A 57,671-nucleotide genomic window follows, 5' to 3' on the forward strand; every position below is an offset into this window, starting at 1 on the left:
CACTTGGGTCAGATCTTTTCCCTCAAACAGCACTTTGCCTGAAGTAACTTCCTCCAGACCAATAATGCTGCGCCCAAGTGTCGACTTGCCACAGCCTGATTCCCCAACCAAGCCAACCGTTTCTCCGGGGTAGACCTGCAGGTTTATTCCATCTACTGCTTTGATCTGACCAACTGTTTTGGAGAATATCCCCTTTTGAATGGGATAATGCTTATGAATCTCTTCAAGCCGCAGTAACGGTTGATCGGCGATTTCATCTATTGGCATCCGCATCGTTGACATCGTATCTCCCCCTTTTCATGTAGGTTCAAGTTTCACGCCGGAAACCAGCAGCGTACTTTGTGCGCTTCGCGAATCTCTGTCAATGGCGGAGGTGTATGACATTGGGCTGTTGCCCTGCTGCAGCGTTCCTTGAATCTGCAGCCACAAGGCATGGATTGAAGTGAAGGAACAGCACCGGGGATGGAACGCAGTTCGGTGTCTTCAATTTCGATATGAGGAATGGATTCCATAAGTCCGATGGTATACGGATGTTCGGGATGATCAAAAAGCTCATACACTTCTGCCTCCTCCACGACCTGGCCTGCATACATTACAATAATGCGATCTGCCATTTCGGCCACTACACCAAGGTCGTGGGTGATTAACATAATTGAAGTCCCCGTTTCCTCCCGAATTTGCTTCATTAAACTCAGAATCTGGGCCTGTATCGTTACATCGAGTGCTGTCGTCGGCTCATCAGCAATTAGAAGTTTCGGCCTGCATGCCAGTGCCATGGCAATCATGACACGCTGCTTCATTCCACCGGATAACGTATGGGGATATTGGCCAAGCAGCTGTTCTGCCCTTGGAAAACCCACCTGTTTTAACAGGGTAACCGCATACTGTTTCGCTTCTTTCGCCCTCATCCCCAGATGCAGTCGAATGGTCTCCGTCAACTGATTGCCGATGGTAAATACCGGATTGAGGGAAGACATCGGATCCTGAAAAATCATGGAGATCTCTTTGCCGCGAAGTTTGACGAGTTCTTGTTCAGGAAGCTCAGCCAGATCCTTTCCATCAAATCGTATGGAACCACTGCTGATATAACCACTACGTCCAAGCAAACGCAGGATGGATAACGAGGTGACACTCTTACCGCAACCTGATTCTCCTACAATACAGAGTGTCTCTCCTGCTTTTAACGAGAAGCTCACATCATCCACCGATGTCACTTCACCTTGACGGGTACGGAAATTGGTCCTCAGATGACGAATTTCAAGCAAATCATTCATACCTGTTCCTCCGATTTAATTTATTTGCGCTCCCACTGGTTAACGTCATAATGCATACCATCCACTACGCCACCTCTCCCAGCTATCTGCTGTGAGATCGCGATCAGATTAAATTCGGAGTATACCGTTATCAACGGTACGTCTTCCTGAATCATATTTTGCAGCTTGTTGTAGATCTCTTCACGCTTGGCTGAATCTGTCTCTGCCATACCGGCATCGAATAATTCATCCACATCAGGATTGTTGTAACGCATATCGTTAAGTGCTGCCGTGGAGCGATATACGGTTGCTGGGCCATCAGGGTCCATGATGCTGCCAAAGCTGCTTAGCACAAGATCAAATTCACCTGCAACCAGCTTGGATACCGTCGTCGGGAAATCATAGTTAACCTGATTCACCTGGAGTCCGATAGCTTGAAAATTTTGCTGAATGATATTGCCTGCCATCTCTCGTGTGCGGTCACCGGTAGGGACAATCAACTCAATCGGGCGCTTCATATCGAACCCTGATTCTGCGAGCATTTGTTTGGCTTTCTCAGGATCATAGGCATAACTGATAATATTGTCATCATGATACGGATGACTGTTGGCATACGGCCCATCCTGCAATTCACCTGTGCCAGGCATCAGCTGTTCGACAATCATCTGCCGGTTAATTGCATAGGCCAGTGCTTGTCTTACTTTCTTGTCCTGAAAGCGTTCCGTATTAATCTCAATCGAGTTATATCTTCGGGTCTGTTCTTCCTTGGTCGTTAATCCCTGAATGGATTTTACGGTCTGCCATTCGGAAGCTGGAATATTCCCAACCCCTTGTGCCGCATTCATGTCCAGCTCTCCTGATTGTAGCTGTGCAACCATATTGGAGGCAGGCATGATTTTGATAAATACCTTATCAATCTTCGGGGCTCCCCGGTAATATTCCGGATTGGCAGCGAGCTCAACATAGGATTTATTCTCATATTTCACAAAAGTATATGGACCTGAAGTTACATTGGGGCTTCGCCAGAATGGGTTCTGGTTCAGTTCAGCAGGATTAACATTTTGCAGCACATGTTTGGGGACAATCAATACATCGGAGAAGCGTTCATAGACCAGATTGGGATCCACCGGCGTTTTGGTTCGAATCTCAAGATGTTTATCATCGATCACCTTGATTGAGTCCAGTCCATCAGAACCTTCGGGAAGTGTTCCTTTGTCATTCAATCCGTCCAGGGAGTATATGGCGCTGCGTTGTGTCGTAATCGTTTGGGGATTGGCGATCAGGTTGATCGTAAATTCAATATCCTCTGCAGTAATAGGTGTACCATCTGTCCAGTTCGCATCCGGATGAATTGCAATGCGGAACGTTTGGTTATCATCCGTCTCAAAGGATTCTGCAAGCTGCATTTCGAATTGAAGTGGGCCTGTTGTCTTGATCAGACTATCGAAGAAATATCGGTAGGTGAATACAGCACCGCTTGATCCACTTCCGTCCGAATCGATCGGATTGAACATTAGAGGCGGGTTCGTAATGCCAATAGTCAACTGATTTGCCTGAATATTGTTACCATTAGCCGCACTAGCCGATGTCCCTGAGCCTTGTCCTGCTGAACCGCAACCCGTGATAAGCATTATGGCGAACATTGGAAACAACAATGTCCTCTTTAAGCATGTTTTTTTCATATAAACAATTCCCCCCTTATGTTTTAAATCACCATTCTTCTGTAACCTAAATGTTCATTCAAGGTTAGAATGCTGCTTCAGCAGTCTCTGCCACATTCATGTCCATTCTGCGCTTCACAGCAAGCAAGCTTACAAACTCAAATGCAATATTTGCTGCATTTAGTGCTGTGACATCGCTTGGGTCGCGATCCGGTAGCACCTCCACCAAATCAAATCCGATAAAATCAATACCTGCCAAACCCCGAAGCATTTTCTGTGCTTCGTAGGTCGTAAAGCCACCAACCTCCGGTGTCCCTGTCCCAGGTGCATAAACCGGGTCCAGAAAATCAATGTCAAAGGTTAGAAATACCGGACGATCTCCCACACGCTCCTTAACCTTTTGACACAATTCAGGGATGGCAAGCTCCCTCACATCGTCGGTTGTCATCACTTCAAACCCCATAGCTCGTGCCTCATCCAGAGCTCCAGCACGATAGGTTGTTCCTCGCATACCCATTTGAATGGAGTGATGCGGATCAATGAGTCCTTCATCGACGGCGTAACTGAAAACCGCTCCATGGGACCACATTCGTTCAGGATCTTTGGCACGTCCTGTATCCGAATGGGAATCATAATGTACAAGACATACCGGACCATATTTGCGAGCAGCCGCCCTTAGATGCGGTAGAGATATGGAGTGGTCACCGCCCAATAGAACAGGAACGACTCCCGCCTCAAATACCGGTGTTAATTGTTCTTCAATCGCTTGATAGGATTGTTCAATATATCCCGGATGTACGAGAAGATCGCCGAAATCGATGCCTGATAAGAATTCAGAAATATCGATCTGATGAACAGGGGATATTGGCCGAATTCGCTGTGACATCGCGCGAATGGAAGCTGGACCGAAACGAGCACCAATGCCGTAGCTTACACCTGTATCAAAGGGGACCCCTATGACTGCAAAATCAACATCTTCCAGTGTTTGTACATATGGCAAATGCATAAAAGTATGGATGCCGGAATAAAGAGGCTTCCCCATGTCGATCTGTGGACGATATTTCATGTTTGATCTCTCCCTTTGTTTAATAGTTCAGGTTCAAAAAACACAAAAAGAGGCCGCTTATGAATAAGCGGCCTCTTTGCCATAGACAGCGATCCTCCAGATAGAGGATGCTGTTTGTATGCAGTTGTGTAATGCCAATTATAGAAACAGCTATAATTAATGTCAATATATTTGACACAAATTCTCGAATAAAAGATTTTACACGGTGATGGCGTTATGTTATATCACTTGCTCTGTTGACTTTTGTCGGGATGTATTATATAAATTAACATTAATCAGGCATGTACAACCAGTTCATACACGAAGGTATTGCTCAATTCCGACTTCGAGGTGATGGGTAAATTATGAAACCAAGATTATTGCATGTTCATGATATCCCGACTACAAAATGTCGAGTTGATGTCAAATTCAACGAATTAGGTTATCGGGTTGAGTCAATTGAGGCTGAATGTATGAGTCAACTTACAAAGAGCAGGTTTGAAATGATTATTTTGGATGTTCCCGCATGTCGACTGAAGAAATGGCTCTATTCTGCCAGCAACTTGTTCTCATTCCCCATCCTTTGGTGGTGTGACGAACGCAAACCTGCCACTACCGCTCCTCATGAGAAGCTCGACGGTGTATTATGTTCTGGGATGAATGACAATGAACTTCAATGGTCTTTGTTGATTGGTCTTAAAAATTACCAAACCCGTGTTCATTTGGAACGGGAATATCGTTTCTTATCCACCAAACTGGAAGAAATCAAACGAGTGGAGTGTGCCAAAATATCCCTTAGCAAGCAGAAAAACATCAGTGAAACCAAAGCCTATGAGTGGATGCGCACACAGGCCATGAACGAACGAAAGAAACTGGTTGACATTGCAGAAGCCGTGTTAACTGAAAATAAATAATCATAAATATCATTAAGAAACCCTGCCTGTTGAACGGGCAAGGTTTCTTTTTCATGTGTTATATTAACCAGTAATACTGCCAACCAGCGCTCCCTTGGTACTTCGACGATACAGGGCAAGCAATGTAATAAATTCGGCTACGATTGAAGCTGCGTTAAGAGCAGTAACACGTGTGGGATCACGATCAGGCAACACCTCTACCAGATCACATCCGATAAGACGAATTCCTCCAAGACCTCGGATCATCTGAATTGCTTCATACGTTGTGAATCCTCCTACTTCTGGCGTGCCTGTCCCCGGAGCGAACACGGGGTCCAGAAAGTCAATATCGAAGGTCAGGAATACGGGCGTATCACCCACACGGTCCTTGACTCGCTGGCACAACAACTCGGGACCAAGCTTTTTGACATCATCTGTTGTGAGCAGATCGAATCCAAGTTCCCTGGTTTCTTCATAATGTGTCAAACTGGAATGTCCCCTCATCCCCATCTGAATCGAGGTTTCAGCATTGATCCAGCCTTCTTTTACCCCATGATAAAACATATTTCCGTGTGAATATTTGCGAATCTCGTCCATGGGCTCCCACGCATCGGAATGAGAATCGAAATGCACAAGGCTGATCGGGCCATACTGCTCTGCTGCTGCTTTTATGTGAGGATAAGATATGGAGTGATCTCCACCCAAAATGATAGGCACGATTCCACTTGCATAAATGGGTGCTAACTGCTGCTGCACCGTTTCATACGTCTGTTCAATGTATCCTGGATATATGGATAAATCACCATAATCAATGCCTGATAAGTATTCACTACTATCAATGCCTTGAGCAGGGTTGGTTGTTCTGATCCGCTGTGACATTTCCCTTATTGCCGACGGTCCAAATCGGGTGCCTACTGCATATCCGGCCCCTGTATCAAATGGATTGCCGATAATGGCATAATCAACGTTCTCCAATGTCTGAATATGGGGTAAATGCATGAACGTGCGTACCCCTGCAAAGGCTGGTTTTCCTCTTTCCAATAAGGGACGATACATGAGCAACACTCCTTTGTTTTTTTGCATACAAAAACAAAAAAACCGCTCCCTTATCCATGATAAGTTAGCGGCTCTATTGCCGATCAAGTGCCGATTCGTTCAGAAATGACACTTGAATATATGCATTTGTTATGGGTGTAATATAGCAAATTATGTTATCAGCGTCAACCTTTTCTTTTACGAGGTCAATGATGGATTTGTTTCTTGTGATAATACCTCTCCATCACTTGCACGATGGACTCGCTCTTAATAGGTTTGCTTACATAATCATCCATGCCCGCCTTCAAGCATTTATCCCTATCGCCCCGGACGGCATTTGCCGTAACCGCAACAATATATGGACATGCTTCGGGGTCCGAAAGTTCCTTAATCGCTCTAGTGGCTTCAAATCCGTCAAGCCGCGGCATATGCACATCCATAAAAACAATATCATATGCATTACGTTTGACCTTCTCAACAGCCTCCACACCATCTGCCACACGATCTACAAAATGTCCCTTTTTCTCAACCATCCGGCTAAGGACAAGCAAATTAACCTCATTGTCTTCCGCAATCAGAATGCGCAGAGGTGTACTTCTGTTCTTTTTCTGCTGTTCATCAAACTGGTTGCTACCTTCATCATTATTTAATTTGAAGGAAGCCGTAAATATAAAGGTTGTACCTGGTTCATCCGATTCCTCGATCCATATATCGCCCTGCATGAGCTCTACCAGCTTCTTACTAATGGCTAACCCCAGACCAGTCCCTTGAGGTTTACGGGTCATAAAGTTTTCTAACTGATAGAACGGCTCAAACAATTGTTGTCTTTTCTCAGCAGGTATCCCTATGCCCGAATCCTTCACCTTAAAATGCAGAAGGATGTTATTGCTGCACTGCTCCTTAACTCCGACTTCAATTGCCACACTGCCTTCTGGCGTAAATTTGACCGCATTGCCAATAATGTTGGTAAGTACTTGTTTCAAACGGTAAGCATCGCCATAGAGCGGAGTCGGTATGGCCTCATCCAGACATAAACGAATATCCAGCTCCTTTTCACGAGCCAGTGGTTTCACAATTTGCACGGTCTCTGTCACGATTTCCCCAACATCAAAAGGATCATCTACCAGATCCGTTTTACCTGACTCTATTTTCGAGAAATCCAGGATATCATTAATGATGGCCAGCAAGGAATCTCCACTCTTCTGAATAATTTGAATATATTCCTTTTGCTCCTCACTAAGTCCCGGCGTATCCAGAAGCAGGTCTGTCATCCCGATAACACCGTTCATGGGTGTGCGAATTTCATGGCTCATCATTGCCAAAAATTCACTTTTGGCCTTGTTCATTCTCTCCGCAGTCTCTTTGGCCACAAGCAGCTTCTTCTGTTCCGTAATATCCTTTGCAATCAGATAGAATCCGACATTGGTCTTGTTGATGATGATCGGAGCAAGTGTAGCCAACACTTCTGTCTCACTGCCATCCGTGTGACGAACGGCGTTAATTTCCTTCTCAGCCAATTCGTAGTTGCTGCGCAGGATCATTCCCAGATTGACAGCTCCGATGAATCTGCTAATACTCGTGCCGATCATGTCTGACACAGGACAACCTGTCATCTTCACCGCTACAGGGTTGGCATTCATGATGTTGCCGTCCATGTTAAACGAGATAATGGCGTCATGATTATATTTTTTAAGTGAAGTGTAACGTTCCACGGATTCCTGCAGTTTAAATTCAATGAGTTTCCGTTCGGTGATGTCCTGCAATGTTCCGTTCAATTGTACTGGCTGGTGATGTTCATCAAACGTAATCAGCCCGCGCAAATGAAGATATTTCTCACTCCCATCAGAGCGTATATGTTTGTATTCGAAATCAAGCGGTTCTCCTTGCTTCGTGCCTCTGATTTTTTCTTGCAAGGATGCTGCATCCGCGGGATTCATCACCCGAAGAACATCCCTTGCCCGGTAGCGTTTGTGTGTGCGCTCGAGCTCGAAAATTTCAAGTACCTGATCTGAAGTGGCGATTTGGTCATTGACCATGTCCCATTCCCAACTACCAATCATCGCAATGCGCTCAGCCTCTGCACTGATCTCTTCATGTTTCTTTCGCTCAGATATGTCTCGTCCAATGGTAAGTATCTGCCGTTCTTGCTCGGCATCCCCAATAATCTTGTATGTGGTCTCGAACCATAGATAATGTCCATCTTTATGGCGAACTCTGATATTCAGCATATTTCCGGTAGTCAAGTCCATCTGTGAGATCTGTTCCAAATCAAACGGATGGAAATAGGCATTGTTATTCTGGCCGATAATGTCCTCTGGAGAGTAACCCAGCAGATCGCGAACCGAAGGTGAGCAGAACCTACAAACCCCATCGAGATTGGCGATGTAGATAATCTCCTGTGCATTATCCGAAATCAGTTTGAACATCTCTTCACTGTGCAGGAGTTTTTGTTCGGACAACTTCCGATCTGTGATATCTACAATATGACAAATGAAATAAAGCGGCTCATCTGTACTTTCATCCCGAGCCAAGGCTATATGCAATGAAATCCAGAGTACGTCACCATTTTTTTTGATGTAGCGCTTTTCGTACGTATACTCTTTCGATCTGCCTTCAAACAAATCACAAGCATAGACTACATCCTGCGGGCAGTCATTCGGATGTGTAATATCCTGGTAGCTGAGATTCATGAGTTCCTCACTGGTATAGCCCATCATGCAGCAAAATGCAGGGTTTACTTTCATCCATTGACCTGAAGGAGCCACGAGTGCAATTCCGATAGGTGCTTGGTTATAAATCTGCTCGAACAATTCGTGATGGTCAACCTTTTGAACCTGCATTTTAAGATCTCCTTTTTGAAGTATATACTCATGCAATAGATTGTCGAAATTTCAAATATTGCTTCATCTTGTCCGTTCCGAAAGGAATAGTCGTTTTAGAACCATAATAACTGCTTAGTACCCCGTATTATAGCGATTGAAACATCTGTTTCCAAGAGATTTGTGTCTTTTAAACGGAAACAAGGCCTGGATCCCATTGACATGGAACTCCCGACCTTTGTCGCTTATGTTCATTATAAGTCATATGTTGCACGAAATGGCGAGTAAAATCTGTCAGCGCTCACGCCCAACAATGTAATCCAACAAATGTTTCAAAAAAGGGATATGCTTCGGCATTTCGGCAAGTGCATCCGTTGCGAGACAATAATGTTCCCACATTGCTTTTTTCGCTCCATCCTCCCCAAGGATGGAAACGAAGGTTGAATTGTTGTTGCGGACATCCTGCCCGGCTGGTTTGCCAAGCACCAGGTCATTCCCGTCCAGATCCAGCAGATCATCCTTGATTTGAAAAGCGATACCCGCATGGTAGGCAAATGTCTTCAAGGAAGAAATTTCAGAATCCTTAACCTGTGCCAGAATAGCAGGCATGACAAGCGCCGCTTCAAAGGCAATCCCTGTTTTGTAGAAACAGATCGTGTTCAGCTGATCCAACGTCAGCGCTTTTCCTTTGGCGTTCAGGTCCATCGCCTGCCCCATACACATGTCTTCTGCTTTTTCAGCCGAATATCGGATCAAGGTTAGCACCGTTGCAGCATCGAATTGACTAAGCGAGGATTGTTCTCCAATGGCTTTCTGGATCAGAAAAAGGCCTGTTAATTCAGCTGTAGCGCTGTTATGCACCTGATGCAAGGTTGAACGCCCCCGCCTGGTTGAAGCATTATCCTGCGTTGGCAGATCATCGAAAATGAGGGAAGCGGTATGCATATACTCCAGTGACCTTAATAGCGGAACGATCGATGCTTCTGTCAGCCCATACTCTCGCACACCCATAACCCAGGTTAAGATCGGCCTCAGCCGTTTGCCGCTCCCCTGCAGGCTGTAATTGGCTGCATCAATCAGCGTTTCTCTCATTTCCGGAATTGCATTTGGTTTGGATATTTGAACTTCCATGTTAATCCGTTCACGAACGTTTCGAACCGTTTGAATAAAATCTTCTTTTTCCTTTTTGTCGTTCTTCAGATGGACAATAACCTGATCCCTGAGCAATTTATCGAGAAAGTCCACGTCATCCACTTTTCCAACCATTCGTTGAATGAGATCGTTAAATTCAGGCTGACCCGAAGCAAAGATGTCCATAATTTCATTATATTTCGCTGGTCCCAGTCGTTCCCTGCTGCGCTTGAGGCCATTGATCGCACGATCCAATATGACCTCACGTGTCATGGCATCCGAGTCATACACGCTATGGATCAAATGAGAGATCACTGTCCAATAGAGCTCATATGGATTAATTAAGTCAGGACGCAGATCCCGGTATTTCAAATAATACGTGTACGGAGTCACTGCCCCCTCTTCCAAATCATCAAACATATCTGCAAAATCATCTGCCAGTTGATTGTAAATTCCATAATAGAACGTGCGGAGATCAAAGCCTTCATCCTCCGAAGCGCTCAGAACGGAACGAACAATCAGCCTGGATGAAGATGACTTGATAATAATCGGGATATAGAGCTCTTCATTGGTATAGTTCGCATTGGTGAGTTTCTTCGCCCGGTCCAGCTCTTGGGATTGAAAAAACACATAAGATTGCTCGAAAAAGGTTCGCTGCATCTCAGGTCGCTGGTAATTCTTGATGTATTCAAATGCCTCACGCAGCTCTGAGTGAACATAGCGAATGACTTCCTCATTGTCTCCGTTCCACTCGCCAATGTCAGGTACAATTCCTGTAAGCAGAGCCTTTCGAATCAGGAGGGAATACTGTTCTTTCTCCTGGGAAGTCAGGGCCTGTGAATCCAACAGATCGTCTATAAATGGATAGGTTAACCCGTAAGAATACCCCAATCTGATGGCTGCATCAAATCTCTTCGAACGCTCCGGAATTGGCGTCGTCTCATCCAATTCATCATTCACATGCAGAACAACGCCAAGAATGATCTTAATCAGCTTGCGTTGTGCCTGCTCTGCGTCCAACTCCTTCGGAATATTTGAAGCGACGTTTTCAAGTTTCTGAATCAGCCAGATAACGGCAGTCTCCACGTTTTCCTTCTGAGCCCAGCGATACAATGCCGCCAGGCTGATAAAATCGGGCTGGCCCTGTCGTTTCGCTCCACCCTTACGCATGAAGTATTTCTTCGTATCCTGCACAACCCGCTGAATACGTGCCTGCGTCTCGGGGGTATCCAGCGCCTTGCCCAGATCTCTCATATAAATATAGGAAATACTGCGATCGAGGTACTCATCGAGTTTGCCGGTCACGTTCAACCAGTGGATATATCTATATACATCCCGCGAATCGGGTTTTCTTGCGGTTCGTGATATCCAGGGTAACCATGAGAATCGATGAATATGTTTCTTTTGCCATACATGAAAATCCTGCTTTAGAACGTTTGTATATGTGTTATTTATTAGCTGGTTATGAAGGGAAGCAAAGTACTGGGCTGCCTTATGCTCGGCTAACTGATATCCTGCTTCGGCATGATCTATAAGTGCGTTATTCATAGGATGGATACCTCAACTTCTATTAATGTTAAACATGTATCCATGAGAGGAGATTGAGGGTGCTCCATGGACGAAAACTGTTGTGAATTCATGCTGTATCAAATTCGCCAGCTCATGTTCATAACCTTTATACGGCGCTTGAACCGTTTGGTTACGTAATCGTCACGGTCACTCCACTGATTCTTGTTTTTAAAGTATAGACGCCCACACTTTAACGGCAGTAACAGCAATAAGAACAATTAAACCATAGCGAAGTACACTTACATTGATCATTGAACTGACCCTCGAGCCGAGTGATGCCCCTATCAGACTCCCTATAACGGTGTAGATGACTGGCTCAATCGGAATGCTTCCACCACTGACTTTCCCGATGACTCCACCAATTGCGGATATGAACACGATAGCCAGGGACGAGGCAATCGTCGTTCTCGTAGGAATACGAAGCACCGTCAGCATGATGGGAATCAGAATAAACGCACCGCCAGCGCCGACAATTCCCGAGACAACGCCCACGGCCAGAGCCGAACCTGCCGCAATCCATCGGTTAAATTCCACAACATCAGCAGAATCTTCTGTACCTCTTCCCGGAATCAACATGAGGATTATCGCGATAACCGCCAATATGCCGTAAATCAGATTAATGACCTCTCCATCCAGATGGCCGGATATGATGCCTCCGATCAAGCTGCCGATGAGAATACTGATGCCCATGTATACCACGAGCGTCCTATTCACCAAAGCTTGCCCATCTCGGACCTTTCTCTTCTTTCTCTGAAATGCGACTACACCTGCCAATGAGGAAAAGAATACTTGGAACATGCTAATGGAGGAAACCTCATGTGCAGTAAAAGGCTCAATACCCATAAGAGAGGGAACATACAGCAGCAGGGGGTAGTTAATAATAGCTCCACCAATACCCAGTAAACCGGAAAAGAAGGAACCGACCAGACCCAGTATAAACATGATGATAAAAAGCAGAACATCCATCGGTAATTCTTCCTTTCTTGCGCTTGAAAAACCTTGTCAAAAAACTGTATACGCGGCGATATTTATCGGCTATAATAAAAACCAAGTAAATTAATCAGAAATGAGTGATTAAGCATGCTTAATCTGTTCAAGACTCTTTTTGAAAATAAATGTCCTCACTGCAGCGAAAAATTGCATGTATGCAGTGATTCACTCTGCGCCACCAAGACCTGCAGCCAGTGCAATTATAAGGAAGAAAGCTACGGCTCTCTCGGTGTACGCATTGTGTATGACACCACCACAAAATGATAAAAAATATTCCTGCTCATTGTACCACGTCTCCGCTGGCTCGATAAGCGGTAAGCCCTGAGAGCGGTTGAAATTGAATATTCCAACATGTAGAAATATAAAAAAAGGTGCTAAACGAATTACATCGTTTGGCACCTTTTTTACTTCATATTCGAAATTTGGTTCATTCATTCCCTAATCCGCTCAACGGATCTTTTAGACTGTTGATATTATTGATCAGATCCGGGATTCCTGTCTTTTCCCAGTTTTCTGCAGTAAATTCTTGCTCTGCTATGGTGGTCTCGAATTGATCCACAACTTCGGTTAACTGATTGTTATAACTGACCAAATTTTCATGGATGCTCTCACCGATGGCCGGAGCCGTAAGCTGGGAGAATTCACTTGCTTCCGCTTGAATCTGATCAATTTTCGTTTGAATCTGCTCGGTGATCTGGGGATTGTTGACGGCATCCGATGCGAGCTGCTGGAGATCCGCGCCAGCACTGGATATTTGCTCGATATAGTCCGTTGCTCCGCTAACGTAGTTTAAACTTTCGTTTGCCTGCTCCACAACAGAACAAGCCGAGATGACAAAAATACTTGCAGTAATAAAGCCTGTCATGATCAGTGTTTGCTTTCGTTTACGAAATATCATGAGCATCTTCCCTTCCTTGTATCAGAAGTTATTTACTTAATTGAATGATAGCTGTTCCGGATACCCGAATGCAAATTGGTCTGCACTCATAGGATTGAACATGTATAATGGAAGAATCACACGGTAAAGGGATGTCATGAATATGCTTCAGGCTTTGAATCAGCGCTTGAACCGCATCATGCCACTGATTACTCCAATCAGCATTATCATAGGCGTACTTTGCGGAAGCTTTCTTTCTTCGTACACTTTTTTATCACCTTGGCTTTTTGCATTTATGACGTTTGCAGGAAGCATCAGTCTAGGGTTTAGGGATTTTCTGAATGTTTTGAAAAAGCCTTTTCCCCTGTTTGTTTGTCTGTTCATATTACATTTGGCGATGCCTTTGATCGCACTGGGTATGGGCCATTTGGTTTTTCCGATGGACGCTTATACGATAACCGGTCTTGTTCTGGCAGCCGTGATTCCGACAGGTGTAAGCAGCTTCATCTGGGTTAGCATTTACCGGGGCAATATTGCACTGACGCTATCCATCATCCTGATCGATACCATGTTGGCCCCATTCGTCGTTCCGGGTGTTCTTTCACTCCTGATCGGCACCAGCGTTACGCTCGATATGGGAGCTATCATGAGCAGTCTGTTTTGGATGATCGTTGTGCCATCATTGGTGGGTATGCTGCTGAATGAATGGACCAAGGGAGCCATTGTACCGGTATGGGGCCCAAGACTGAATCCATTTTCCAAGTTGTTTATGGCGGTGGTAGTTGCTATCAACGGATCAGTTGTTGCTCCATATCTGGCCGATTTCAACTGGAGACTGGCAGGTCTTGCGGCAATCATCATTTTCCTGGCTTCCTTAGGCTATGCACTCAGTTATTTCATTGCAAGATTGCTGGGCTGGAATGAGGCTGACCAGGTGGCGCTTGTATTTAATGGAGGCATGCGCAATATCAGCGCAGGAGCGGTGCTTGCCGTATCCTATTTCCCACCTCCCGTTGCTGTGCCGGTTGTTCTCGGAATGGTATTTCAGCAAATGCTGGCTTCCCTAACAGGTTATCTGCTAGGACGTCGCTCACAACTGCTGCAAAATGCAGACAAAACGTCGGCAGCCTAAGAACGTAAACCCAAAAAAAACGCCAACAAAAGTTGGCGTTTTTTTTGGGTTTCAAATGATCATTTTTTATTTTGGTTGAATGTATCCCTCAGCTTTGAGCAGCTCAGCAATCAGGACAGCACCGCCTGCAGCACCGCGCAATGTGTTATGGGACAGACCAACGAATTTGTAATCATACAGGGAGTCCTCACGCAGTCTTCCTGTGGATACGCCCATTCCGCGTTCAATGTCACGATCAAGTTTGGTTTGCGGTCTGTTTTCTTCCTCGAAATACGTAATAAACTGTTTCGGTGCACTTGGCAATTCCAGCTCTTGCGGACGCCCTTTGAATTGCAACCAACGCTCCAGAATTTCATCTTTGGATGGTTTTTTCTCAAAGTTGACAAATACCGTAGCCAGATGCCCATCCGTTACCGGAACACGGATACATTGCGTCGTGATGAGTGGAGACGAAGCTTTCACAATCTCGTTGTTTTGCACGCTTCCCCAGATGCGAAGCGGCTCTTGTTCACTCTTCTCTTCTTCGCCACCAATGTATGGAATGACATTATCCAGCATTTCAGGCCAATCCGTGAAGTTTTTCCCTGCTCCCGAAATGGCTTGATACGTGGAAGCAACCACTTGAGTCGGGTTGAATTCACGAAGCGCGTGCAGTGCAGGTACATAGCTCTGAATGGAGCAGTTTGGTTTAACTGCGATGAAACCGGTTTTGGTGCCCAGACGTTTACGCTGTGCTTCAATCACTTCCAAGTGCCCTGGGTTGATCTCTGGAATAACCATAGGTACATCGGCAGTCCAGCGATGAGCCGAGTTGTTGGAGACAACCGGAGTGCCTGTTTTGGCATAAGCTTCTTCAAGCGCTTGGATCTCATTCTTTTTCATATCTACTGCACAGAAGATAAAATCAACCTGACTGGCAAATGCTTCAACCTGGGAGGCATCCTGTACAACGATTTGTTTCACAGCTTCCGGGATGGGAACTGCGAGTTTCCATCTGCCCTGAACGGATTCTTCGTATGTTTTGCCTGCCGAGTTGGCACTTGCTGAAATGGCTGTTACTTCAAACCATGGATGACCATCCAGCAGATCCACAAAACGCTGACCTACCATTCCTGTTCCTCCGACAATACCGACTTTCAATTTTGCTGTCATATAATCATCATTTCCTTTCGGTGTGAGTTCGATAATAGCTATTTTCATTCCTGCATCGGTTGATGGGACTTCATGATTCTTCCCTTAGTAAACACTATTCAGGTGATTCCAAAGCGTGTTGCGAGCACCCCGGAAAAACCAAAAAAATCCCACCCCCAAGACAGATGTCTCAGGGACGAGATTGAACACTCGTGGTACCACCCAGATTCGCCCATATGTCGCCATATCAGCCTCTAAGAGTTAAGGATACAACCGTTAATCCGTTGTAACAGCCTATACTCCAGCTCTGTAACAGGAGCTCCTGTCACACCATCCCTTATATGCCAAGTTCCGATGTGCTGCTCTGAGTCTTTATTCAATAAAAATTCTTTACCCCTTTTCAGCTGCCGGGGCTCTCTGAGAAAGAATACTTTTATTTACTCGTCTCTTCGTCGCATTTGATATTGCGATTATAATATCAAAGTTACCATTGCGAAGTAAACATATTTTTTATAATTTGCTGCAAATGGATATTTATTTACTACGTTTTAGTGACAAAAGCATTCGTTACCAGAAGCACAAGCCAGCATTATGCTTAGATTACCATATTCTACCTTAATAACTAATACACCTAAACATTATGCAATTTAGCCCCACTGCGTTGCGAGCTGTTTCAGGTATGGTGACAGTACCGGCTGCAGCTCCTTTCGCATAAGTCCGATCTCCAAAATAGCCTGGATGTAACCGAACTGATTGCCAATATCATAGCGGCGGCCCTCAAGCTCAAGAGCGAGCAGCTCTTCCAGCTGACTCACTTCTTTTAATGCATCGGTTAATTGATATTCTCCTCCAGCGCCTCTCTCGATCCGATCCAAAATGGGAAATATCGATGGTTTCAGAATATAACGTCCCATTACCGCAGTCCTTGATGGTGCCTCCTCCATTGAGGGCTTCTCCACCAGATTCGTAATTCGGTGAACCCGATCTTCCGCACCCGCTGAATCGATAATTCCATATTTGCTTACATCTGCAGGCTGCACTTGACGTACACCAACGACCTGACTGCCGGTCTTTTCATACAAATGAATCATCTGTGCAAGTGCCGGCGGATCGGATACCATAATATCATCTCCCAGCAGCACAGCGAACGGATCCTCTCCCACAAACTGACGCGCACATCCGATGGCATGTCCTAGTCCCAGTGGTTCTTTTTGACGGATAAAATGAATGTTTGCCATATCACTTATCGCCTGCACTTGCTCGAGCAAATCCTGTTTGCCTTTGGCATAGAGGGAGTGTTCCAGTTCCACCGATTTGTCAAAATGATCCTCGATCGATTTTTTATTACGTCCGGTCACAATAATAATATTTTCAATACCCGATTGAACCGCTTCTTCAACAATATATTGAATGGCGGGTTTATCCACAATGGGCAGCATTTCTTTCGGCTGAGCCTTGGTTGCTGGCAGGAAGCGGGTTCCGAGCCCGGCTGCCGGAATGACTGCCTTTTTAATTCTCATATCATGAAACACTCCTTTCGTTCGTATCTGTATTCGGATTCGGATAGGGCGATGTCGCGGACACAACTCGGAAAACCCAATATCGACTGGCGATATAGTTCAGGATCATGCCCAAGAGGGTCGCTGCTGCCTTGCTTATGACCAGATTCAAGTCAAGTATGTTGTTCGAGAGAAACAAGATCAGGGATGAAAAGGCGAGGACGATTAGATTTGTAATCACAAAACGCAGCAATTCATTATTAGGACCTTGTCTTCGTGCATCCCTGAATGTCCATCGTCCGTTCCACCAATAACTGTTCAAGACCCCGCAGCTATAGGAAATGACCTGGGCAATGAGAGCGGGTGTGCCCAAGGCAGCGAGCATGGTAAACACCAATGCATCCACCGCCGTATTCATCACACCCACGATCCCGAATTTGATCAGCGTGGCCAACCGATTAATCATGGTGAGCAACTCTGCCTGTCAACCGTACTTGCCCGGGCTGACTCTCAGATTGATACACGTCACGAACAATGTATAAGGGTCTCGCCTTGGTTTCATCATAGATGCGGCCAATGTACTCCCCAAGAATGCCCAGCATAATGAGAATAAATCCATTAAATATCAGCATGATGCTGACGATGGAAGGCCAGCCTTTGATCGTTGAATCGGTAAAAATCGCAGAAATGATCACACTGAGCATGTAGATGAATCCGCCTACGGACAGAATAGCTCCCAAGTAACCCGCAAGCTTGAGCGGTTTATATGAGAATGAAGTAATGCCATCCAGGCTCAGCTTCAGCATGCGTTTCAGCGGATATTTGGTCTCCCCTGCCAGACGCTCATCCCGTTCGTATTCGATCGCTGTTTGTCTGAATCCAACCCAACTGACCAAACCACGGACAAATCGATTTTTTTCCGGAAGACGTTTCATTTCATCGCACACTTTGCGGTCGATCAGGCGAAAATCTCCTGTATCCACTGGAATATCCGTATCGGTTGAGGCCCGGAGTACGCGGTAAAACATGCTTGCAGACCATTTTTTGAAGCGGGTCTCCCCGCTTCGTCTGGTCCGGCGGGCATACACTACCTCATAGCCCTCTTTCCATTTGGCAATCATGTCCAGAATCAGTTCGGGAGGGTCCTGAAGGTCTGCATCAATAATGACAACTGCATCACCTGCTGCATAATCCATCCCTGCGGTAATCGCGATCTGGTGACCGAAGTTGCGAGCAAAATCAATTAATTTCACACTGTCATCCCAACGTGCGTAGTCACGGATCATCTGCGCACTTCGGTCGACACTGCCATCGTTGACAAACAGCAGTTCATACGTTTCTCCCGTACTGCCCATAACCTTTTTCACTCGTCGATAGGTTTCTTCAATGACTGCCTCTTCGTTGTACATCGGAATAATGATGCTGTAACGGCACTTTTGGGCCATATTCGTTCCCTCCCTTTTCAATTTCGGTTCGTTCCACTTGACCATCTCTATAACTTCACTTCGTATAGGGTGCTCTGTCCGCCGAAGCCAGCTCCACTATCCGTACCTGTCATCCACTCTGATGTCGGAATTTCGGTACCATTTTCCATGATCCAGCTGCTGAGATCCGAATTGCCTCCTCGGCCGCCCATGCCGCCAACCATGAAGTATTTCACTTGTCCGCTCTTCACGAGCTCTTCCAGTTCGTCCGTGGTATATACCGGATCAGAACCGGAGAAACCTCCGAGTGTAATGACAGCCTCGTTCTCATCAATGATGTATGGAGCTGCCTGGTTATAGTCTGTCGTTGCAAAAAGATAGGTCTCTCCTGTGTTATTTTCTCTAAGATAATTCAGTGTTGTTGTATCTACTTCTTCGTTCCTGTTTCCGGCTCCGCCTCGTCCGCCAGTAGCTCCCATTCCGCCACCACCAAACATGTTTCCACCAGATGCCGGAGGTGTTCCTGTACTTGAATTATCATCAGCAGCTCCGCTGTTAGAAGCACCAGGGAAGGATGGATCCGAATCACTTGTAGTATTAGGTGGAGTCATCTCGCTGTCTCGATCACCTTGTCTGTCTCCCATAGCCATGCCCATGCCGCCGAACATCCCATTTGAACCCGTAGGGCCCGCCGCAGGAATCATGCTGTTGCCACCGTAGGTAATTGGCGTGAACGCCCAATAGACTGGACCAATAAGCATAACCATAAACCCTGCCACAATGATTCCTTGCTTCCATTGATGTGAACGATTGAGCATCACGATTAGGATGAGCGTGATCACAATACCTGCAATTAATTCGCTGATCGACCAGCCTGCACCAATGGTGTCATCATAGACCTGCATAATATACCAGCCGAAGATCGTCGTAAGCAGAACGGCAAGAGGAAGCAGCCAGGCTTGCCAGCCATTGCGTTCTCGATAGGCTTGCCACATGGCTACAAATCCGGCTCCGGTCAAAGCTGCAACCGGCGGGGCCAGCATGATCAGGTAATATTGGTGGAAGAAACCAGCCACACTGAAGAACGCTGCAACCGGAAGCAACCAGATCAGCCAAAACGCAGCTTCCTTATGTTTCATCGTAATATTTCTCCGTCTGAGCCCCGCAAAGAGAGCAATGCATCCCAGCAGTGCCGTTGGCAGAAGCCAGCTGGCCTGCCCCGACAGTTCAGTCTGGAACAATCGAAGCACACCTTTCTCCCCTGTGCCGAACATGCCACCCATTCCGCCACCATTGCCACCGCCAAAATTCCTTCCGTTTGGCATTTCAGTGCCGTTCGGCAACTGTCCGCCTTGCGGGAAATTCATTCCGTTCATTTGCCCCATCTCACGCGTTGAACCGTCGCCGGAAGGGTTGCCTGCAGCAACGGAGTTGTCTGATGAATCAGAATCCGAGGCTGGTGCTGAAGCATCATCACGGTTTCTATCATCTGCCATGTTAGGCATGCCTGCACCAGCGGTTCTGTTCTGCTGACCTGTAAGTCGGGACAGACCGTTATAGCCAAAAGCAAGCTCCAGCACCGAATTGGTTTCGCTGCTTCCTATGTAAGGCCGCTGACTTTCCGGAATAGAATCGACCGTCACTGCCCAGGATAGGGAAACAACTGCCAGTACTGCGGTACTGCCAATAAGCAGAAGGATCTTCTTTCTCCATTTCGCCTGGAATGCAAACAGGTAGAAGATATAAAATGCCGGAAGAATCATGTAGGCCTGAAGCATTTTCATGTTAAATGCCAGTCCAATAAGGCCAAATGCTACGAGGATCCGCCACGGACTGCCCTGCTTGGTACCTTTGAACAAAAACCAGGAACCGAGCAATAGTGTAAACACCAGCATGCTGTCGATATTGTTGGTACGACTTACTGCCGCCACAACGGGAACCGTAGCCATGGCCAGAGCAGCAATACGTGCCGCAGCAAGTCCAAAGGTTGGTTTAACCATAAAATAAATAATCAGTACCGAACCAATTCCCGCTAACACTTGCGGCAAAATAACACTCCAACCATGCAATCCGAAAACATAGGCAAAAGCCGTCTGAATCCAAAACACGACGGGTGGTTTATCTACCGTTACGGAGCCAGCCGAATCAAGGGATGCATAGAAGAAATTGTGGAAATTTCTCAGCATGCTCCCTACGGCGGTCGTATAGTAGGAATTGGCATATTGATCGTTCCAAATCCCGTATCCGTTCAGAATTGCCGCCAATATGACAATCGGCAGAAGGACCAGATCAATCCTTCGTTTGGCATGTTTCAATGTCAATCACTCCTTCTCGTTCTTCATGATTGTATTGTGACATGCCAAAATAAAATTGGGATGAGTCCCCGCTGAATGTTAACTGAGGATAAGTTCCAAACCTTTCAGCTAATTTTCAGCTTGGCAAGCGATAATACAACATAAAGCCCTCAGCTTTTTGGGGCATTCAATAGATGGATTTAACAGGGAGGCATGCCCGCTTATGAAGTTAAGTACCGGGATTAAAATCCTTTTGGCGGATGATGAACCACATATTTTGCAATTTTTGGAGCTTGGATTGAGTAATGAGGGTTTTGATGTACGCACGGCTCCGGATGGTGCTGCAGCACTTGAACTCGCACTTGAGTTTCGTCCGCATATGGCCATTTTGGACATCATGATGCCGGAAATGGATGGATTCGAGGTGGTTGAACGTCTGCGCAAGACAGGAGCCCAGGTTGGAGTCATCATGCTTACAGCCAAGGACGAAGTTGAGAATCGAGTTAAAGGTCTGTGGCTTGGTGCTGACGATTATATGATCAAGCCCTTTGCCTTCGATGAGCTGCTCGCCCGTATCCAGGCAAGGCTGCGTAATCAGTTTCCATTGCTTATTGGGGCCGTAACACATGGTCCCTTCCGAATCGACGATCAGCGCAAGGAGATCACCTATCATGATCAGATTCTTGAGTTGTCCCCTACCGAATATGAACTATTGAAGTTTATTGTGCTGAACCACGGTATCGTGCTAAGCAAGGCGACAATTCTTAGTCGTGTGTGGGGGTATGATTTTGGCGGAGAAGAAAATATTGTCGAGGTCTATATACGATCACTGCGTGACAAACTTGGGGATAAAGAGCACAAACTCATTCGCACTCTTCGAGGTGTTGGATACCGAGTGGATCTCTGATGAGTCATTCGAGGAAGCCAACCACCAAATCTCTTCTGGGACGACTGCAGCGATTGATCTTGCCCCGTTCGCTCCGTTCTCAGCTGCTCGCCCGCTCTTTGTTTATTCTTGCAGCCTTATTCTTGTTAATTGGCTTTCTTCAGTTCTGGATTATGGAAAGCTTTCTGTATCGCAATCAGGCGAAAACGATGGAAGAGCAGATCATGTCCATGCCTCCCGTCTGGCTCGGCTTATCTTCGCGAAATGAGTCCTTCAACAACCCATTTGCCGGACAGGCAGGCACGGATACACGTGTGTCGGGTAACAGAATGCTCTACATTCCCGATCGTTCACTTGCCCTATTCGATCAAAATGGTACATTCGAGGATATATTCGGTAAAGAAGACGGCCTGGCTGCACCCCAGCTCACTTCCGCCGAATACAAAACAATTACGGACCAATTATTGAACAAACGACATGCTCCATACCAGATCGTGACGGATCGTACAGGCAGTGAGCAATTGATCGTTTTTGCCTCGCCTGGGCCGCGAAATCGGGATTTCTCCATGGTTCAGATGGGTACCCCGACGAAACCACTAAGAGATTTGATTGTCAAACAACTGCTCATCTTCGTCATGTTATCCATTCTGGCGATGGTCGCGGGTCTCATTCTCTATACCAAAACGCTCCGCCGTACACTGATTCCATTATCCAGTATGGTGGATACCGTCCAGCGGATCGATGCAGGCAGCTTGGCAGAACGTCTTCCCGCCACGCAGGGTCAACAGGAGGTAGATCAGCTCGCGCAGTCGTTCAACGGCATGCTCGAAAGACTCGAGCAATCATTTGAAGCGGAACGTGAATCCAAGGAACAAATGCAGCGTTTCCTGTCCGATGCTTCCCATGAACTGCGGACTCCATTAACGTCCATCCACGGATTCATTGAAGTTCTCCAGCGAGGCGCAGCGTCCAATCATGAACAACTGTATAGGGCACTCGACAGCATGTATGGGGAGTCTGTTCGAATTAACAAACTGGTTGAAGATTTGCTTATGCTAACCAAGCTAGATCAAGCTCCGAAGCAAGAACAGGAGATTGTTCAGCTGGATCATTTGCTGATGGAGATGCAGCCCCAGCTGAACATGATGGCACGGGAACGCCATGTACACTTCGACCTGACTGCCGGTATAACCATAATGGCTGAGCCGCACAAGCTGAAGCAGGTGGTTCTCAATTTGTTCCACAATGCGGTGCAGCATACCCACCCGGAATCCGGTTCCATTACTGTGGCGCTTTATGCTGTTCATAACCAGGCCGAACTGACCATAAAAGACAACGGCACCGGGATTGAACCGGAACATCTTCCGCATATTTTTGAACGCTTCTACCGGACCAGCTCTTCCCGTTCCAGAAAGGAAGGCGGCGCCGGCCTTGGTCTAGCCATTACACGTTCCATTGTAGAAGCGCATGGCGGAAGTATTGCGGTGAACAGCAAGTTAGGCAGCGGAACAACGTTTACCATTTTGCTGCCTTTGTCTGAGGCAACTTTTGATCAATAGCATGACTAATAACCCTTTCCAGCTCCTTAGGACTGTGAAAGGGTTATTGGCTTAATACTCATTTTTTTTTCAATTCTAAGCACCTTCGGTAAGTTTATGGTCTATTTTTTCAATCCAATTATGTTGTTCGTCTGCAAGCATTGTTTCCCATCCAAGCTGCATAGCAGGTTTAAAGTTTTTCGATTGATCATCCACAAATATAATACGAGTTCTGAAGTTCATATGGGATTCTGCAATTTCATAAATCTCTCTATGGGGTTTGCAGAACCCAACCTGATTTGAAATGGTAATACTTTTGGTGTGTTTTTCGATCATCAGCAATATCGGTTTAACCCATTCATGGCAATGATTACTTAGCAGATGTATGTCAGCGTGCTGACTCCATCGTTCAAGATAATGTATCGCAGGTAATGTTTCTGTTGTACGATTTAGTAATTCATACGCATAGGTTTTGTCTATCTTGGGGTATTGCAATTGCAACCAGATCCAGAACTGTTCCTCTTTCATTTTTCCTGTCCACAGGTCTTTCCGAATAGCGCTCAGCTGTTCAATGAATATAGGAAAAGTTGTTCCTGCATGACCTGCAAGCTCCTGCCAAAATAAAGAGGAAAGATTCGTAATCAGAACCCCGGCTATATCCAAAACAAGCTGAGGTTTGTCTTCCATTCCATCACCTCTGTTAAGATAGACTTACTCACGTAAATGTTCCTTTACCATATCCCTTACCCACACTAACTTTCCGGTTTCCATGACTGTATCACCTTATGATTGACATCGATGGCATGGATATTGTTGAACGTCTCCATGAGACTAAGCTCCGATTCGTTTTGAAAGGCTAATGGCATTTTCACGATAAACGTATTATTTATTGCTTTTACATCCAGGGTCTCTCCATTGATATATTCAATTTGGAACTTGGCAATGGAGATGTCGGAATATAAGGCACCCCATATGAAATTTCCGCTATTGTTTTTGGGCTCCGCGACAGCGAGGAAGGCAGGACCCAGATCTGAACTGGCCGTCCAACCCGACTCAGTGTCCTCATCCACATGAAATCTCTCCCGGTTCTGTTCATAGGCTGCGAATACATACTGCGTTTCGTCCAGGTAAAGAACCAACTCATTCTCCTGATCAACATTCACAATCTTCACCGGTGTCTTCCAATTGGATTGGACAGCCTGGTCCAATGTTGGATATCCAAAGATCCGATTCCAGAATAGGTTGAGACCTGCAATGAGCAGCACAAGCAGACTGATGCTTATCCATATTATTTTCTTCATGTTCCCCCCTTTTACACCTTACCTTCTATTTATTTCACGAGCTAACACTTGCACACCATTAACAGGTTTCCATCCGGATCCTGAAAGTTAAACCAATGATCATGCTCAATGGGTGTCGTTATATGAACATCTTTGGATTGCATAAACGCAAAGGCTTCCTCAATATCTTCCGTATCAAAATGGAATGCAGGCGTTTTGAACGTATGCTCCTCGGCATAAATTTTGCTGTCCAGCACAACCCGTGTTCCGTTCATCGGAATGATATATAAGTGTCCAAACAATATCTCGCCATCCGCAGGCAAGCCCAAGAGGTCACAGTACCAATCTCTCGCGTGCTCAATGTCACGGACGGGTATAAACACGGTACTGATCCGATTTAATAGAGGACTCATACTCATACCATTCCTTCCTTTTCCATGAATTCCTCCTTAGTCAACCCAAACAGGATCATGTCATGGTACTTGCCATTCGTGTATATAACCTTGCGTCGTACGCCTTCCTGAACGCAACCCAGCTTTCTCATCATGGCTGCTGAAGGCTCGTTCCCTTCAAGGACACTATCATTGAATTTATTCAGTCTTCTCTCGAAGAAGGCATATTTCAACAGAATGCGAACGGCTCGCGTTCCAACTCCTTTGCCCCGATGATCACGGTCAACCTGAATTCCAATGCTGAATGTGCCGTTCCTTTCATCTATACTGTTTAGATTTACGCCTCCAACGTACTCTCCGTGCAAATCCTCAATCGAGAACATGATACGCCCATGTGTACTGGAGAAATTGGAGAAGCTCTCTGTAAAATGTTTGGCCTCGGCAGACGTCGGTGGCAGTTCCACTGCACATTCGAGCAGACGACGGGCAGGTGTGTCAAACCGATTATAATAATGAGCTTCCCAATCTTCCTCGCGCAGAGCACGCAGCCGGATCAGCTCATCCTGCCAAAAGTACTGACTATAGTCAATCTCTCTCATTTCTTCATCCCCATTTCCCTTGTACTCACCATTTGTTGAACTAAAGCTATGATAACCCAAATTGTGGAATATGTGGTAGATCTTTTTCCATGAGTGCACGCCAAACAGCCCCCAAGCAAAACCTTCTGCCAGGAGACTGTGATTTATTTTTGTATACGATGAACTGCTCCAATTATTCCGAATATTGAGGCTTAGTTACTCGATCAGGAACCGATTCGTCGAAGACATCCTGACCTGGATAATCTCGCACTTCCCCTTCATGGAGCTCGTGGTTCTCATAGTCAAACCGATGTGCGGATCGCTGATCCACTCGCCACGGCGAACTCTTTCCAAGTGATTCTGACAGTAACGATGAGCCGTAAGGGCCTTCCGGAAACTCCTCCAGTGCGAGATCATTCCGCTGCGACTCCACCGTAGACAGATCGGTATATTCGCGCCGTTCTTCGTGCAAAAATTTGTCCTTCATCGTTCGTCCCTCCATATCCGCCTTGAGGTATCCAAAGCACGTCTATTTTGAGCGAAAACCGTACCATTTATGCATCATCCCTGGAAAACACTGCGTTTCATGCCTTGATTCATAGAATGAATCTGCGCTGTGCTCTCTCGTCATCACTTACGTATCGATATAAACAAAACAAATACAATAAGTCCAATACAACAGATGATTGTATCCCTTTTGGACCATACCAACAGGGTAGAACGTACACCAACCATGGGATTTTCCCGCACTTTCCGCATCTCCATGGCAATCGTCATATCTTCCGCTCGCTGCAATAACGACATTAATAAGGGGATAACCATCGGTCCGATGTCCCGAACCCGAACCGTATTGGGTTTCAGGGCAGCTTTACCGCGTGACCGGACGATAAGAGAGAAGCGCTGCCACTCGCTCCAGATCATCGGGATAAACCGGAAGATCAATGAAACGGCAAGTGCAAACGAAGCAACAGGCAGCCTGATTTTTTTGCCTATGCCCAGCACCCAGTTTAACCCTTCCACCATTCGGCCATATGGCGTGGTTAGCGAAAACCATAGACTCGCCAAAGTAACGATAAACAAACGATACACATTCAGGAGTGTTGCCTCTGCCTGGTGCAAGGAAAAACCGAAGCGTAGACTCCCTCCCTCTGGTTCAAGCGTGGTCCCAGATAACGCTGTAGATATAATAAAGAACAGCACTAAGGGCTTCATTAACTTCACGCAGCCTGCCAGAGTCTGACGGGGCAATATACTTAACGCCAATACGACCGGTACCAGTGTGAGGGATAACCCGATCCAGCGGTGCTGCAGCATTGCTGCGGTTACGAGCAGAATATACAGCAGCCATTTGAGACGCGGGTCCATATTACGGTAGAGGTCATTGGGTGGAACTGCCACTTGAGCTTCAATGGAGCGCTCCATTTTTGCCAACTCTTGCTGGCTCGGTTCACTTGTCTCTGGCACACTTGTCTGCTTCCCCTGCCGGTATAGCTTATCCGACGCAGCAAATGAGGACTGAGCAATACTTGCAGCCATCTCCTCTGGCGTTAATGCCGTGGGCAATTCAATGCCAGCTGCTCTGAACTGCTGGGCAAGTCGCATGGAAGGCGGCAACCCGATCTCTGCCGCTACGAGCAGTTCGGGTTGCCTATGAAGTTCTCTCGGTGTAAGATCCGCAATCAACTGCCCTTCTCGCAGCAAAAGAACACGATCCGCAATCGGCAAAAATGTATCCAGGTCGTGCGTGGCCACAATTGCTCCCTTGCCTGCGTCCCGGTGCCGTTTAAGCACGTCAAGCAGAAGCAAAACGCTCTGTGCTTCCAACCCGGCGCTCGGTTCATCTAGCAGCAGCCACTCAGGCTTCGTTGCCGTCCCGAGCGCGAGGCCGAGTCTTCTTCGTTCACCCCCGCTCAGCGCAAAAGGAGATCTATCCAGATTGAAGCGCTGCTTCATCTCATCTGGATCCGTTGGCGGATCCCATTGTATAAGCGACTCGGTCATCTGGCGTTTCTTTTGTTCATCCGATAGTGGGTACGGGCGAAGCGAGTACGAGAATTCCCGTTGAATGCTTCGGGCAAATAGCTGTTGCTCGGGAAACTGGAACACCAATCCCATCTGCAGCAAAATAGACCGCGGTACCTTGCCATTTTGCCAGAAAGGTTCACCGTTTAATGCAATGTGACCAGCACTTGGCGGTTTAAGACCTGCTATGGTCTGCAATAGAGTGGTTTTACCGGATCCTGTGCAGCCTAATAACAGGGTTATATCACCGCTGTTAAACTGGATGGAAATGTCCTGCAAAAGTGCCCTCGTTCCGGATTCAGGCGCTTCTACGGTTAGGTGATCTAGTCCAATAGTCATCGGGCAGCCTCCTTCACCAGTTGTTCTGGCCGGAGTGGTGTAGCGGTTTGATTCAGAAAACCTTGCTGTTTGAGAAGGAGAGCTGTTTTTACTGTAAAGGGTGGGTCCAGTCTCAGTCGCTCACAGGGTGTACGTCCCTCAGCCATGGTTGCCGGGCTAGTCTCGACCGTGCTTCCATAGAAAAATGACGATGGTACCCCATCATATACACATTTTCCTTGTTCCATAGCCATAATCCGAGTACTTAGAGTTGCTTCTTCCAAGTGATGCGTAATCCAGATAACTGCAGTTCCTTGCCGGACGACAGATTCCACAATGGATTCTATCCGCTCTCTCGCTCCCGGATCCAGCATAGCCGTAGGTTCATCGAGGACAAGAACATCCGGCTTCGAGGCCAGGGCTACCGCAATATTGAGCAGCTGCTTTTGGCCGCCAGACAGACGAGATATAGCTGTGTCCGGGGAATATTGAAGGCCAACCATATGTAAAGCGTCTTCTCTACGCCGTAATTGTTCCTCTACTGAATCAACGAACGGAGATAGACTGAAATGAAATTCTTCCTCAATCGTATCTCCAAGCACCTGCGCATCAGGCTGCTGAAGCACTCCGCGAACGGCAAGCTCAGGAGCCGCCTGTCTTGTTCCGCCTGATAGTTGTGTGAAGCCGATCAGCACTGCGGCCAGTGTACTTTTCCCGCTACCATTGGCTCCCACAATACTAATCCATTCCCCGGGATATACGTTCAGGGAAACCCCATCGACTGCCTTGCGAACTTGGCCGGATTCGGCCGCATAATGGACTCGTGCATGTTCTAGTGCAATTAAAGGCATAACGTCCTGCATCGAAATTTGGTCCTTTCCCTTTTGCTTCTTTTGTGGTACGATCCAAATCGTTAACCACATCTTCTTGTTTTGGTTAACAATAAGATTACCAAAATCGAAAGGATTGTTCAATCATGAAGTTATCTTTGCGGGGTATTGTATTTAGTGCACTCATGGCAGCTATACTCGTTCTTTTTGGTTACATAAGTATTCCCATCGGTTTCTCACCCGTCCCTATTACGCTGCAGACGCTTGCCGTCATGCTGGCGGGAGGATTACTGGGCCCGTTATACGGTTTTCTAAGTATTGCTCTGGTCGTTATTTTGACTGCTCTCGGGTTCCCGCTTCTGCACGGGGCCGGTGGCCTCGCCGTACTCCTAGGTCCTACAGGCGGATACGTCATGATGTGGCCTTTCGCCGCCCTGCTCATTGGATTGCTGCTGGCACGAATCAAGCTGAGAGGAATCGGCGGTTATCTACTGGCATTTGTCGTGTTTGAACTGTTTGGATCGTTGTTGATCTATGTCTCAGGCGTACCGTGGCTGGCTTATGCCTATAAAATGTCTCTTCCGGAAGCCATGATTCAAGGTTTCTATCCTTACATTATCGGAGATCTGATCAAAGCACTCTTTGCTGCAATCATTATCGCGCCAGTTCGTATGGTATTCCCGCCGCAGCGACTGACAGGTAATCTGAATTCGACCATTGTGAAGGCCGATTCCTAAGGAACACATATCATAAAAAACTGCTCAACCCAAAAAGTCGTTTCCGCGTGCAGGAAGGTACTTACATCCACGCAGGAAACGACTTTTAAATATAATGAGGAACTTTGCTAATGAAATGAATCATGAAGGTGATTCTTGCTCCCTAGCTCTAACTACCAGTTAGCGAACCGAGATATTTAACGAGATGTATAACCTGCATCGGCGTGAATTGTCGTGCCAGTCACGTAAGAAGATGCATCGGATGCCAGCCACAGACTCGCTTGAGCAATCTCGTTAGGTTGTCCAAAACGATTCAGCAAACTGAGCTGCGGTGCATACTCTTCAGCCGTGAAGCCGAATTGATCCAGCGCACCACGCAGCATCGGCGTGTCGATCGCGCCTGGCGCAACCGTGTTGACACGGATATTGTGCGGTCCGTTCTCCATTGCGGCAACCTTGGTCATTCCAACAACACCGTGTTTGGCAGCAACATAAGCAATGTTGTTTGGTTGCGGACGGAATCCGCTCACAGACGAAATGTTAATGATGGATCCGCCCTTGCCTTGTTTTAGCATTTGCTGAAGCTCATATTTCATACAAAGCGCAGTACCTGTCAGGTCAACCGACATCAGGCGGTGCCAATAGGCTTCGTCAAATTCCGCTGCTGGCTTGTCATCCGGAGTAAGGGCGGCATTGTTCACAGCCACATCCAGTTGTCCGTATGTATCCACTGCAAATTTAACCATAGCCTGTACTTCTTCCGTTTTGGAAATGTCCACTTTCACGAAAGCGGATTCACCGCCTTCCGCACGGATTGCTTCCACGACAGCTTGTCCCTTTTCTTCGTTAAAATCCGCTACCACAACTTTGGCTTTGGCTGCTGCAAACAGTTTGGCCGTTGCTTCGCCCATGCCCATGGCTGCTCCTGTTACGATTGCTACTTTTCCTTCCAAAACGGGAAATGTCATAATAAAGAATACCTCCAATTTAATATGAATGCTAAACAATCCTCAATATATCCATATCACTAGCCTTATTCAATCCGTAATATGTCCTCAACTGTATGTTACTGTACAAAACATGACATTCTGTTCATTAAGTTGCGTCATCATGACAATTCAACCATACTGTTTTAGAGGTGAATATAAGATGACCGTGCAGTTGGACAAGCGAATACTTCGCTCCAAATCCGATATTAAACATACGTTTTTGCGTTTACTTCAGGATAAACCTTTTCATCAGATCTCCATTTCGGAGATTGTAAGGGAAGCGAGCTATAATCGAGGAACATTTTATGCCAATTTTGCAACCAAAGAGGATCTGCTAGGTGAAATTATTCAGGATGTTCTTGAAGAATTTGTTAACCAGATCAAGCATCCGTATCGGTACATAACGAGAGTGAACCTGAAAGAAATGCACACCGAGGACATCACGTTGTTTCTGTATTTGAAAGAACATGCTTCTATATATAAGCTGCTGCTTAGTGACCATATCCAGGTTGATTTTCGATACCAGTTGGCGAAGACGATTGAAGACCTGTTTGTCGCTGAATATGAATATGAACTGGAAGAAGGATCACGGATTGATCCGAAATGGCTGTTTATCTACCGCGCTCATGGGGTTGCTGGACTGTTGATTCGGTGGATTGAAGAGGACTTCCCCAACACTCCCCAATATATGAGTACTCAAATCGTAGAATTAATGCTCCTGTCTACGGCCGTTTTCCATGTAAAAAAATAATTCCATGAATCTGCCTCAAACCGTTCATTCGAAACAAATATAAATGAAAAGGCAGCGCCGACGGCGCTGCCTTTTTAGGAATATACACGGACTTCAATCAACTCGGCACAGGGACCTCCGTTGGTCTCCTCAACAATGATGCGCAAATTTCTTGTCGACACAAAGTGATTCAACGCAATTTGGTTAGTACGCCTGCGATTATCCTTGACGGATTGAACCAGAACCCGTTTGCCTTCCACCTCTGCCTCGATCCGGTACGCTTTTACGAGCTCCGGAATGATCTCGAACGGAGTCCGGTGATGATGCAGATTAATGAGATCTTCATTCACATCATCATTCCATGTCAGAAGAATTTCACGGATAGACACCGCATGCTCCCACTCCAACTCCACCCAGGCTTCACCGTTTTCGTTCTCATACAGAGGAAGAGACATCCAGGAATGAGGGCCGCCATAAGGGCGTTTATAGCCATCGATTACTTTTTCCGGCAGATAAGCATCTGTCTTTCCTGTAATTTTAAAACAAAATGGTTTGCGGTTCAGTGCCTTCATGCTCCAGGCAACAACGGGCTGAGACTCATCGTGATCCTCAAGGGAAGCGACCGCGTGCGGGGCAGCACCCTTCTCAAAGGCCAACACACCGGTTACTTGATGACTGGATTGATAGAGTCTAATTCTGTCATTCTGCCTGATAACAGCAAATGCATTCTGCGAATGGGCAGGCTCCCATTGGATGCTGACATGAATCCATTGCTCTTCACCCTTAGTTACACGAATGGTCCTTTCGGCAATCTGTTTTGCTGGAACGTAGTTCTCTTCCCGACCTGTATCCCAGAGCTCTACTTGGAGCTCTGTATCTTCCTCTGCCGATACCAGTAACTCCATCCCCGGAAGCGAAGGATCAACGGGAAAAAGAATTCCGATATCTCTCTCCAATCGATAGGACGCTACCGGTTGATCAATTGCAATGGTCATACACGCTGTTGAAGCAGTTACTACAGCCTTAGGGGCAAGGTCCTGCCTGTCTTCATTTTGCAATCCGATGACCGATGCATCCTGTCGCAGTAGCGTTTGCTGCAATTCCTTCAGATGCTGGTTATGGATCAATCGCGGAGATACCCCCTTGGCTGCACAGAGCGCAGCAGCAGTCCCGGCAGCTTCACCCATCACCGCACAGGTTGCCATAACTCTTGTCGTACCGAAGGCCACATGTGATGCACTTACATTTCTTCCCGCAAAGAGCAGGTTCGACACATTCGCCGAATAAAGTGAGCGATAAGGAATATGATAGATGCCATCGGCATGCATATGCTTGGAACCGCTGGCTTCGGCGTACATGCCTTGTGGTGGATGCAGATCAATGGACCACCCGCCAAAAGCAATCCGGTCGGCAAAAGGCTCCTGAGCTAGAATATCATTTTGGTTGAGTACATAATCTCCCATAAAACGTCTGTATTCTCGTTTCCCCGGAATGGAACCCACCCACTCCAGTGTCATCGTTTCTGCATCAAACTGCCCTGAATTTTTAATATAATCCCAGATGCCATAAATGACCGACCAGAGTTCATCCCGGATCTGTTCATTCTCATGAACCGTGTCCAGTTCCCCTCCCCATTCGATCCACCAATAATGACAGCCTGAATCACCGCTGCGAATGACACGTTTGATTGGAATGGGCGTTTCCTCAATGTTTTTGGCAAAGGACGGAGGCACGAAACGAACAGGTCTACCCGCATCCTGTGTGTAGAATAGCAGCGTACTTCCCAGCGTTATCTGATCAGCCGTCTCAGGTGCCCACTCTTCTCCATATTCATGTGCCGCCTCACGTCCCAGACGATAGCGGGCTCCAGCCAGAAATCCGACTAAGCCGTCTCCTGAACAATCAAGAAACACCGGACTTTCAAAGCGAATGCGCCGTTCCGATCCCATCATCCACCCCGTCACCGATCGAATATGGCGGTCTTCCTCCGTTCCTTCTGCTTCCACCTCGTGTACATCCGTATTCAGAAACAGGCTGATCCGTTCTTCCGCTCGAACGGCTTCAAAAAGAACCAGATCCCACAAATAGGGATTGCCTTCCGGATTGCGGTACTGGTTCTCCAGGAACAGCTCTCCCATGATGCCCGTCTCCCGGGCATACCGGTTCGTTCCGTGTGCTGTTGCTCCGCAAACCCACACCCTTACTTCACTGCTTGAATTACCGCCAAGCACAGGCCGGTTATTAATTAGGGCCACCGTACTTCCCAATCTCGCCGCTGCGATGGCAGCACAGATGCCTGAGAGCCCGGCCCCGACAATCGTAATGTCACTGGTAATCTGTTCTGTTCTCATGTTCATCACCCTTTCACGGCAGAATTGGTCAACCCCTGAATGATGTAACGCTGCCCTATAGCAAATACAATGATCATGGGGATAATCCCCGCTGAAGCAGCAGCCATCATGCCATTATAATCCACCGTATTTTCCAATATGAAATTTTGCAGTCCCAGAGGTACCGTATACAGATTCTCGTCGATGAGAAACACAAGTGCATTCTCATAGTCGTTCCACTGCCAGGAAAAATCAATAATAGCCAGTGTGGCCAGTGCCGGCTTGGCAAGTGGCAAGATCAGGCGAAAGAATATGCGGAAATGTCCAGCTCCATCAATAAAGGCTGACTCGGATATTTCATTCGGAATGGACAGAAAGAACTGACGAAGCATGAACACGCCGAAAATGGTGAACAAACCAGGCAGAATCAATGCCAGATGTGTATTATAGATTCCCGCCCACTCAAACATGATGAACTTCGGAACGAAGAGCACTTGCGGCGGAATCATCATCATCGACAGATAGAGCAGAAACAGTGCATTCCGACCCTTGAAATCAATCCGGGCGAATCCGTATGCTGCAAAAGCGGAAAGAAATGTTGCGCCTACCATGCCAATGATGGATATCTTGAGTGAATTCAAATAATACGTACCGAAGCTTTTGGCACCGGACCATACTTTTTGATGATGCTCCCAGGTCAGATTGGATGGAATCCACTCAATGGGATATTTGAAAACTTCCATAGGCGTCTTTAGAGAAGTGCTTATCATCCAAAGAAAAGGAATAATCATGACAATAGCCAGTGCCAGCATAATGATGGTGATGAACAAACTGCCAGGCTGCACAATGGATAGACGTTTTTTGAGTTCCATACTTCCTGTCCCCCTTTTTAGATTAGTAATGGACCCAGCGTTTTTGCCCTACCCACTGAAGAACAGTAATCAGCAGAATAATGGCGAACAGTGCCCAGGAGACCGTAGCGGCGTATCCCATGTCGTAATAACGAAACGCATTCTGGTATACATACAGAGACAGGATGGTTGTACTATTACCAGGTCCCCCCTGTGTTGTGGCCTGAATGATTCCGAACGTTTTGATAGCCATGATCAGTCCGGTAATTAGCAGCAGAAATGTGGTTGGACTTACCAGAGGCCATATGATTCTGCGCAAAATCTGAAGCGGTCTGGCTCCATCGATCTTGGCTGCTTCCAGCAGCTCAGATGACACTTCCTGTAAGGCAGCAAGGTAAATAATCATGTTGTAGCCCAGCATAAACCAGATCCAGATGATATCGATGGCGTACATGGAGGAGGTTGTCGTGGAAAGCCATCCCGGTGGGTTATCTACGCCAATACTGCGCAAGAATCCGTTGATTGGTCCCTGATTGGGCTGAAACAGCAGCATCCAGACAAATGCCACAGCTACTCCGCTCGTGATATAAGGCATAAAGTACAACCCGCGCAGCAGCTTTTTCAGATAGATCTTTTGATTCAGGATGACGGCTACAATAAAACCAAGCACAATCGAGACAGGTACGGCGAGCAAAAATATCAGGGTATTACGCAAGGATAGAAAGAACAGCGGGTCTTTCATCAATCGCTTGATATTGTCCAAACCTATAAACGTCATATCTGGGTTCATAAATTTGTAATCCGTAAACATGAGACCAAAAGAGTAGATGGCCGGGATCAGGAAAAAAAGCAGAACTCCCAGCATGTTTGGACCGACAAAAATATATCCCAGCATGCGCTGTCTTCTCATCCAGTTGTTATGCATTGTTCTTCGCCTCGTTTCTTCCAGGGATAACCCAAGTCTACCAACCCGGCAATGTTCCCATAAGTAACAAATCCACCTTGTTCATAAAACAGAATGATGCAAAAAATGCTTTGCCACAGGCGGTCCAATCATTCAAAAACATCAATTTGTTCTATGCTGCGAATGCCTATCCATCTGCTGTCAAAACAAAGAGACTGCCACCATAAATCTGGGGCAGTCTCCATATATCAACCTTTTGTTGCAAAAGAATAATGTTGCTTTTTTTTATTTGGCCGTCTTGAGATAATCATTATGTCTGGAAACCATTGCGGAGATCGTTGTATCCAGATCCTGTACGCCCAGAAAATACTTTTCGTACTCCTGCGCTCGCAAATCCATCACTTCCTGAGGCACAGTCCGGACATAGGTTGGCGTTTGATAATCAAACATGACATACATGAGTGACTCCAGATCATACGTATCTTTCTTGTCTCCAAGCATGCTCTCCAGCGCCTTATCCTGATCTGCATCCTTGGAAGCTGGGAATCGTCCTCCCTCAGCCATTGGGGCCATGCCGCCATCCGCATACCACTTCAGAAATTCCCAGGCTGCTTCCTGATGTTTCGATTTGGCATTAATGGAGATGTAATCTCCCAGTCCACCTCGCATGACATAGCCTTCCTTATCTTCAGACAAACGCGGTACCGGTGCGAAGGCGATGGTGAAATCCCGCGGGTAATCGGTAAAATTGTTCGAGCTGCGGAGAAGCCATGCCCCAATGTTAAGCATAGGTACTTCCCCGCTCAGAAACATCTGCTCCACAGGCATTTTCGATGTCAGCTGCTCTCCGAGCGGCGGTGTCGTTTTATCCTCAGCCATCATGGCATTCAGGGTTTCCAACCACTTTCTCACCATGGGATGATCCAGGTTAGACGTTCCGTCTGCCTTGGTATACCCTTCCTGTGACAGGACGGAATCCATTGAATCAACGAACGGTTCTGTGTTTTGAATGAACCCATATCCACTATCCTTTTTTAGCTTTTTCGCATATTCTCTCATCTCATCCCAGGTCCAGTCCTTCGGAACAGGCAGATTGGCTGCATCAAGTGCTTCCTTGTTCAGTGCCACGAAATAGGTGCTCTTCGTGGTAGGGACACCATAATACTTCCCGTCAATTTTCCAGCCCTCCGCATCAGGACCCATTTTCTCGTCGATGTTGTAGTCGGTGAAGGAACTCAGGTCAGCGGCAGCACCGGATGCCACCCTCTTGGCCGTATGGGAAATCGTATAGTTCACAAATAAATCCACATCCTGACCTGTCATGATGGCCGTATCCAGTTTAAGATTGCCTTCATCATCATTCACATAACGCACATATTCAATCTGTGTTTCGGGATGCTCCTTGTTCCACACATCGATGACTGCCTGCGGCCCCGCTTCAGGCGGTACGCCTCCCCACATTTTCAGTTTGACTGTATCACCCGAATTGTCAGACGCACCGGTCTGAGCATTGGAACCTGAATCATTGGAACAACCTGCGATCATGCCCACAACAAGGACAAGTGATACCATTCGTGCAACCAAGCCTTTTTTTCTCACCAAGAGACGACCCCCTCGTAAATTCTGGATTGAAGTTTGCAACTTAAGGATAGCAAATGAGTGAGAATGGTCGTAAGTAACAGAATCATGATTGCCATGGAACAGAAATACACATTTGAAACCGTTATCATCCTTCAGTCAAATCATTTTGTTCTATTTCTGATGACGATATTGACTCGGGGTTGTACCCGTCATTCGTTTAAAGATTTTGATAAAATAATTATCGTTCATAAAACCGACCTGGTGGCCAATCTGGTTCACAGGCCAATCGGTATCCGTTAGATACTCGATCGCTTTGTTAATTCGTGTTCGATGCAAATAATGAATCAGCGTCTCCCCGGTCTTCTTTTTAAACAGGGCACTCACGTAGTTTTCCCCCATCATGACGTAACGTGCAAGGAACTTCAGTGTAATATCCTGATCATAATGCTGTTCAATGTATTGGATGATCTTATTCACTTCCGGATGCGTAATTTTCTCCTTGGGCGCTGTGGATGCAGGACGGATGGCGCGCTCTTGTGGCACTCCGTTATTCGATAATTCCTTGCTTACCTTAACGAGAGTTTCGCGCAAATCCTTCACACTCATCGACAACTTCAGAATGTAATTAGAGGCGCCATATTCCATGGCCTGCCGCATGGATTCAAAATCGCCCATACATGTCAGCATGACAAATTTGGATTGGATGCCAGCCTTCCTTGTTTCCTGAAGTAACATTAATCCGTCCATCTGCGGCATGACAATGTCACACAGAACAAGATCCGGAGGGTCCTGCTTAATCATTGGTAACGCTTCCAATCCATTGCTTGCTTCTCCGGCTAGCGTGAACCCCATGTCCTCCCAACGAATGATCTCCTTCACAGACTCCCGGACGAATGTCTCATCTTCCACCAGTAATACTTTCCACATTGTAGTCCCTCCATTCCGTTAATCCTCGTCATTCTTGTTGCCCAGGTTTTGGTTCGCATATGGTTCGGACAGCAAAACAGGCAGATGAATCCGGCACAATGTCCCCTGTTCCAACGAGATCACCTCGAGCTCGCCTTTGTCCTTGAATAGAAGTCTTAGTCGCTCCCTGATATTCTGCAGTCCAATACTTGGTCTCTGACGACCCTGCTCCCTGTTATTCTTCGAATGATCCATTCCTACCCCGTTATCCTCGACCTCCAGAGTCAAACGATCAGGCACAGCTGCATTTCTAAACATCCGGATCTGTATCCTGCCTCCCTCTGCCATATTGCCAATCCCGTGGCGAATCGCATTGTCAATCAATGGCTGCAGACTGAGCTTGGGAACCAGAGCATATAGCAGCTCTTCGTCATAACTGAACTCTATGTCAAACACATTTCCATATCTGACTTGTTGGATATACAGAAAAGCTCGCGTCAGATCCATTTCATCGCGAAGGAGAATGAGATCCACATCTGAATTGAGGCTGGTTTCCAGCAGTTTACCGAGTGAAAGACATATTTCCACCGTTTCTTCGTTCCCGTTCCGCAGGCCAATCCATTTCAGTGTATTGAGCGTATTGAGCAGAAAATGTGGATTCATCTGAGCTAGAAGCATCTGAAAATGGACGGCATCCTTCTGCCTTTCTTCAGCACGAAGCTGTTGAACCAGTCGGTTCATGTCTACCATCATCGTATTGAAGGTCCGTGTAAGATCCAGCACCTCTCCCCGGTGATTCTCCTCTGGCAGCCGAATGCGGAGATCCTTGCCAACCGCTTCTTTCATCTTGACCTGTAGACGGGATAACGGCCTTGTAAATGTATAAGCAATCATGAAAGCAATAGCAATAAAAAGGGCCGTAATGGCATAAAAAGTTGCGAAATAATGCTTCTTCAGGCTTTCAATCTCACCAAACAGCAATTGTAAGGGAATACGGTTTATCATATACCAATCCAGTGAAGGCAGATAACTATAGTTAATGAGTGACTCACTGGACTTGTCAGTCCAGTATCCATTACTCGGCTCGCGGGAAACCTCACGAATAACTTCATCGGACAGCTTAGACTCGGAATTGGAACGAGCAATCACTTCGCCCTGACGGGTCATGATAAAATAGAGCTGGTCACTCTCGGACTTCTGCAATACAGACTGAAACCAGTAGGAGAAATCAATGCTGATTCTTGCCAGTCCGTATGTATTGTTATTCCGGTCACGGAGTTTGGCGTACAAGGATAACAGGGTTGGGCTCCTGGTCACATCACGGGATACGTAATTCTCATCATTCGATGTCCACACATATGAGGTTCCGCTATCCTGAAGAGCCAAAAAGGAACGATCCGAGGCAACGGTGTCATAATCTAGCGGGACCTTGGGCTGGTATGAGGTGTAGATATGCCCGTCTTCATCGAGCAGCGTAAAATAAACAGATGGATTGTAGAGAAAAAAACTGTTATTCAATCCTTTGAATTTGTCCTCCATACGCTCCTTGTTATCCAGGACGTTGCGCTCGCCAGGATTTTGCAGAATTCGGCGAACCTCGGAATCCTGTTCCAGGAAGATCAATGTTTTGAAAGCGATACTGAGCTGATCTTCCAGCGACTGGTGGAGATTATCCAACTGTTCATGACTCTGTTCACTGATCTTCTGCTGCACAAGCGATTCAATTTTTTCGTAGTTGTACAGATTGAGAATGCTGAATGGAAGCAGAATGACAAGCGCGAATCCTGCAAACAAACGGTATTTGAGCTTGTGGGGGATCATCCATCCCAGCCACTTCCGCATATGAACCGACTCCTTTTGCTGCCCTCTGGTGAACTTATTATATCACCCTGTTCATGCAGCTGGATGGCTGATTTTGCTGACGATATCTTCATTTTAAAGAACCCTGCACTCCAGTCATAGAAACATATCTCTCATTGCATAGAACATATCTACACATTAAAGCCCGCTTCTCTTCGAAAACTTATGCTTTCATATACGAAAAGTTCGTTCATCATATTATCGTGAAATGGATCACTAATTTACAACTGATTTCTGTTCCAATTGTGAGGGTATTCGCTTCTTTTATTCTATGTTATATTAACATCTACGAAAACGCTTTCAATACATAATCTGGAGGTGATCCTTCCTTCGTACACCCTGTCTGGACTGTTATAACTGAGCTTTTTTTCCATCTGAGCAAGCATAATTCATCAGTTCAACTATTCCAAGCATGAAGGAGACACTGTTAATGAAGAAAAATCGTAAAAATGTTCTATCCCTCACACTGGTCACCGCACTGATTCTGTCTCTGTTCTCTTCTGCCATGGCCTCTGCAGCTCCTGATCACAAAGGCAAGCCAAGTAAACCTGCTGCCCCAACCAAAATCCAGTCCTACGTCAGCGCCATGGAACCAGGCTGGAATTTGGGTAATTCGCTCGACGCTGTGGGCGAAGATGAGACGGCCTGGGGTAACCCGCGGATTACCAAGGAACTGATCAAGCAGATTGCGAAGCAAGGTTATAAGAGCATTCGCATTCCTGTGACCTGGGAAGCCCACATCGGCGACGCACCCGACTACACCATCGATCCCGCCTACATGAACCGTGTACAGGAAGTTGTGGATTGGGCACTCGATGCCAATCTCTATGTCATGCTTAACATCCACCATGATTCCTGGCGATGGGTCAGTTACATGGAGAAGGATCATGATCCTGTGCTAGCACGCTATAATTCCGTATGGACCCAGATTGCGAAACAATTTAAAAATGCTCCTTCCAAGCTGATGTTCGAAAGTATTAACGAGCCCCGTTTCACAGAAGGCGGAACAACAGATGCCGCAGTCGGGTACCGTATGCTCGATGAGCTTAATACTTCTTTTCATCAAATTGTAAGGTCTTCTGGCGGAAACAACAAGACACGTCCACTCGTACTCCCGACAATGCACACCTCATCCGCACAAGCCGATCTGGATGCATTAAATGAGACGATCACGAAATTAAACGATCCTAACATTATTGCGACAGTTCACTATTATGGCTTCTGGCCATTTAGTGTGAACATCGCTGGTTTTACCAAGTTTAATGAAGAAGTGCAAAAAGACATCACGGATACATTCGATCGTGTATACAACGCTTTTGTAGCCAAAGGTATACCAGTTATTGTTGGTGAATATGGCTTGCTGGGCTTCGACCAGCATACCGGTGTCATCGAACAAGGTGAGAAACTGAAATTCTTCGAATTCGTTGGACAGTATCTGCGTCAAAAGAAGATGACCACCATGCTGTGGGATAACGGGCAGCATTTCAGTCGTACAAACTATACTTGGTCTGACCCTGATCTCTATAACACGATGAAAGCGAGCTGGAAAGGTCGTTCGTCCACAGCCGAATCCGATCTGGTCCATCTCAAAAAAGGAGCAGCCGTTCAAGATCAAACGATCCGATTGAATCTGAATGGAAACACCTTCAAATCCCTGGCTAACGGTAACAAGAAACTGTCTAAAGGCAAGGATTACACGATTAAGGATGACGTGCTGACTCTTAAATCCAGTCTGTTAACCAAACTGACCGCTTCCGGCAGTCTTGGTGTCAATGCGAAGCTTACGGCGAAATTCAATAAAGGCGCCGACTGGAACCTGAATATCATTACGTATGATACGCCTGTGCTGGGCGATGTTACAGGAACTACCGATTCTTTTGCAATTCCAACCACGTTTAACGGAAACCAGCTGGCCACGATGGAAGCGACGTATGCCACCGGAGGTAACGCCGGGCCGCAAAACTGGACATCCTTCAAGGAGTTCTCTTACACCTTTAGCCCGGATTATAGCCGCAATATCATTGAACTGAAACCAAACTTCTTCAACGAAACGAATGATGGTGAGGTTATTCTCAAATTCCACTTCTGGAGTGGCGAGGTGCTCACCTATAAAATAACGAAGAACGGTACCAGTGTCGTTGGTCAAACGTCTTAAGTCACAAATGCGAACGTTCTGTTCAGAGCAAGGCTCTGACAGAACGTTTTTGTTTTGACCAAAGTCCGAATAACGTACAAGTCATGCCTCATACCTTTACAGTAATTTGGCTTGAGGAGGCAAAATCATGTTTAAACGGGTAGACCGCCTTGCAATTGAACTGCCGATCTCCAATAACCCGGACCCCAATGGAGCAAGCGCAGTCCAGGAACTGCTTGGTGGAAAGTTCGGCGAGATGTCCACGTTAAACAACTATATGTTTCAATCCTTCAACTTTCGGGGCAAAAAAAAGCTGCGTGCCTTTTATGACATTGTGGCAAGTATTACGGCTGAAGAATTTGGTCATGTGGAGCTTGTCGCCAATACCATTAATCTGATGCTGGTTGGCACTACTGCTCCGGGAGACCCTGACACCACCCCGCTTCGTGCAGGTAAGGATGCTCGTATCACTTCACATTTCATTGAATCGGCTCAGACAGCGCTCCCCTTTGATTCCATGGGTAGACCCTGGAACGGTTCATATGTCGTGAACAGCGGCAATCTGATCTTCGACCTGCTGCATAATTTTTTCCTCGAATGCGGTGCACGTACCCACAAGATGAGAGTGTACGAGATGACGGATCATCCAACTGCCCGGGAGATGACCGGTTATTTGCTCGTTCGTGGCGGCGTACATATTCTTGCCTATGCCAAAGCGCTGCAGATTGCAACCGGCGTTGATGTGACCAAGATGTTCCCTATTCCACGCCTGGACAATAAGGTGTTTGACACGACCCGGAAATGGGAAGCCATGGGCGAACATCGCAGGCTTTACACTTTTAGTGACAAGGACTATCAGAACATCGCCCAGATCTGGAAAGGCACACATCCGACAGATGGCGGAAAACTGGAGGCATTCGCAGGGCTGCCCGGACACAGTGGCGCTATTCCCGATCTGCCGGACCTGCCGGAAGAATTCGCCCCTGGCGTCTCTGCGGAAGATCTGTTACAGATTGCAGAACGGCTGAAGCGGCAAGCAGGGTTGTAATGCTGAACGTATGTCAAGCGGTCATCTCATTATTCGAGATCACCGCTTGTTATTTTTGTCTGACCTTCCTATTACAAAACAAACGATATATCACCGCTTCGGCTGTGTATGACATATGAGGCTCCCAACCCGCGGTAAACCAGCTGAACAGGACTCAGGCTGCTTGTAACCACATAAAGCCGCTGCGGGCACCAGCTATGGCATAATTGAATGTCCTGACAGCACTCTGGCAGATTTCTTTCAAATACAAAGGCATGTTTGACCGCCCAATCTAAAGCAATGGGCGTCTTGTCTGCCGAACCAGAGTGATAGAGGCGATACACAGAGATCTTACCGATCAATTCAGTCAGCTGCTGTTCCTCTTCTGCATTGTGGACAAGCACGATTACATCCATCCCCCTCTTCAGCAATAAACGAACAAACTCCATTCCTGCTGAGCTCTGTCCCGTTGAAACTAACATTACAGCGTCCTCCGACATCGTGCTCCCTCACCTTCGTCTCCACGCCAGCAAGAATATCCTCGCATGGTATGAGCGAATCATAGTCCTGTAATCGCAGGGCTGCAAGGCAGTAAGGGAACAATTTACTGCGTAAATCAACCATTTCTGGCGAAACTCAAGTTCATTTTAACCATTATCTACTCCTGGCTTCATCTAGCTTCAGTTTATCGTGGAGCGAATGAGCTAATGAAATAAACAGATGTAATCAGCAAAAATAACAGACTGATCCCGATTTAATCGCTTACATCACGGAAATATCCACCCGCAAGCACTTAAATGCGGTAAATAAAAGATCCCCAACATTTTACTTCATCGTCACTCAGCCGTAACATAAACCAAAGGTTGAAGAACTTAAAGTCGCATTCATTCGATGGAGGTTGGTGGCGTGTTTCCGAGTTGTGAACTCATAAATCAAATAACAATAAACCATGAAATGAAGATTACTTCCATGGAAATCATTCGGTACGATATGCGAAAGCTGCCGTTACTCCCTCATGAACATTCAGACAGCTACTGCGGCTTGTTCAAAATTTCATGTGGAGGCATTCACGGATTTGCAGAATTTAGTTTACCGAGAGGTTCAGAGCCCGCCGATCTGGTCAAATGGGCTTCGGTATTCGGAGGGTTAAAAGGGCTGGAACCGAAGCAAGCTATCCATTACATCACCGAGCACCAAAGTCTGTGGGGAGAGGTTCGTGCTCATTTTCTTCTAAAATGCCTAGACAATCTGATCTTCAATCTGGAGAACTGCGGAAATTTGCATATGAGCCAGGAACAGGTGCGTGCCTTTTTGATAGAATATGCACTCACCTATTATTCGTTTTAATACACTTGTTACATGAATGAATAGCAAAAAAAGCAGGCAATGAGTCTGGTCAAATTCATCAGCTCTCTCTGCCTGCTTTGTTCATTATTGTTTAAACTTCACAACAAGGATGTTGTCCCCGTTCGCCTGTACACTGCCAATCTTGGCCGTCTGCACTTCTTCTATCATTTCATTTCCGTTCGGGATCAGAACGGGAGTGATGAGTGGCAGCCCCGCAGCCTGAATGGCGTTCATGTCAAACTCAATCAATAATTGTCCAGCGGTAACTACATCTCCGCTTTGGACATGAGCGGTAAATCCCTCTCCCTTTAGACCAACGGTATTGATTCCAACGTGAACAAGCATCTGCAGGCCAGTCTCATGCTCCAGAATGACAGCGTGTTTACTCTTGTTCATCACATGGGCTACGACGCCATCAAAAGGTGCGAACACCCTACCCTCCGTAGGCTCAATGGCAATCCCCTCACCCATATGCTTCTCTGAAAATGCAGGATCAGGTACGTTGTCCAATGCCACCGCTGTACCGGTCATCGGCGAAGCAATCTCCAGCTTATCCACCTGGGGCCGATATACCGCTGCTTGATTGGTCCGATCATCCGTACCTGCGGTTTGGACAGCCGAAGGATCACTCTCATTTCCACTGTTCGTTATCTCATCTACAGCAAGCGGCTGATCCTTGTAACCGAAGAACCAGGTTAATGCAAAGGCCACACCCACAGCAACCACATTAACAAGAATGTACAGGGGCAGCTGACTGTTCAGATACAGCAATGTACCGGGAATCACCGTTACGGCCATGCCCGTACCCTTCAGATGGAACAAGGATGCGAGAAAACCACCGACACCGCCACCAATCAGTCCCATAACGAACGGTTTCATGAAGCGCAGGTTTACCCCAAAAATGGCAGGTTCGCTGATTCCGAGAAACGCAGACAAGGACGATGGTAGAGCCAGAGCCTTGAGTTTTGTATTTTTTGTTTTTAATCCTACGGCTAAACAAGCGGCTCCTTGTGCAGCCATCGCAGAAGTTACAATGGCGTTGAATGGATTATAACCTGTTTTTTCCAGCAGCTGGATTTCCAAAAAGTTAAAGATATGATGCACACCGGTAACGACAATAATCTGATTGAAGAAACCAATAATAATTCCGGCAATACCGAATGGAAGGTCAAGAACAGCTGTCGTCCCATGCAGCACCCACTCTTCAAGCGAATGAAAGACGGGACCGATGGCAAAGAGTCCCAATGTAATCATAACCGTTAGTGTGATAAAAGGCGTGAGGATCAGGTCCAGCGCCTCCGGCACGCGTCTTCTCAGAACCTTTTCGAACTTCGCTCCAATAAGTCCCACGAAAAATGCAGGTAAAACGGATCCCTGATAGCCTACAACGGGTATAAATCCAAACATGTACAATGCTTGAGCCGATCCATCTGCCACAGAATAAGCATTCGGCAGTGCCGGATTGACAAGCATCAGTCCGAGCACAATCCCGAGCACAGGGCTGCCGCCAAATACGCGGAATGCAGACCAGGCCACCAGTGCAGGCAGGAATGCGAATGCAGTGTCCGTCAGTACTTGAGTAAACAACAGGAAATTGGGCGAAATGTCCTCAGGGGTTGCACCGAACAAGGACAGAATTTCATTCTGGGTAAGCAATCCGCGCAGCCCCATGAACAACCCTGTAGCCACCAGTACAGGAATAATAGGTACGAACACGTCTCCGAACGTGCGGATTGCTCGTTGAAATGCATTGCCTTCCTTTTTTCCCTGATTCTTCACGTCTTCCTTGGAGGTACCTTCGATTCCGAGCTTCTCGACCTCTTCAAAGATCCGGTTCACGGTACCCGTCCCGAAAATAATCTGATACTGTCCGGAATTGAAGAAGGCACCCTTGACCTTGTCTATATTCTCGACCTGCTTCTGATCGATTTTCTCTTTGTCATTCACCATAATGCGAAGACGTGTCGCGCAGTGGGCAAATGATGCGATGTTATCTTTGCCCCCTATGGCTTGAATGACTTCCTTGGCTATTTGTTGGTTATCCGACATGGTATTTCATTCCCCTCACCTGATATCTAGTAATCCCATTTGGTCGCTTTAAACTCAGCCTTGCCTCCACTCGCAAAAAAGCGAATTCCCGTACTTTCGGGGCTTGGGAAAATTCGGCTTGTGAATACCTCTTCCCCATCATTGACAAAGATTTCAACCGATGACGTATCTACAAACAGTTGTAACTTGATCCGATCTCCGTTTAGCGTGCACTGGCGTACCGTGCCATTCATGCCCCCCATTGGAGCACCTGATAAGGTTCGGTCCAGTATCAACTTTTGCTGAAGACGGTCGTATTGCAAAACGGTCTTTTCTTCACCGCCTGTTCGAAATTCAATCCCGAATCGTTCAGCATCAACATGACTGATTTCACATTCCAGCTCATAGGCAGTGCCGTTGAATGCAGCAACACTTTCAGATCTATTCTCAAGTGTCGTTTGATAACGGTGTCCCTCGGATTGTTGACGCAGCTTCTTCATCTCATCTACAGGCTGCTGTATGAGTTTGCTGTCTTTCAGGGACAACTGGCGCGGGATCGTAAGGCAATGTGCCCACCCGCTCGCATCGGTTGGATACTCCACATCCGGAAGTCCCATCCATCCAATCAATATGCGTCTTCCGTCCGGAGCTTCCATCGATTGTGGCGCATAGAAATCGAACCCGCGATCCAATTCCTGAAAATGATCATGATCAAACTCTCTCGTCTGTAGATTTAATGGCTCACCAATCAGGTAACCTGACTGAAAAATGTTATTGTACAAATCCCCGTCACCTTCGATACCCTGCGGTGAAAAAAGAAGCACACCTCTACCATTCATCTCAAAGTAATCCGGACACTCCCACATATAACCGAATTGGGAGAGATGCGTCTGGATCTCCCCCAGAAACTCCCACACTGTGAGGTTGGATGATCGATACAACACCGCGCATCCTGTCATGTCTGTCCGCTGTGCTCCGATTACACAATAATAGGTATCCCCATCCTGCCAAACCTTCGGGTCCCTGAAATGTTCTGTATACCCGGACGGTACTGACGATATAATCGGCTGCTCGGCTTTCACAACTGAACCGCTTTCATCCATGACCGCCAAGCATTGATACGGATGTCTGATCCATGCTTCATCCCTGGTGTTGCCTGTGTAGAGCAGGTGCAGCTTGTCATCCTTGACAATGGCACTTCCTGAGTAAGCCCCGTGCGAATCGAATGTATCACCGGGACGGATGCCAATGCCCACCTGCTCCCAGTTCACAAGATCTGTCGAGCGAACATGATACCAATATTTCATTCCGTGTTCTGTTCCCAGAGGAAACCATTGATAGAAAAGATGATAGTGTCCTTGGTAATATGAAAATCCGTTAGGATCATTCAGTAAGCCCGTAACAGGTTGAATGTGATAGGATTGTCTCCACGAGCAAGCGGAAATCAACGCTTTCAGTTTATCAATCTCTCCTTCTTCCGCCTGCTCAATGAATCGGTAGCGCTGCTCTCTGGTCATTTTCATAACATATCTCCTAACCTTGCCCAAAATCATTACATTGAAGAGGAACCGGTTCCAAAGCGAATAAAAAAATAATTCCACGGCATAAAGCCAAAACCGTTATTCCAATTCGAATATCTCTAACGAATGGAACCGGTTCGATGGAATTATCATAAAGGATAAGTTTATACGTTGTCAACGCTTTCTCGGGGAATCAATTCCACATCAAGTATAGTTTGTTTCTCTACCGGCTCACCTGTAACCTGACGAATCATATGGCTCGCAGCCAGTTTACCGGCTTGCAAATAATGAAATTCCACTGTTGTCAGCGCCGGATGAATCATTTCCGTGATATCGTATCCGCCAAATCCGGCTACCGACAATTCATGGGGTATTTGTATCTTGTTAGAGAAAGCTGTCTTCATTACACCCAGTGCGATGTTATCCGTGGCACCTACAATGATGCTCGGTTTATTGTCCCGAAGAATGGCTTCTGCTGTAACGATCGCTTCGGACATTTTGAAGCTTGTCTCGTAGTAGGTAACATCACACCCACTCCCGCCATATTCGGCGATGGCACGCTGGAATCCCTGTCTACGATGTATGCCGACGGCCTGGTCCCTCTCCGTTACACCAATATAAACAATCTGGCGGTGCCCCTTCTCCACCACATATTTGCCCATATCGTATCCGGCCTGGTCATCGTTGTGAACCAAACTATGCAGACGTTCATGCTGTTGTCCCACCAACAACACCGGAATGCCAATCTCTTCGACTGCCTTCAGATGTGCTTCAGTTACTTCAGCGGCAAGCAGAATAATGCCGGATACCTTCTGCCTTGCAAAATCATAAATGGCGTCTATCTCGCGGTGCATATCCTGGCTTGTATTGGCAATCAACATCTGGTACTGATTGGTTCTTAATTCCTCATCTATGCCGATAAGCGTCTGTGAAGTTGCAAATGAGTCCAGCCGGGGGACGACTGTTCCGATAATACTGGTTTTCTTCGCTTTGAGACTCTGAGCAAAGGTATTTGGTACGTAATTATATTGTTTGATAATGCGCTCAATCTTCTGGCGTGTGTCTTCACTGACCGAACCGCCATTAAGAAAACGGGAAACGGTGCTTTTGGCCACGCCGGCCAGTTGAGCGATATCAGAAATGGTTTTGTTCATAGTTACTCCTCTTGTGTACAGCTTAAAAATAAAATGGATAATGCACCCTTCTTATTATACTTGGTTGATGTCGATGTGGCGAATATCATTGTGCTGCAGTACAGCGTTATTGATGTGCGGCATCACTTCAATTCATTGCATGCAGAAGGTGTACATGCTAGTATAACTTCAATTCATATCGTGCACGATGGAATATTAACATATCAATAAACAATTACAGGCTATGACGGAAAGAGTAAGCGGAATCTGGCGTTGATTACAGGGACGTGGTGCCAAAGACTGAGAGCACCCGAGGCAACCATCCGCCGAAGTTCACTCCCGAGCCGATTGCTGAAAAGCGGCTTCTTCAAGAGTCAGCTTCTAGGACAATCCGTTCCTTGCGTTAAAAGGTCAAAGTGAGATTCGGCATGCCTGCAATCAGGCTGAACCGTTTCTAATTAGGGTGGTACCACGGCTTCTTCGTCCCTTGCGGATGAAGGGCTTTTTTTGTTTTTCAATAAAATGAATTCATATCCAACGTAACGGAGGAGTGGTTGTAAATGGACGAGAACAAAACCTTGGAACAATTACGAAGCCGATTAAATGAGATTAATCATGATCTGCTTCACTTACTATCAGAGCGGGCGCAAATCACACAGGAAATCGGTCAGATCAAGGAAAAACAGGGCGTTCCCAAGTTTGACCCCGTTCGTGAGAAAGAAATGCTGGAAGAATTGACGGCAGCCAATCCTGGGCCTTTCCAGGATGATGCCATCAAGCTGCTGTTCAAGCAGATCTTTCAGGCTTCGTTGCATTTACAGGTTGACGAACACAAGAAACAGCTTCTCGTCAGCCGTAAAAACCAGCAGGAGGATACAATCGTCTCCATTGGTGACATTCAGGTTGGCGCGGGCAAACCAATCATGATTGCCGGACCTTGTTCCGTCGAGAGTTACGAGCAAGTCCGGGAGGTTGCCAAGGCTTTGAAAGAAGCCGGGATTTCGGTTATGCGCGGCGGAGCGTTTAAACCACGCACCTCCCCATATGATTTTCAGGGATTAGGGATTGAAGGACTGAAAATTCTGAAGGAAGTAGCTGACGAGTTCGGTCTCAAAACGATCAGTGAGATTGTGCATCCAGGCCATATCGAGCTGGCAGCGGATTATATTGATGTGATCCAGATCGGTGCCCGAAACATGCAAAACTTTGAGCTGCTCAAAGCAGCGGGCGACGCTCGTATTCCGATTTTACTTAAACGGGGGTTGGCAGCAACCATTGATGAATTCGTGCATGCTGCAGAGTATGTCGTGTCCCGTGGGAACAAACAAGTCATGCTGATTGAACGAGGAATTCGCACTTATGAAAAAGCCACACGCAATACCCTTGATATCTCTGCCGTGCCTATTCTAAAACAGGAAACCCATCTTCCCGTGCTGGTGGATGTAACCCACTCTACTGGACGCAAAGATATTCTGGCTCCATGCGCCAAAGCTGCCCTGGCGGCTGGTGCCGACGGCGTTATGGTGGAAGTGCATCCCAATCCAGCAGTAGCGCTATCCGATAGTGCGCAGCAGTTGAACATCGAACAATTCCATCAGTTCCTCTCCTCCGTGAGACAATCCGGTTTATTGAAGGATTAATAGTCGCAGAAGATAGTGAACCGTATTCTTTAAAGCAAGCAAAAACAAACAAAAAGCCTGAAGGAGTAGCCTATTCATCATCAAATATGAATGAGCATTCCTCAGGCTTTTTCTTATTCTAACCATTTTTCATACCTCTATGATAATAGGCAGGATCATCGGTCTTCGTTTCGTCTGGGCATAAATGTAATGTCCGATCTCGTCCTTAAGCTTTCTTTTGATGACATTCCACTGGTTCACTCCGGCTCCGGTCAGTTCTTCCATTCTGGATAGCACCAATCCATGAATTTCTCGCATAAATTCCTCCGAGTCTTTTACAAACACAAATCCTCTGGAAATAATCTCGGGAGATGTGACCATTTGCTTCTCCGTTTTGCTAAGTGTCGTCACAATGACAAGCATACCGTCTGAAGATAACTGTCTGCGATCCCGAAGCACAATATTACCTACGTCCCCCATAATCAAGCCGTCAACCAGACTGTTGCCTGAAGCGATTTTGGGACCCGGTGATGCTACGCCGTCCTTGTACTGAATCATGTCACCATTATTTACGATAAATACGTGATCCGGATCGATGCCAACTGATTCAGCCAGCAATCTGTGCTGGTACAGCATGCGGAATTCGCCGTGGATGGGAACCAGATAATCCGGCTTCATCAGTGTCAGCATCAGCTTCAGCTCTTCCTGACTGCCATGCCCCGAAACATGCATGCCCCCCGACCCGCTCGAACCATATAGTACTCTTGCCCCCAGTACATACAGGTTATCAATAACGTGGGCTAAATTGCGTTCGTTGCCCGGAATTGCTCCTGCCGCAATAATGACGGTGTCACCTGCTGCCACTCTCACGTGAGGGTGCTTACCTGTCGCGAGCCGAGACAGCGCAGCCATAGGTTCACCTTGGCTTCCCGTACAGAGAATAACCACTTGTTCAGGAGGAAACTGATCCGCATCAATCGCTTCAATCAGCAGGCCGTCAGGAACATCCAGGTATCCGAGTTCACTAGCAACAGATACGACATTAACCATACTTCTGCCCAGCAAGGCCAGTTTGCGGCCGGTCTCAAAGGTGGCATTCACAATTTGTTGGACCCGGCTGACATTGGAAGCAAAGGTGGAGATGAATATTTTTTGCCTGGCTCGAATAAATGCATCCAGAATGCGATCCCCTACAACACGCTCAGAAGGTGTAAATCCAGGTCGTTCGGCATTTGTACTCTCGGACAGCAGCAGATGAACGCCCTGTTTACCAATCTCGGCCATTCGATATAGGTCAGGATAAGGTCCATTTACCGGTGACATGTCGAACTTGAAATCGCCGGTATGTACCACATTTCCACCAGGTGTCCGGAAGAATACCCCCAGGCAGTCCGGGATGCTGTGGCTCGTTGCAAAAAAGGAAACGTCGATATCCCCCAGCTTAACAGTGGAGTGAGCATCGATTGTATGAAGATCTGCTGTTCGCAGCATGTTATGCTCTTTCAGTTTCAGTTCAATCAACCCTCGGGTAAGCCTGGATGCATATACGGGGATATTCATTTGTTTCAAAAAATAAGGTATGCCCCCGATGTGATCTTCGTGCCCATGGGTAACAACAAGCGCTCTTACCTGGTCCAGATTCTCCAGCAAGTAGGAGACGTCCGGAATAATGAGATCGATGCCCGGCAAGGTCTCATCCGGAAATTTGGAACCACAATCGATGACAATAATATCCTTGTTGTACTGAATAATATACATGTTCTTACCAATTTCGTTTACGCCGCCAAGTGCAGCGACATACAACTTATTGTGGGCTAGATTCAATTTGAAGCATCCTCCTTTTCGCTTTGCTGCAGTAACTGGGCTATTCTACAAGCCTGTTTATGTAGTTGTAGTATGTTATTTCTCAGTTCACTTATGCATCGTGAATGATCGTCACGCCAAAAAGCCCGCAATGGAACACTGGCTCCACTACGGACTTTTATCAGTTTAGGATAAAGTAATTAATACAAAATTCCTTTTATAAGAACAAGTTAAACGAGCGATTTACCACGCTGCAGCAAAACATCTTCTTCATAGGTTTTAATCTCGGAGATCCATTTCTCGCGAACAGGCACTCCCTGCTGGGCACAATAATAATCCCAGATGGCACCAAATGGATAGGATTTGAATTCTTCGGTCAACGCAAGCCGTACCGTATAATCACCTTGCAGCTCAGCGGCTTTTAGTGCATCCACCGGTTCCAGCATGGCACGCAGCAAAGCTTTGATCGTGTTGCGCGTACCGACAACCCAGGCGGCTACGCGATTGATGCTGGCATCAAAGAAATCGAGGCCCACATGCGTCGTTGGTAACAGGTCATGACGAACAAGTTCGCGTGCAATTTCCAACAGCTCATCGTCCATAATGACGACATGGTCACTATCCCAACGCATTGGACGGCTCACATGCAGCAGAATGCCACTAGTAAAGAGCGCAAGGGAAGACAGCTTGTTGGAGATGACCTCTGTGGGATGGAAGTGGCCTGCATCCAGGCAGATCAAAGTATCATTTTGCAATCCATATCCCATATAGAATTCGTGTGATCCAACCACGTACGCTTCCGAACCAAGGCCGAACAGTTTACTCTCAACCGCGTCCAGATTATGCTTCGGATCAAGCTTCTCTGCAAATACTTCATCCAACGAATCCTTGAGACGTTTGCGCGGTGTCATGCGATCAACCGGATTATCCTTGAACCCGTCTGGAACCCAAACGTTCGTTACGCACGTCTGGCCCAATTGTTCGCCGAAATAAGCGCCGATGCGACGAGACGCCTTACAGTGATCAATCCAGAACTTGCGGATCTCCGGATCAGGATGACTCAGTGTGAATCCGTCGCTTGATTTCTCATGAGAAAAGCACGTCGGGTTAAAATCAAGACCCAGCCCCTGCTCCCTCGCCCATTGCACCCATTTCTCATAATGCTTGGGCTCAATCTGATCCAGCTCCACTTTTTCATCCGTATCGGTATAGATCGCATGCAGATTGACCTTATGCTTACCTGGAATCAGCGAAAAGGCTTGTTCCAGATCTGCCCGAAGTTCAGCAGGAGTGGTTGCTGCTCCCGGATATTGACCAGTAACAGAGATGCCCCCCGTCAACTCTCCATCCTGGTTCAAAAAGCCTTTCACGTCATCACCTTGCCAGCAATGCACAGATACCTTGATCTCTGCAAGCTTCTCCAATACCTCATCCGTATTAATTCCATGCTGGGCATATAACAATTTGGCTGCTTCATACGCTTGCTTGACTTGGTTATCCATTCGCAGAAACCCTCCTCTTAACGTGTAAATGCTGCCGGTACACCGCCATCGATGGTCATCATGCATCCGGTTGTTTTCTCGGATTTGGAAGAAGCAAAGAAGGCAATACCTTCCGCAATATCTTTCGGATAAATATTCACGAGCAGTGTCGTACGCTTGCGATAGTACTCTTCCAGCTGATCGGGCTCAATCCCGTACGCCGCTGCACGTTCGTTTCTCCAGGAACCATTCCAGATCGCAGACCCTTGCAGAATCGCGTCAGGGAGTATTGTATTGACACGAATGCCATATTCGCCGCCTTCAGCTGCAATACACCGTGCAAGGTGAGCTTCAAGTGCTTTCGCCGAGCTGTAAGCCGACGCACTTTTACCGGCATAGACCGAGTTTTTGGACCCGATGAAGACCATACTGCCGCCAATCCCCTGCTGTTTCATCAGCTTGAACGCTTCACGGGCAACGAGGAAATATCCGGTACCCAGCACATTCATGTTGAGGTTCCATTCCTTCAGGGAGGTTTCGTCAAATGGACTCGATGTGGCAAGACCCGCATTATTAACGATAATGTCCACACCGCCATATTGTACAGCCACTTCAGCATACGCCGACTGCACGGCTTCCTCATCGGTTACATCCATTTTTAGCGCATATGCGCGATTCGCACCATATTGGTCATTGATTTCCTGTGCTACTTTTTGAGCGCCTTCCAGGTTCAGGTCAGCCAGAACGACGTGAGCTCCCTCGGATACCAACTTGCGTGCAGTCTCGCTGCCAATTCCGCCGGCGCCGCCTGTAATAAACGCCACTTTCCGGGAAAATTCCGTCTCAGCCGGTGCTAGGGACAATTTATACAATTCAAGCGGCCAGTATTCTACATTGTAGGACTCATTGGCACTTAGCGATACGAATTTACCCAGGCTCGTCGCACCCCGCATGACGGCAATCGCACGGTGATACAGTGCTCCGCTTACTTGGGATAGCGCCCAGCTCTTGCCTGTGTTGATCATACCCACACCCGGGATTAGAATAACGCGAGGAGCTGCTTCAAACATGACATCGCCTTCGTTTTTGTTGCTTTCAAAGTACTGTTTGTACTGCTCTTTGTATGCAGCTACGCCTTCTGTCAGCTTCGCTTTCAGACCATCAACATCCTCAGCGTCCGGCGTCCAGTCGATGAACAACGGAACGACTTTGGTATGTACCAGATGATCCGGGCAAGCCGCCCCCACCTGTGACAGCTCTGGTGAATTGGCTCCACCGACAAAAGCAAGTACATCGTCCTGATCGTCATAGGACAGGATCATTTTTTTGCTATCCGATACGGAACCGCGAAGCGTTGGCATGATTTTGGCTACAATCTCACGTCTCACTTCAGCAGCAAGCGCTGGATGTTTAACGCCACCAAACAGACTTCCTTCATCCACACGAGCTTCAATGAACGCTTCCGCCTCATTGATAATCTTGATGGTCTGTGCGTAACATTCCTCGGATGTCTCTCCCCAAGTGACGAGTCCGTGCTTCTCCATCAGAACCAGTTCAGCATTCGGATTCGCGAATACGCTTTCAGCAATCATCTTGGATAACGTAAAACCTGGGCGAACATATGGGACCCACACAAACCGATCTCCATAAATCTCTCGCGCCAACTCTTTGCCGTTATCTGCACAACACAGACTGATTATCGCATCCGGATGCGTGTGGTCCACATTGTTGTAAGGAAGGAAGGCATGCAGCAATGTCTCGATCGAGGCACGCGGGTGCTTGGAATCGATCATGCAATGACCCAAATATTCAACCATCTCTTCATCCGTCATCGATTCTCGTTCAATCAGGGGACGAATGTCTTCCAGAGCCAGGCCTGTAAAATGCTTCGCTTGCATCGAGCCCAGGTCGGAGCCGCTTCCTTTCACGTACATAACTTCTACATCGCGCCCACGAAAATCCTTCACTGTTGTTTTGGTAGATGTATTTCCACCATAAATGTTGCATACACTGCGGTCTGCGCCAATCAGATTGGATCGGTAAACCAGCTGCTCAAGTCCCGTTGTTTGCTCAGATGCCTGTGAAGAATTCCATAAACTCTGTACCATTCGTTTCCCTCCGATAATGTTTGTTTTATTCCTAATCAGAGTTTAACATCTTTGTTTTGTTTTGAAAACAAAAGATTTTAAATACAAACGGAAACATTCAAAAGATCGAACTCCCTGCTAATGCGTTTAATCAAAAAACACCCTGACGTTGCCGTCAGAGTGTCAAGAATGCAGTGAAAAACCAATAGAGTTTCAACATGCAGTTTAAAATTCAACCATCCTTACCGAACAATATCGATTGAAATAGATATAGTTTTTAAAAGATTCCCGCTTTTTGGGAAGTGTTTTTAATTCCGTAAGTATCATTGACAACCGTATTACCATAACTCGTCAAGCTGCCGTTAGGTCCTGTTGCCAAATCAAGATAGTTTAGTCCAGAGCTATTACCGTACCAAGACCATGCAAGCCATCCTACCCCTTTTTCCTGACCATATTTCATGATTGCATATTCATCGACATCTCCATTGGTGTGATATCCTCCGAATTCCCCAATGATTAACGCCAGCCCCTTGTTCAGCACATTTTCCATATTGGATTTGACGGTGGCCGCATCCTTGCCTGCATACTCATACATGTGAATGGAAAACACCGTATTTTTCTGTGAATCCGCGGCGAATACGCTTTGTCCGTAATCGACGATCGATTGAGGATACTGACCCCAGCCTGCTGCATCTACAATTAAGGTATTTTTAATACCCGCTTCTCTTAATTTTGGAATAGCCTTTTTGTACCCGTCAGCCCAGGCGCTGCCGTTCCATGTTCCGTACCACTCGTTTGCAATATTTACAATAACCCGATCTTCCTTCCCGATCAGTGCTTCCTTGATGCTGATCCAGTAGTTGACCGCTGCATCCAACGAATTGTAGTCATCTTTGCCTGTGGCATCGTGTACCTCAAGGACAGCAATCATCTTGTTTGCGTTTACGACATTAATGATGTTTTTTACGGAATTCAGATCATCTTTGGTGTATTGTGTACCGTTCGACAGAACAATTCGTACCGTATTGGCACCCGTTTTTGCAATCGCAGGGATAGCCGTGTTCAAATCATTTTTGAACCAGGAGTGCCCATGATTGATCCCCCTCATGTAAAATGGTTTACCCGTAGAATCGTACAATTTGCCTCCATTCACGTAAAAACCTGAAGCTGCTGCGGCTTTCGGAGCCGCGCTCCCCAAAATGACAAACATCAGTGCTGCAATGACTGTTAAGATTGTACCCTTTTGCAACTTGGCCATGGCATAAACCTCCTGAGTTTTTTTATTTCAATTAACCCTGCACAAGGCAACAGGTTAACTAAAATCAAATTTATCAACTAATAAAGAAAGTTATAAAAATGAATAATTTTAAATATTTCGTTTACAATTTACCTTATCGTTTAAGTTATGAGATTATAATAAAATGAAAACGCTTACCAGTCAACTCATTCTTAACTCTTTATGGAAAAAAAAGAAACACCCGTCCAATGATGAAGAAGCGGACAGGCATTTCTATTGATCCATTACAGTTATTTACGCCTTGCAAAATCAACAAACCTGAATTTGTCCGGACGGTGCCGGGATTCCGTGAACTGAAAAGGACTCGCATCCTCCAGGTAGACCTGGCTGCGTACAACGACCACATTGTGGAAGCCTTCCAGATCCATCAGTCTTCGATCTTCTTCGGTAGGCTCTTCCACCAAGATCTCTTTCTTGGCAAAAGAAATGGACAATCCAAGCTGATCCTCAATGTACTCATAAATGGAATCATTACATATCTCTTTGTTTAATCCCGGGACAAGACGTTGACTGATATAGTCCTTGTCCAGAATGACACGTTCTCCATCCACATTTCTTACACGCACGATTTTCCACACTTGTTCGCCCATCCCAAAATGAATGGTTTTAAACAAGGCCTGATCTACCTTCAGTTCCTCTAATTCCTCAACATGCGTTCTGGCCCGCTGTCCCATTTTCTTGGCCAGTTCCTTGAAGCTGACCAGTCCCGAAATGGGAAAATCAATCTTGCG

The 57,671-nt window shown here is 46.7% G+C and carries 48 protein-coding genes and 1 other annotated feature (2 of these 49 cut by a window edge); of the genes, 10 read left to right on the plus strand and 38 right to left on the minus strand.

Annotation, left to right across the window (positions count from 1 at the left end; translation table 11 throughout):
• The 4 genes from PIL01S_RS01665 to speB (PIL01S_RS01680) form a co-directional block, all read right to left on the minus strand.
• Positions 1 to 282 carry the beginning of an ABC transporter ATP-binding protein gene (locus tag PIL01S_RS01665; RefSeq protein WP_127535981.1) on the minus strand. Its footprint begins 732 nt before the window's first position, so 282 of the gene's 1,014 nt are visible here — the first part of the coding sequence; the start codon lies at positions 280 to 282; its stop codon lies beyond the left edge, outside the window.
• A 32-nt stretch (positions 283 to 314) separates the two neighbouring features.
• Positions 315 to 1,274: an ABC transporter ATP-binding protein gene (locus tag PIL01S_RS01670; protein ID WP_127535982.1), complete on the minus strand. Its 960-nt coding sequence runs from the start codon at positions 1,272 to 1,274 to the stop codon at positions 315 to 317.
• Between the two features lie 20 nt (positions 1,275 to 1,294).
• Positions 1,295 to 2,935 (minus strand): ABC transporter substrate-binding protein, encoded by a 1,641-nt coding sequence (locus tag PIL01S_RS01675; RefSeq protein ID WP_127535983.1) that lies wholly within the window; start codon positions 2,933 to 2,935, stop codon positions 1,295 to 1,297.
• 64 nt (positions 2,936 to 2,999) lie between these two features.
• Positions 3,000 to 3,980, minus strand: coding sequence for an agmatinase (gene speB, locus PIL01S_RS01680; RefSeq protein ID WP_127535984.1), 981 nt, complete (start codon positions 3,978 to 3,980; stop codon positions 3,000 to 3,002).
• 344 nt (positions 3,981 to 4,324) lie between these two features.
• Here speB (PIL01S_RS01680) and PIL01S_RS01685 point away from each other — a divergent pair, with 344 nt between their 5' ends.
• Complete coding sequence (locus PIL01S_RS01685) at positions 4,325 to 4,873, plus strand: ANTAR domain-containing response regulator (protein WP_127535985.1); 549 nt, start codon at positions 4,325 to 4,327, stop codon at positions 4,871 to 4,873.
• A 63-nt stretch (positions 4,874 to 4,936) separates the two neighbouring features.
• Here PIL01S_RS01685 and speB (PIL01S_RS01690) read toward each other — a convergent pair whose 3' ends face one another.
• The 6 genes from speB (PIL01S_RS01690) to PIL01S_RS01715 form a co-directional block, all read right to left on the minus strand.
• Entirely contained in the window at positions 4,937 to 5,908 is a 972-nt protein-coding gene (gene speB, locus PIL01S_RS01690) for an agmatinase (RefSeq protein ID WP_127535986.1), read from the minus strand.
• Between the two features lie 185 nt (positions 5,909 to 6,093).
• Positions 6,094 to 8,727, minus strand: a complete 2,634-nt coding sequence (locus tag PIL01S_RS01695) for a PAS domain S-box protein (protein WP_127535987.1) — start codon at positions 8,725 to 8,727, stop codon at positions 6,094 to 6,096.
• Between the two features lie 273 nt (positions 8,728 to 9,000).
• Positions 9,001 to 11,385, minus strand: coding sequence for a polyprenyl synthetase family protein (locus PIL01S_RS01700; RefSeq protein WP_127535988.1), 2,385 nt, complete (start codon positions 11,383 to 11,385; stop codon positions 9,001 to 9,003).
• A 189-nt stretch (positions 11,386 to 11,574) separates the two neighbouring features.
• On the minus strand, positions 11,575 to 12,372 hold the full coding sequence (locus tag PIL01S_RS01705) for a sulfite exporter TauE/SafE family protein (RefSeq protein ID WP_127535989.1): 798 nt from the start codon (positions 12,370 to 12,372) through the stop codon (positions 11,575 to 11,577).
• Positions 12,373 to 12,561: 189 nt separating this feature from the next.
• Positions 12,562 to 12,831, minus strand: coding sequence for a hypothetical protein (locus PIL01S_RS01710; protein ID WP_127535990.1), 270 nt, complete (start codon positions 12,829 to 12,831; stop codon positions 12,562 to 12,564).
• Positions 12,824 to 13,294, minus strand: coding sequence for a DUF6376 family protein (locus PIL01S_RS01715; protein ID WP_127535991.1), 471 nt, complete (start codon positions 13,292 to 13,294; stop codon positions 12,824 to 12,826). The genes PIL01S_RS01710 and PIL01S_RS01715 overlap by 8 nt, the downstream gene beginning before the upstream one ends.
• A gap of 142 nt (positions 13,295 to 13,436) precedes the next feature.
• Here PIL01S_RS01715 and PIL01S_RS01720 point away from each other — a divergent pair, with 142 nt between their 5' ends.
• Positions 13,437 to 14,405, plus strand: coding sequence for a bile acid:sodium symporter family protein (locus tag PIL01S_RS01720; RefSeq protein WP_127535992.1), 969 nt, complete (start codon positions 13,437 to 13,439; stop codon positions 14,403 to 14,405).
• Positions 14,406 to 14,471: 66 nt separating this feature from the next.
• On the opposite strand, the gene asd is transcribed toward PIL01S_RS01720, so the two are convergent.
• From asd to PIL01S_RS01745, 5 genes are all read right to left on the minus strand, one after another.
• Positions 14,472 to 15,557 (minus strand): aspartate-semialdehyde dehydrogenase, encoded by a 1,086-nt coding sequence (gene asd / locus PIL01S_RS01725; RefSeq protein ID WP_127535993.1) that lies wholly within the window; start codon positions 15,555 to 15,557, stop codon positions 14,472 to 14,474.
• A gap of 168 nt (positions 15,558 to 15,725) precedes the next feature.
• Positions 15,726 to 15,998: a binding site (T-box leader), on the minus strand.
• Positions 15,999 to 16,183: 185 nt separating this feature from the next.
• On the minus strand, positions 16,184 to 17,056 hold the full coding sequence (galU, locus tag PIL01S_RS01730; protein WP_127535994.1) for a UTP--glucose-1-phosphate uridylyltransferase GalU: 873 nt from the start codon (positions 17,054 to 17,056) through the stop codon (positions 16,184 to 16,186).
• A 1-nt stretch (position 17,057) separates the two neighbouring features.
• Positions 17,058 to 17,501, minus strand: a complete 444-nt coding sequence (locus PIL01S_RS01735; RefSeq protein WP_127535995.1) for a GtrA family protein — start codon at positions 17,499 to 17,501, stop codon at positions 17,058 to 17,060.
• A complete protein-coding gene (locus tag PIL01S_RS01740; RefSeq protein WP_127535996.1) occupies positions 17,494 to 18,480 on the minus strand; it encodes a glycosyltransferase family 2 protein in 987 nt (328 codons plus the stop codon). The genes PIL01S_RS01735 and PIL01S_RS01740 overlap by 8 nt, the downstream gene beginning before the upstream one ends.
• Positions 18,481 to 18,527: 47 nt before the next feature.
• On the minus strand, positions 18,528 to 20,780 hold the full coding sequence (locus PIL01S_RS01745; RefSeq protein ID WP_371859908.1) for a mannosyltransferase YkcB-related protein: 2,253 nt from the start codon (positions 20,778 to 20,780) through the stop codon (positions 18,528 to 18,530).
• 196 nt (positions 20,781 to 20,976) lie between these two features.
• Here PIL01S_RS01745 and PIL01S_RS01750 point away from each other — a divergent pair, with 196 nt between their 5' ends.
• Positions 20,977 to 21,660, plus strand: a complete 684-nt coding sequence (locus tag PIL01S_RS01750) for a response regulator transcription factor (protein WP_127535998.1) — start codon at positions 20,977 to 20,979, stop codon at positions 21,658 to 21,660.
• On the plus strand, positions 21,660 to 23,198 hold the full coding sequence (locus PIL01S_RS01755; protein WP_127535999.1) for a sensor histidine kinase: 1,539 nt from the start codon (positions 21,660 to 21,662) through the stop codon (positions 23,196 to 23,198). The genes PIL01S_RS01750 and PIL01S_RS01755 overlap by 1 nt, the downstream gene beginning before the upstream one ends.
• A 75-nt stretch (positions 23,199 to 23,273) precedes the next feature.
• Here the strand turns inward: PIL01S_RS01755 and PIL01S_RS01760 are convergent, their stop codons facing one another.
• The 7 genes from PIL01S_RS01760 to PIL01S_RS01790 form a co-directional block, all read right to left on the minus strand.
• Complete coding sequence (locus tag PIL01S_RS01760) at positions 23,274 to 23,864, minus strand: HAD family hydrolase (protein ID WP_127536000.1); 591 nt, start codon at positions 23,862 to 23,864, stop codon at positions 23,274 to 23,276.
• A gap of 65 nt (positions 23,865 to 23,929) precedes the next feature.
• A complete protein-coding gene (locus PIL01S_RS01765) occupies positions 23,930 to 24,478 on the minus strand; it encodes a hypothetical protein (protein ID WP_127536001.1) in 549 nt (182 codons plus the stop codon).
• 41 nt (positions 24,479 to 24,519) lie between these two features.
• Entirely contained in the window at positions 24,520 to 24,870 is a 351-nt protein-coding gene (locus tag PIL01S_RS01770) for a VOC family protein (protein WP_127536590.1), read from the minus strand.
• 2 nt (positions 24,871 to 24,872) lie between these two features.
• On the minus strand, positions 24,873 to 25,448 hold the full coding sequence (locus PIL01S_RS01775) for a GNAT family N-acetyltransferase (protein WP_127536002.1): 576 nt from the start codon (positions 25,446 to 25,448) through the stop codon (positions 24,873 to 24,875).
• 172 nt (positions 25,449 to 25,620) lie between these two features.
• The gene (locus tag PIL01S_RS01780) at positions 25,621 to 25,914 is read right to left on the minus strand and encodes a hypothetical protein (protein ID WP_095287440.1); all 294 of its coding nucleotides are present in this window, start codon (positions 25,912 to 25,914) and stop codon (positions 25,621 to 25,623) included.
• A 143-nt stretch (positions 25,915 to 26,057) separates the two neighbouring features.
• Positions 26,058 to 27,788 carry an ATP-binding cassette domain-containing protein gene (locus PIL01S_RS01785; protein WP_127536003.1) on the minus strand — a complete coding sequence of 577 codons (1,731 nt, stop codon included), beginning with the start codon at positions 27,786 to 27,788 and terminating at the stop codon, positions 26,058 to 26,060.
• Positions 27,785 to 28,630 carry an ATP-binding cassette domain-containing protein gene (locus PIL01S_RS01790; RefSeq protein WP_246058063.1) on the minus strand — a complete coding sequence of 282 codons (846 nt, stop codon included), beginning with the start codon at positions 28,628 to 28,630 and terminating at the stop codon, positions 27,785 to 27,787. The genes PIL01S_RS01785 and PIL01S_RS01790 overlap by 4 nt, the downstream gene beginning before the upstream one ends.
• Positions 28,631 to 28,743: 113 nt before the next feature.
• On the opposite strand from PIL01S_RS01790, the gene PIL01S_RS01795 reads away from it, so the two are divergent.
• Positions 28,744 to 29,334, plus strand: coding sequence for a biotin transporter BioY (locus tag PIL01S_RS01795; RefSeq protein WP_127536004.1), 591 nt, complete (start codon positions 28,744 to 28,746; stop codon positions 29,332 to 29,334).
• A gap of 176 nt (positions 29,335 to 29,510) precedes the next feature.
• Here the strand turns inward: PIL01S_RS01795 and PIL01S_RS01800 are convergent, their stop codons facing one another.
• A complete protein-coding gene (locus PIL01S_RS01800) occupies positions 29,511 to 30,281 on the minus strand; it encodes an SDR family NAD(P)-dependent oxidoreductase (protein WP_127536005.1) in 771 nt (256 codons plus the stop codon).
• 181 nt (positions 30,282 to 30,462) lie between these two features.
• Between PIL01S_RS01800 and PIL01S_RS01805 the strand changes: the two genes are divergently transcribed.
• Positions 30,463 to 31,053 (plus strand): TetR/AcrR family transcriptional regulator, encoded by a 591-nt coding sequence (locus PIL01S_RS01805; RefSeq protein WP_127536006.1) that lies wholly within the window; start codon positions 30,463 to 30,465, stop codon positions 31,051 to 31,053.
• A gap of 74 nt (positions 31,054 to 31,127) precedes the next feature.
• Here the strand turns inward: PIL01S_RS01805 and PIL01S_RS01810 are convergent, their stop codons facing one another.
• The 6 genes from PIL01S_RS01810 to PIL01S_RS01835 form a co-directional block, all read right to left on the minus strand.
• Positions 31,128 to 33,383, minus strand: a complete 2,256-nt coding sequence (locus PIL01S_RS01810) for an FAD-dependent oxidoreductase (protein WP_127536007.1) — start codon at positions 33,381 to 33,383, stop codon at positions 31,128 to 31,130.
• 5 nt (positions 33,384 to 33,388) lie between these two features.
• Positions 33,389 to 34,234: a carbohydrate ABC transporter permease gene (locus PIL01S_RS01815; RefSeq protein ID WP_127536008.1), complete on the minus strand. Its 846-nt coding sequence runs from the start codon at positions 34,232 to 34,234 to the stop codon at positions 33,389 to 33,391.
• A gap of 22 nt (positions 34,235 to 34,256) precedes the next feature.
• Positions 34,257 to 35,138 (minus strand): carbohydrate ABC transporter permease, encoded by an 882-nt coding sequence (locus PIL01S_RS01820; protein WP_095358348.1) that lies wholly within the window; start codon positions 35,136 to 35,138, stop codon positions 34,257 to 34,259.
• Positions 35,139 to 35,402: 264 nt separating this feature from the next.
• Positions 35,403 to 36,716: an ABC transporter substrate-binding protein gene (locus tag PIL01S_RS01825; RefSeq protein WP_307720974.1), complete on the minus strand. Its 1,314-nt coding sequence runs from the start codon at positions 36,714 to 36,716 to the stop codon at positions 35,403 to 35,405.
• Positions 36,717 to 36,869: 153 nt separating this feature from the next.
• A complete protein-coding gene (locus tag PIL01S_RS01830; RefSeq protein ID WP_095358349.1) occupies positions 36,870 to 37,625 on the minus strand; it encodes a response regulator transcription factor in 756 nt (251 codons plus the stop codon).
• Between the two features lie 18 nt (positions 37,626 to 37,643).
• The gene (locus PIL01S_RS01835) at positions 37,644 to 39,446 is read right to left on the minus strand and encodes a sensor histidine kinase (protein WP_127536009.1); all 1,803 of its coding nucleotides are present in this window, start codon (positions 39,444 to 39,446) and stop codon (positions 37,644 to 37,646) included.
• A gap of 448 nt (positions 39,447 to 39,894) precedes the next feature.
• Between PIL01S_RS01835 and PIL01S_RS01840 the strand changes: the two genes are divergently transcribed.
• Together PIL01S_RS01840 and PIL01S_RS01845 are read left to right on the plus strand one after the other, a co-directional pair.
• The gene (locus tag PIL01S_RS01840; RefSeq protein ID WP_127536010.1) at positions 39,895 to 41,619 is read left to right on the plus strand and encodes a cellulase family glycosylhydrolase; all 1,725 of its coding nucleotides are present in this window, start codon (positions 39,895 to 39,897) and stop codon (positions 41,617 to 41,619) included.
• Positions 41,620 to 41,746: 127 nt separating this feature from the next.
• Positions 41,747 to 42,646: a manganese catalase family protein gene (locus PIL01S_RS01845; protein WP_095358352.1), complete on the plus strand. Its 900-nt coding sequence runs from the start codon at positions 41,747 to 41,749 to the stop codon at positions 42,644 to 42,646.
• A 71-nt stretch (positions 42,647 to 42,717) separates the two neighbouring features.
• Here PIL01S_RS01845 and PIL01S_RS01850 read toward each other — a convergent pair whose 3' ends face one another.
• Positions 42,718 to 43,107: a hypothetical protein gene (locus tag PIL01S_RS01850; protein WP_127536012.1), complete on the minus strand. Its 390-nt coding sequence runs from the start codon at positions 43,105 to 43,107 to the stop codon at positions 42,718 to 42,720.
• 487 nt (positions 43,108 to 43,594) lie between these two features.
• Here PIL01S_RS01850 and PIL01S_RS01855 point away from each other — a divergent pair, with 487 nt between their 5' ends.
• Positions 43,595 to 43,972, plus strand: a complete 378-nt coding sequence (locus tag PIL01S_RS01855) for a hypothetical protein (RefSeq protein WP_127536013.1) — start codon at positions 43,595 to 43,597, stop codon at positions 43,970 to 43,972.
• A gap of 84 nt (positions 43,973 to 44,056) precedes the next feature.
• Here the strand turns inward: PIL01S_RS01855 and PIL01S_RS01860 are convergent, their stop codons facing one another.
• From PIL01S_RS01860 to PIL01S_RS01870, 3 genes are all read right to left on the minus strand, one after another.
• On the minus strand, positions 44,057 to 46,021 hold the full coding sequence (locus PIL01S_RS01860) for a sucrose-specific PTS transporter subunit IIBC (protein ID WP_127536014.1): 1,965 nt from the start codon (positions 46,019 to 46,021) through the stop codon (positions 44,057 to 44,059).
• A gap of 26 nt (positions 46,022 to 46,047) precedes the next feature.
• Positions 46,048 to 47,523, minus strand: coding sequence for a glycoside hydrolase family 32 protein (locus tag PIL01S_RS01865; RefSeq protein WP_127536015.1), 1,476 nt, complete (start codon positions 47,521 to 47,523; stop codon positions 46,048 to 46,050).
• Between the two features lie 161 nt (positions 47,524 to 47,684).
• Complete coding sequence (locus PIL01S_RS01870) at positions 47,685 to 48,674, minus strand: LacI family DNA-binding transcriptional regulator (protein WP_127536016.1); 990 nt, start codon at positions 48,672 to 48,674, stop codon at positions 47,685 to 47,687.
• Positions 48,675 to 49,213: 539 nt separating this feature from the next.
• Here PIL01S_RS01870 and PIL01S_RS01875 point away from each other — a divergent pair.
• Positions 49,214 to 50,293, plus strand: a complete 1,080-nt coding sequence (locus tag PIL01S_RS01875) for a bifunctional 3-deoxy-7-phosphoheptulonate synthase/chorismate mutase (RefSeq protein WP_127536017.1) — start codon at positions 49,214 to 49,216, stop codon at positions 50,291 to 50,293.
• 129 nt (positions 50,294 to 50,422) lie between these two features.
• On the opposite strand, the gene PIL01S_RS01880 is transcribed toward PIL01S_RS01875, so the two are convergent.
• The 5 genes from PIL01S_RS01880 to treR form a co-directional block, all read right to left on the minus strand.
• Positions 50,423 to 52,096 carry a ribonuclease J gene (locus PIL01S_RS01880; RefSeq protein ID WP_127536018.1) on the minus strand — a complete coding sequence of 558 codons (1,674 nt, stop codon included), beginning with the start codon at positions 52,094 to 52,096 and terminating at the stop codon, positions 50,423 to 50,425.
• A 209-nt stretch (positions 52,097 to 52,305) separates the two neighbouring features.
• Entirely contained in the window at positions 52,306 to 53,577 is a 1,272-nt protein-coding gene (gene rhaA, locus PIL01S_RS01885) for an L-rhamnose isomerase (RefSeq protein WP_127536019.1), read from the minus strand.
• A 17-nt stretch (positions 53,578 to 53,594) separates the two neighbouring features.
• Entirely contained in the window at positions 53,595 to 55,664 is a 2,070-nt protein-coding gene (locus tag PIL01S_RS01890; RefSeq protein ID WP_127536020.1) for a bifunctional aldolase/short-chain dehydrogenase, read from the minus strand.
• A gap of 256 nt (positions 55,665 to 55,920) precedes the next feature.
• Entirely contained in the window at positions 55,921 to 56,901 is a 981-nt protein-coding gene (locus tag PIL01S_RS01895) for a glycoside hydrolase family 5 protein (RefSeq protein WP_127536021.1), read from the minus strand.
• 269 nt (positions 56,902 to 57,170) lie between these two features.
• A protein-coding gene (gene treR / locus PIL01S_RS01900) for a trehalose operon repressor (RefSeq protein WP_127536022.1) crosses the window boundary here: on the minus strand, positions 57,171 to 57,671 show its 3' portion. It continues 210 nt past the right edge of the window; the window shows 501 of its 711 coding nt (coding positions 211-711); its start codon lies off the right edge, out of view — the gene reads right to left on this strand; its stop codon occupies positions 57,171 to 57,173.

The organism is Paenibacillus illinoisensis NBRC 15959 (genome assembly GCF_004000925.1).
Lineage (GTDB): Bacteria > Bacillota > Bacilli > Paenibacillales > Paenibacillaceae > Paenibacillus > Paenibacillus illinoisensis.

Coding starts and splice junctions, on each gene's coding strand:
- PIL01S_RS01765 (WP_127536001.1), bottom strand. CDS start 24,478: ATGAAGAAAATAATATGGATAAGCATCAGTCTGCTTGTGCTGCTCATT.
- PIL01S_RS01820 (WP_095358348.1), bottom strand. CDS start 35,138: ATGCATAACAACTGGATGAGAAGACAGCGCATGCTGGGATATATTTTT.
- PIL01S_RS01845 (WP_095358352.1), top strand. CDS start 41,747: ATGTTTAAACGGGTAGACCGCCTTGCAATTGAACTGCCGATCTCCAAT.
- PIL01S_RS01710 (WP_127535990.1), bottom strand. CDS start 12,831: ATGAATGAACCAAATTTCGAATATGAAGTAAAAAAGGTGCCAAACGAT.
- asd (WP_127535993.1), bottom strand. CDS start 15,557: ATGACAGCAAAATTGAAAGTCGGTATTGTCGGAGGAACAGGAATGGTA.
- PIL01S_RS01695 (WP_127535987.1), bottom strand. CDS start 8,727: ATGCAGGTTCAAAAGGTTGACCATCACGAATTGTTCGAGCAGATTTAT.
- PIL01S_RS01715 (WP_127535991.1), bottom strand. CDS start 13,294: ATGATATTTCGTAAACGAAAGCAAACACTGATCATGACAGGCTTTATT.
- PIL01S_RS01780 (WP_095287440.1), bottom strand. CDS start 25,914: ATGAAGGACAAATTTTTGCACGAAGAACGGCGCGAATATACCGATCTG.
- PIL01S_RS01760 (WP_127536000.1), bottom strand. CDS start 23,864: ATGGAAGACAAACCTCAGCTTGTTTTGGATATAGCCGGGGTTCTGATT.
- PIL01S_RS01865 (WP_127536015.1), bottom strand. CDS start 47,523: ATGAAAATGACCAGAGAGCAGCGCTACCGATTCATTGAGCAGGCGGAA.
- PIL01S_RS01735 (WP_127535995.1), bottom strand. CDS start 17,501: ATGATTAATCGGTTGGCCACGCTGATCAAATTCGGGATCGTGGGTGTG.
- PIL01S_RS01700 (WP_127535988.1), bottom strand. CDS start 11,385: ATGAATAACGCACTTATAGATCATGCCGAAGCAGGATATCAGTTAGCC.
- PIL01S_RS01675 (WP_127535983.1), bottom strand. CDS start 2,935: ATGAAAAAAACATGCTTAAAGAGGACATTGTTGTTTCCAATGTTCGCC.
- speB (WP_127535984.1), bottom strand. CDS start 3,980: ATGAAATATCGTCCACAGATCGACATGGGGAAGCCTCTTTATTCCGGC.
- PIL01S_RS01870 (WP_127536016.1), bottom strand. CDS start 48,674: ATGAACAAAACCATTTCTGATATCGCTCAACTGGCCGGCGTGGCCAAA.
- PIL01S_RS01785 (WP_127536003.1), bottom strand. CDS start 27,788: ATGACTATTGGACTAGATCACCTAACCGTAGAAGCGCCTGAATCCGGA.
- PIL01S_RS01670 (WP_127535982.1), bottom strand. CDS start 1,274: ATGAATGATTTGCTTGAAATTCGTCATCTGAGGACCAATTTCCGTACC.
- PIL01S_RS01810 (WP_127536007.1), bottom strand. CDS start 33,383: ATGAGAACAGAACAGATTACCAGTGACATTACGATTGTCGGGGCCGGG.
- galU (WP_127535994.1), bottom strand. CDS start 17,056: ATGAGAATTAAAAAGGCAGTCATTCCGGCAGCCGGGCTCGGAACCCGC.
- PIL01S_RS01815 (WP_127536008.1), bottom strand. CDS start 34,234: ATGGAACTCAAAAAACGTCTATCCATTGTGCAGCCTGGCAGTTTGTTC.
- PIL01S_RS01685 (WP_127535985.1), top strand. CDS start 4,325: ATGAAACCAAGATTATTGCATGTTCATGATATCCCGACTACAAAATGT.
- PIL01S_RS01750 (WP_127535998.1), top strand. CDS start 20,977: ATGAAGTTAAGTACCGGGATTAAAATCCTTTTGGCGGATGATGAACCA.
- PIL01S_RS01770 (WP_127536590.1), bottom strand. CDS start 24,870: ATGAGTCCTCTATTAAATCGGATCAGTACCGTGTTTATACCCGTCCGT.
- PIL01S_RS01705 (WP_127535989.1), bottom strand. CDS start 12,372: ATGGATGTTCTGCTTTTTATCATCATGTTTATACTGGGTCTGGTCGGT.
- PIL01S_RS01860 (WP_127536014.1), bottom strand. CDS start 46,021: ATGTCGGATAACCAACAAATAGCCAAGGAAGTCATTCAAGCCATAGGG.
- PIL01S_RS01800 (WP_127536005.1), bottom strand. CDS start 30,281: ATGACATTTCCCGTTTTGGAAGGAAAAGTAGCAATCGTAACAGGAGCA.
- PIL01S_RS01850 (WP_127536012.1), bottom strand. CDS start 43,107: ATGTTAGTTTCAACGGGACAGAGCTCAGCAGGAATGGAGTTTGTTCGT.
- PIL01S_RS01720 (WP_127535992.1), top strand. CDS start 13,437: ATGCTTCAGGCTTTGAATCAGCGCTTGAACCGCATCATGCCACTGATT.
- PIL01S_RS01875 (WP_127536017.1), top strand. CDS start 49,214: ATGGACGAGAACAAAACCTTGGAACAATTACGAAGCCGATTAAATGAG.
- PIL01S_RS01835 (WP_127536009.1), bottom strand. CDS start 39,446: ATGCGGAAGTGGCTGGGATGGATGATCCCCCACAAGCTCAAATACCGT.
- PIL01S_RS01805 (WP_127536006.1), top strand. CDS start 30,463: ATGACCGTGCAGTTGGACAAGCGAATACTTCGCTCCAAATCCGATATT.
- speB (WP_127535986.1), bottom strand. CDS start 5,908: ATGTATCGTCCCTTATTGGAAAGAGGAAAACCAGCCTTTGCAGGGGTA.
- PIL01S_RS01855 (WP_127536013.1), top strand. CDS start 43,595: ATGGAAATCATTCGGTACGATATGCGAAAGCTGCCGTTACTCCCTCAT.
- PIL01S_RS01775 (WP_127536002.1), bottom strand. CDS start 25,448: ATGAGAGAGATTGACTATAGTCAGTACTTTTGGCAGGATGAGCTGATC.
- PIL01S_RS01790 (WP_246058063.1), bottom strand. CDS start 28,630: ATGCAGGACGTTATGCCTTTAATTGCACTAGAACATGCACGAGTCCAT.
- PIL01S_RS01830 (WP_095358349.1), bottom strand. CDS start 37,625: ATGTGGAAAGTATTACTGGTGGAAGATGAGACATTCGTCCGGGAGTCT.
- PIL01S_RS01890 (WP_127536020.1), bottom strand. CDS start 55,664: ATGGTACAGAGTTTATGGAATTCTTCACAGGCATCTGAGCAAACAACG.
- PIL01S_RS01795 (WP_127536004.1), top strand. CDS start 28,744: ATGAAGTTATCTTTGCGGGGTATTGTATTTAGTGCACTCATGGCAGCT.
- PIL01S_RS01895 (WP_127536021.1), bottom strand. CDS start 56,901: ATGGCCAAGTTGCAAAAGGGTACAATCTTAACAGTCATTGCAGCACTG.
- PIL01S_RS01740 (WP_127535996.1), bottom strand. CDS start 18,480: ATGGCCCAAAAGTGCCGTTACAGCATCATTATTCCGATGTACAACGAA.
- PIL01S_RS01755 (WP_127535999.1), top strand. CDS start 21,660: ATGAGTCATTCGAGGAAGCCAACCACCAAATCTCTTCTGGGACGACTG.
- rhaA (WP_127536019.1), bottom strand. CDS start 53,577: ATGGATAACCAAGTCAAGCAAGCGTATGAAGCAGCCAAATTGTTATAT.
- PIL01S_RS01840 (WP_127536010.1), top strand. CDS start 39,895: ATGAAGAAAAATCGTAAAAATGTTCTATCCCTCACACTGGTCACCGCA.